A 57,671-nucleotide genomic window follows, 5' to 3' on the forward strand; every position below is an offset into this window, starting at 1 on the left:
CCACAGCCCCGAAAAAGGGCCAGTCAGAGTCTTAACTGACTGGCATTACAACCCAGGTTGCCGTTTTTAGTGTTTTCCCCCTCTCCCTGTGGGAGAGGGTCGGGGTGAGGGCATCAGGCCGCACAAAAACTACTTCTCTTCCACCGCAGGCACATCCGGCCACGCGTGCACCACCGCTTTAATCAGCGTCGCCAGCGGAATGGCAAAGAACACGCCCCAGAACCCCCACAGCCCGCCGAAAATCACCACCGACAGGATAATCACCAGCGGATGCAGGTTCACGGCCTCGGAGAACAGCACCGGCACCAGCAGGTTACCGTCCAGCCCCTGAATAATCAGGTATACCGCAAAGCAGCTCCAGAACTCCGTACCCAGACCAAACTGGAACAGCGCAACGCCCACCACCGGAATGGTTACCACAAACGCGCCGATATACGGGATCAGAACCGAAAATCCGACCAGCACCGCCAGCAGCAGCGAGTAGTTCAGGCCGAAGATCAGGAAGCCAATCCAGGTGGCGACTCCCACGACTATCATCTCCAGCACCTTGCCGCGAATGTAGTTGGTGATCTGCTGGTTCATCTCCTGCCAGACCTGCCCGGCCAGCCCGCGATTGCGCGGCAGCACGCGGCGTACCGCGTTCAGCATCTGCTCTTTGTCCTTGACCAGGAAGAACACCATTAGCGGCACGAGCACAAGATAGACGGCCAGCGTCAGCAGACCCACCAGCGAGGCCAGAGAGTATTTCACCACCGAATCGCCCATCGTCATGATGCGGGCGCGCATGTTTTCTGCCATCGCATCTATGATCCCCGCATCCATCAGCGCGGGGTAACGACGCGGCAGCGTGGCGGCGAAATCAGACAGCTTGTTCAACATCCCGGGCATATCGCGGATCAGGTAGATCCCCTGCTGCCAGGCAACCGGCATCACCACAAATGCCATCAGCAGCAGAATGCCGACAAACAGCACCAGCACGATGCTGGTCGCCCAGCGGCGCGAACAGCCGATATGTTCCAGGCGCGCCGTTGGCCACTCCAGCAGGTACGCGAGCACAATCGCCACCAGCAGAGGGGCGAGCAGGCCGCTGAAGAAGAACAGAATACCGAACCCGGCAACCAGAATAACCAGCAAAGCAATGGCTTCCGGGTCACTGAACCGACGCCGATACCACTGCATTAACATTTCGAGCATACAACCCTTCCCTGAATCGATTGGCGGGAGTGAGACGGTGAATTGTATCTAACTGTCACAAAAAAGACTTTCGCTTTTTGTATCCCTGTCACAATCCGCAAAAGCCTGATGAATGGGATTTTATTCATGCGGTAACACGGCTACACTCGCAGGGCAGCAGAGATGAACGATATGCCGGTTCATCGGTCAAATTAGCACCTCCAACATACAGGACAGTGGTTATGTTCAGGCAGTTGAGAAAAACACTGGTTGCAACACTGATTGCCGCAGTGACGGTCGGTCAGGTGTTGCCCGCTTTCGCTGACTCGTCCGATTCATTGCCGGACATGGGCACCACGGCAGGAAGCACGCTCTCTATCGGGCAAGAGATGCAGATGGGTGATTACTATGTGCGCCAGCTGCGCGGCAGCGCCCCGCTGATCAACGACCCTTTGCTGGTGCAGTACATTAACGGGCTGGGGATGCGCCTGGTGGCGCACGCCGACTCGGTAAAAACGCCCTTCCACTTCTATTTAATTAATAACGACGAAATCAACGCCTTCGCCTTCTTCGGCGGAAACGTGGTGCTGCATTCGGCGTTATTCCGTTACTCAGACAACGAAAGCCAGCTGGCTTCGGTAATGGCGCACGAAATTTCGCACGTTACCCAGCGCCACCTCGCGCGTGCAATGGAAGACCAGAAGCGTAACGCCCCGCTCACCTGGGTGGGCGCACTGGGCTCTATTCTGCTGGCGATGGCCAGCCCGCAGGCCGGGATGGCGGCCCTGACCGGTACGCTTGCGGGAACGCGTCAGGGGATGATCAGCTTCACCCAGCAAAACGAGCAGGAAGCTGACCGCATCGGCATTCAGGTTTTACAGCGCTCCGGCTTTGACCCGCAGGCCATGCCGAGCTTCCTGGAAAAACTGCTCGACCAGGCACGGTATTCTTCCCGTCCGCCGGAAATTTTGCTCACCCACCCGCTGCCGGAAAGCCGTCTCTCGGACGCACGCAACCGTGCCAACCAGATGCGCCCGGTGGTCGTGCAGTCTTCGCAGGACTTCTACATGGCGAAAGTAAGAACGCTCGGCATGTACAACTCCGGACGTAACCAGCTCACCAGCGATCTGCTGGATACCCTGGCGAAAGGCAACGTGCGGGAAAAAAATGCCGCGCAGTATGGTCAGGCGCTACAGGCGATGGAAGCCAGTAAATACGACGAGGCGCGTAAAGCGCTGCAGCCGCTGCTGGCAGCCGACCCGAACAATCCGTGGTATCTCGATCTCTCGACGGATATCGATCTGGGGCAGAAGAAAGCCACTGATGCGATTAACCGCCTGAAAGGGGCGAAAGACATACGGACCAACCCGGTGCTGCAGCTTAACCTGGCGAACGCTTATTTGCAGGGCGGTCAGCCTGCGCAGGCCGTGACCATTCTGAACCGCTACACGTTTAACAATAAAGACGACCAGAACGGCTGGGAGCTGCTCGCTCAGGCGCAGGGGCAACTGGGTAACCGCGATCAGGAACTGGCGGCGCGTGCTGAAGGGCTGGCGCTGGCGGGCCGTCTCGATCAGGCTATTTCCCTGCTCAGCAGCGCCAGCTCGCAGGTGAAGCTCGGCAGCCTGCAGCAGGCCCGCTACGACGCGCGCATCGACCAGCTGCGCGGCCTGCAACAACGCTTTAAGCCGTACGAGAAGATGTAATAAAGGAGAAGTCATGACAGACGCGGTACAAATTTACCATAACCCTCGCTGCTCCAAGAGCCGCGACACCCTCAGCCTGCTGAAATCTAACGGCATCGACCCGGAAGTGGTGCTGTATCTGGAGACGCCGCCGGACGCTCAGACGATCCGCGAGCTGCTGCACATGCTGGGGATGGGCAGCGCGCGCGAACTGATGCGTCAGAAAGAGGATCTGTATAAATCGCTTAATCTGGATGACAGCCGCCTCACCGAGGCTGAACTGGTACAGGCGATGGTCGACAATCCAAAGCTGATTGAGCGCCCGATTGTGGTGGCGAACGGCAAGGCGCGCATTGGCCGTCCGCCGGAAGAAGTGCTCGACATCCTCTAGTCCTTACGCCGCAGCGCTTCCAGAAACGCCTGCGGCGTACTCTCTCCCAGCTTTTTCTGCGTTTTGCCCCGGTTATAAAACTCGCACAGAGCGATCAACACCTCTCCCGCCGGTTCATCATTTACGCGAGGAATAACATCGCCTAATGGCACCGCCACCTGAAGCGCGTTGTGTTTTTGGGGATGCGTTTTTACAGCCACATCTTTTGCAGCCTCCGTCAGCTCAAAACCAAAAGTCTCAATAGATTGTATATCAGCAGGACAGTCATCAAGCAGCGCCCTCGTCCAGGTATTGAGCAACTGAGGCGACAGTCCCGCATAGAGCCGGGCATAACACCAGCCGCTCACCGGTTCGCGCGCCCAGAGCAGGTGTTGTTCGCCCCCATCGTCCATGTGCAGGGATAAAGGCAGATGATGGAGCATCAGCGTATGCGGCCGCATGCCAGCCTTCAGCGCTTTTATTCCCTGCAACGGCCCCCCTTTTAGCTTCGCGGAGGCCGGTTTGAGATAGCGATTTAGCGTTGCCCTTGAAACGCGGATCCCCAGCACGTCGTTAACCATCTGCAGCAGTTCATCTAACGGCGCCCCTGAGATGTCGCGCAGCGCATTCACCAGCGCCACCTGCTCCTGTCTCAACGCTTTGTGTATCACTTTTGGCGTGGTGTGGTTATCCGAAACCTGGTCGCGGTTGCGCCAGCGCCTGACGGTCGTGACCGAGATCCCCAGCTCAACGGCAAGCTCTCTGTCGCTTTTATCTGACTGTTGCAGATAGCGGCGGATGCGCGGCGTGGTGGTCGCATTGGCATGTAGTTTAATTTCCATCGCAACAATTCCGTTAACTAATCATATGAGATTTATATAACACAGGCGATTGCTTTGTGACCGGTTTCACCTTTCGCTCGCCGCGCTTCACTGATAATCCACAGACATAACATAAACAACACCCCTCAATCTTGTACGGAGTTCACAATGAACAATGTTCTGGGATTTCTTGAAGCAAAACTGATGCCCCTGGCGGCGAAAACGGCCCAGCAGCGTCATCTCGGGGCCATTCGCGGTGCCTACGTGTCATTCATGCCATTTATTATCGTCGGCTCCATTCTGCTGGTTATCTCCTCCTTCCCTAACCAGGCCTATCAGCAGTTTATGTCTCAGGCCTTTGGCGAGAGCTGGAGCGCGATTATTGAAATTCCATTCAACGCGGTGTTCTCCACCATGTCGCTGTTCATCAGCTTCCTGGTCGCCTTCCGCCTGGCGGAACACTACGGCGAGGACCGCATCTCCTGCGGCATTCTGGCGCTGGTCGCGTTTCTGATCCTGACGCCGTTTATTAAGGTGGCGGAAAATGGCGGGATTACCGTGATGCCGGTGGAGTGGATTGGCAGCAAAGGATTGTTCGTGGCGATGATCGGCTCGCTGCTCTGGACGGAGCTGTTCTGCTGGCTGAAGCGCAAAAATCTGGTCATTAAAATGCCGGACGGCGTGCCTCCTGCGGTGCAGGAGTCGTTCGCGGCGCTGATCCCCGCCCTGCTGGTGATGATTCTGGTACTGGGTATCCGCATCGTCTTCGAAAACACTCACTACAACACCATCCACCAGTTTATTTATGAAGTGGTTGCTACCCCGGTGCGCCACTACGGCACCTCCTATTTCGGTGCGCTGATGACCGTTTTCAGCATCACCATTCTCTGGTCAGTGGGCATTAACTCCGGCTCGATGATTAACGGCATCATTCGTCCGCTGTGGATGGAAAACCAGACCGACAACATCGCCGCTATCCAGGCGGGGACGACGCCGCCGCACATTATCACGGAACAGTTTTTTGACATGATCTGGATGGGCGGCGCGGGTGCTACGCTGTCGCTGGTGATTGCGATGCTGATTTTCGCCCGCAGTAAAAACATGCGCGAAGTGGCGCGCCTCGGCGCCGGGGCGTCGGTGTTTAACATCAACGAGCCGATTCTGTTTGGCCTGCCGGTGATCATGAACCCGATCATGCTTATTCCGTTCAACCTGGTGCCGCTGGTGCTGGTCACCGTGCAGTATGCGGCGATGAAGGTTGGCGCGGTCGCCGTCACCACCGGGGTGTTTATCCCCTGGACGCTGCCGCCGGTGATCAGCGGTTTTATCGTCACCGGACACCTGAGCGGCAGCGTGATGCAGCTGATCAACCTGCTGATTGGCGCCATGCTGTACCTGCCTTTCATGCGTATCGTGGACAAACAGTACCGCGCGGCGGAAATTGCCACCGTTACGCAAACCGACACCACCCTTGCAAAACAGGAGTAAAGCATGTGGGGAATTATCGCAACCTGGCGAATGGCGCTTGAAGGGGTAACGGAATCTGCGTCTGCCCTGGCGGCGGGAAAACCGGTCGCTACGGCGGTGGTTGATGCCGTCGCCGCCGTCGAAGACTTTCCGTTTTATAAATCCGTCGGCTACGGCGGGCTGCCGACCGAAAACGGCGAAGTCGAGCTGGATGCGGCATTCATGGACGGCGACACGCTGGCGTTCGGTGCCGTGGGGAACCTGGTGGATATCGCCAACCCGGTGCGCGTGGCGCACGCGCTCAGCCGCCAGCGCTACAACAGCCTGCTGGTCGGCCAGGGCGCGCGTGAATGGGCGCTAAGTCAGGGCTTTGCCGACAAAAGCATGCTCACCGAACGCGCCATGCAGCACTACCGCAAACGCTGCCGCGAGACGCTGGATAAAGGCTTAAGCCCGTACGACGGACACGACACCGTCGGCATTATCGGCCTCGATAAGCAGGGGTCGATGAGCGTTGCCACCTCCACCAGCGGCCTGTTTATGAAAAAACGCGGCCGCATTGGGGATTCGCCGATTATCGGCTCCGGCTTTTACTGCGACAGCGAAACCGGCGCGGCCACCGCTACGGGCGTCGGTGAAGATCTGATGAAAGGCTGCACGAGCTACGAAATCGTTCGTCGCATGGCGCAGGGTATGACGCCGCAGCAGGCGGCAGACTCCGTGGTGTTCGAGCTGGAAGACAAGCTGATGTCGCGCTTCGGTCGCGTGGGCGATCTCTCCGTGGTGTGCATGAACAACAGGGGCGAATTTGGCGCCGCCACTAACATCAAAACCTTCTCGTTTGTGGTGGCGACGGCCCGTCAGCCCCTCACCGTTTTTCGTACCGAGCGCCTGCGGGAGAAAACGCACTATCACGCCGTGGACGAAGAGTGGATGCAGGCCTACGCCGCGCGGATCCGCGCACCGATTGAGGAGTCATGATGATCGCGTATCAGTTTATCACCGCGCTTTCTGACGCGAAGCCACGAAGCCATTTAATCGCCCGCGTCTCCTGTGCGCAGTTGCCGCAAACCGCGCTTGTTGCGGAAATGCGTGACTCTGACGGCATCGCGAACACCCGCTTTGGCTGCGCGCCCTTTGCGCGCATCACCCTGCTGCCGGATGCGCTCTGGCATGACGCGCTCACTGAAGGCCTGCTTGCCGCCCTGCGACCGCTGTTTGCCTCTCCCATCAGCGCAGATATCGTGCTGGACGTGACGGATATCGACGAGGTGGTGCTGGCGCAGGTGCTGCGTTTTCTCTTTAATCAGGCGCACAGGCTGAGCGATTTACAGCTGAAAAAAACCAGTGAGTGCGTTCGTATTAAGCACATCACCGCCCTCTGCCTGCCGGAACAGCAGGCGAAGCTGGAAACAATTTTCCGCCAGCAGCAGGCCATCGCTCACGGCATGGTCGCAGCGCGTCGCCTGGCGGATATACCCTCCGATCGCTGTACGCCGCAGTTTATGGTCGAAGAGGCGCAAAAACTGTGTGCCGCCTACCCTGCCCTGCGCTGCGAGGTGCTGAACGAAAAGGCTATTGTTGAGCAAGGTCTTGGGCTGCTGAACGCCGTCGGCAAAGGGGCGACCTGTCCGCCACGTCTGCTGGCTATTCATTATGACGGCGTTTCTGACGGCCCGGTGCGCTGCTACGTAGGTAAAGGCATCACCTTCGATACCGGCGGCCTGTGGCTGAAGGAAGGCGCAGGCATGTACACCATGAAATACGACATGTGCGGTGCGGCCAACGTGCTGGGGCTGGTGCTGACCGTAGCAGAGCTGGCGCTGCCCGTACGCATCATGGGCGTGCTGGCGCTGGCGGAAAACGCCATCGGACCGGACGCCATGCAGCCCGGCTCGGTAGCAACGGCCTGCAACGGCATGACGGTTGAAATCAACAACACCGACGCCGAAGGCCGACTGGTGCTGGCGGATGCCATCGCCTGGGCCAGCCAGCGCCATCCGCAGGCGCGCTATATCATTGATATGGCGACCTTAACCGGTGCGGTGGTGAAAGCGCTGGGGTATGAGCTGAGCGGGCTGATGACGCAGGACGAGCCGCTGCGCGCCGCGCTGACGCAGGCGGGTAAGCGGAGCGGTGACGAAGTGTGGTCCCTGCCGCTGGACGCGCGGCTGAAAAAGCAGACCGACAGCGCGATTGCCGATCTGTGCAACACCCCGACAAACAACGCGGCAATCAGCGCGTCGGCGGCGTGGTTGCTGCACCATTTTTGCCCGCAGACGATCCCGTGGGCGCATCTGGACATCAGCGGCACGGCGCTGTGGCGCGAGAACGGCAGGAGCGTGGCGTCGGGAAGGCCGATTCCGCTGCTGGTGGAGCACTTGGTGGGGGATCTTTAGCCCGGTGGCGCTGCGCTTACCGGGCCTACGGACGCCATATGTAGGCCGGGTAAGGCGCAGCCGCCACCCGGCATAACTACAGCTTAAGAATATCTTTCACAAACGGAATGGTCAGCTTGCGCTGGGCGGTAATGGAGGCGCGATCGAGCTGATCGAGCGTATCAAACAGGGTGCGCATCTCGCGGTCCAGACGCTTGAGCAGGAAACGGCCCACGTCTTCCGGCAGCTCAAAGCCGCGCTGCTTTGCTCGCAGCTGTAACGCCTGCAGCTTATCTTCATCTGATAGCGGCTGGAGCTTGTAGATTTGTCCCCAGTCCAGACGAGACGCCAGATCCGGCAGCCCAAGATTAAGCTGGCGCGGCGGACGATCGCCGGTGATCAGCAGCCGGGTTTTGCCCGACTCCAGAATGCGGTTGTAGAGGTTAAAGATCGCCATTTCCCACGGCTCGTCCCCCGCCACGCATTCGATATTATCGATGCAGACCAGCGAGAGATGTTCCATGCCCTCAAGCACTTCAGGCACAAACCAGGTACGTTTATCCAGCGGCACATAGCCGACCGCATCGCCGCGCGCCGAAAGCTCGGCACAGGCGGCATGCAGCAGGTGGCTGCGCCCCGCGCCTTCGCGTGACCAGATATAGATGTATCCGCTGTGATCCTGACGCAGCACGTTTTGCAGTGCAGCCAGTAAAGAGGGGTTATCACCCGGCCAGAAACTCGCAAAAGTTTCGTCGTCAGGGAGATAGAGTGGCAGAGAGAGCTGTGCCGGTCCGTTCAGAAATACCTCAACCAGAGATCTTACATAAAATCGGCGATGAGTTTAACACGGAACCTGCCAGGAGAGAACCGGGCGATCCTTCGCCCAGTTAATGGATCAGTGTGGGGCTTTTTCGCTTTCGTCAGCGTCCAGCACCACCTCTTCCGGGCGGATCACCGAGATCAGCTTGAAAATCAGGCTCAGGCCCACGCCCACGATGGTCGCCAGCGCCATGCCCTTCAGCTCGGCCGCACCGATGTGCACCTTCGCGCCGCTCACGCCGATGATCAGGATAACGGAGGTCAGGATCAGGTTTTGCGCCTTGCTGTAATCCACTTTGGATTCAATCAGCACGCGAATACCGGAGGCACCGATCACGCCGTACAACAGCAGAGAAACGCCGCCCATCACCGGCACAGGAATGATCTGAATCGCTGCCGCCAGCTTGCCCACGCAGGAGAGCAGAATGGCGATGATCGCCGCGCCGCCGATAACCCAGGTACTGTAGACGCGGGTAATCGCCATCACGCCGATGTTTTCACCGTAGGTGGTGTTTGGCGTGGAACCGAAGAAACCGGAGATGATGGTGGAGAAACCGTTGGCAAACATGGAGCGGTGCAGACCCGGGTCGCGGATCAGGTCGCGCTTCACAATGTTCGCCGTCACCACCAGGTGGCCAACGTGCTCCGCAATTACCACCAGCGCGGCAGGCAGAATGGTGAAAATGGCGAACCATTCAAAGCGTGGGGTGTAGAAAGTTGGCAGCGCGAACCAGTGCGCCTCGGCAATCGGGGTGGTATCCACAACGCCCATGACGAAGGAGAGCGCGTAGCCCGCCAGCACGCCGATCAGGATCGGGATAATCGCCATAAAACCGCGGAACAGCACGGAGCCAAATACCGTCACGCCCAGCGTCACCAGTGAGATGATAATGGTTTTGGAGTCCGGCGACTGGCCGTCCGCAGGCAGCAGGCCGGCCATATTCGCCGCCACGCCCGCCAGCTCCAGGCCGATAACGGCAACGATGGCGCCCATCGCCGCAGGCGGGAACATCACGTCCAGCCAGCCGGTACCGGCTTTCTTCACAATGAAGGAAACCAGGCAGAACAGCACGCCGCACATGATAAAGCCGCCCAGCGCCACTTCATACCCCAGGGGCAGCAGCAACAGCACCGGCGAGATAAAAGCAAAGCTCGACCCCAGATACGCCGGGATTTTGCCTTTACAGATAAAGAGGTACAGCAGCGTCCCGATGCCGTTGAACAGCAGCACGGTAGCCGGGTTAATGTGAAACAGGATTGGCACCAGCACGGTTGCGCCAAACATAGCGAACAGGTGCTGCAAACTAAGCGGGATAGTCTGTAAAAGCGGCGGTCTTTCACTCACCCCGATAGCACGGCGCGTCATAGTGTTTTCCTCTGTGTAGTATTGTTGGTTTTTATTCAAAAAAAAGCCGACTATCAAAGTCGGCTTATTTATCGTTATTCGATTATTTCGTACCAAAGATCTTATCGCCGGCATCGCCGAGCCCCGGGATGATGTACCCGTGCTCGTTCAGCCCCTGGTCGATAGAGGCGGTGTACAGCTCAACGTCCGGGTGCGCTTTTTCCAGCGCCGCGATCCCTTCCGGAGCAGCAACCAGAACCAGCACCTTAATGCTGCTGCAGCCCGCTTTTTTCAGCAGATCGATGGTGGCGATCATTGAACCGCCGGTCGCCAGCATTGGGTCAACCACCAGCGCCATGCGCTCGTCGATGTTAGAGACCAGCTTCTGGAAGTAAGGTACCGGCTCCAGCGTCTCTTCGTTACGGTAGATACCGACCACGCTGATGCGCGCGCTCGGTACGTGCTCCAGCACGCCTTCCATCATGCCAAGACCGGCACGCAGGATAGGCACTACGGTAATTTTCTTACCTTTGATCTGCTCAACCTGCACCGGGCCGTTCCAGCCTTCGATGGTCACTTTTTCTGTTTCCAGATCGGAGGTTGCTTCGTAGGTCAGCAGGCTGCCCACTTCAGAAGCCAGTTCGCGAAAACGCTTCGTGCTGATGTCATGCTCACGCATCAGGCCCAACTTGTGTTTAACGAGTGGGTGTTTCACTTCCACAATCTTCATTCTCTTTCTCCTCTGAGGTGGCATCCGCAAAAAAATCGCGGGATTATACCGCTTTTTTCGGATTGCGCCATACCCAACTTGCTTGACGTATATCAATCAAAAACAAAAAAACCGGAGGCTGGGCTCCGGCTTGGGTGCGGGGTCTTGCCCGGTGGCGCTGCGCTTACGCGGGCCTACGTGTATTGTAGGTCGGGTAAGCGTTAGCGCCACCCGACAATTAGAGGTTATCGCCGTTGCTCGCAATCACCTGCTTATACCAGTCGAACGATTTCTTCTTGCTGCGGTTCAGGGTGCCGTTACCTTCGTTATCTTTATCGACAAAGATAAAGCCGTAGCGTTTTTTCATTTCGCCCGTTCCGGCAGACACCAGGTCGATACAGCCCCACGGGGTATAGCCCATCAGATCCACGCCATCCTCCACCACCGCTTTTTTCATCTCGCGGATGTGTGCGGAAAGGTAATCGATGCGGTACTGGTCGTTCACCGTGCCGTCGCTCTCCTGCACGTCGATCGCGCCAAAGCCGTTCTCAACGATAAACAGCGGCAGCTGGTAGTGATCCCAGAACCAGTTCAGGGAGTAGCGCAGCCCGACCGGATCAATCTGCCAGCCCCAGTCGGATTTCTGCACGTACGGGTTGGAGACCAGGCTCTTGCTCTCGTCGTAGTCCAGCGCCGGGTTATCTGCCGTCGCTTTGGTGGCGAAAGACATGTAGTAGCTGAACCCGATGTAATCCACGCAGCCCTGCTTCAGCGCGGCTTTATCTTCTTCGGTGATATCCAGCGCGAAGCCGCGACGCTCGAAGTAGTTGAGCAGATGCTGCGGATATTTGCCGCGCACGTGCACGTCGGTGAACCAGTAGCGACGGTGCATGGCGTTCATCGCCATCATCATGTCGTCCGGCGCACAGGTCAGCGGGTAGATAGGGCACATGGCAATCATGCAGCCGATCTGCAGCGACGGGTTAATCTCGCGGCCCGCCTTCACCGCCAGGGCGCTGGCCACCAGTTCGTAGTGCGCCGCCTGGAACATCACCGGCTCGCGGTCTTCACCTGGCGCGTACTTCAGCCCGGAGTTGGTAAATGGCGCAAAGTCTTCGTGGAAGTTGGCCTGGTTGTTGATCTCGTTAAAGGTCATCCAGTACTTCACTTTATGCTGGTAGCGCTCAAAAACGACCTTTGCAAAACGCACGAAGAAGTCGATCAGCTTACGGTTGCGCCAGCCGCCGTATTCCGTCACCAGGTGGAACGGCATCTCGAAGTGGGAAAGCGTAATAACCGGTTCAATGCCGTACTTCAGGCATTCGTCGAACAGATCGTCATAGAATTTCAGGCCTGCCTCGTTCGGCTCCAGCTCGTCGCCTTTCGGGAAGATACGCGTCCAGGCGATGGAGGTACGAAAGCATTTGAACCCCATCTCGGCAAAGAGTTTGATGTCTTCTTTATAACGGTGGTAGAAGTCGATAGCCTCATGGTTAGGGTAGTTTTTCCCCTCCAGCACGCCGTTGGTGATTTCACGCGGCACGCCGTGGGCGCCCGCGGTCATGACGTCGGCAACGCTTACGCCCTTACCGCCCTCTTTCCAGCCGCCCTCAAGCTGGTGCGCCGCAACGGCCCCACCCCACAGAAAATCTACTTTGAATCCTGACATTCGCTTTCCCTCATTCTGCGTTATTTTCTGCAAAAACAATTACAGAAACCGGTTTCAGTTCGATGATGTGCAAAGGTGATATTCGTTGCAAGCAGATCGCCGAAACCGGTTTCATTTTCGTGAACGGAGTCAAGTTTGGCTGCATTTACGGGCTATACAGAAAAAAAGATCCCCACGTCCAGAATAGGCTCGCAAACGTTTGCCTGGACTGTTAGAATTGCGCCGATTTTTCTTACTAGCTATGCAATCGCGTGGGGATTTAAGCCGTGACCAACAAAACTTCTCTCAGCTACAAAGATGCCGGTGTTGATATTGACGCAGGTAATGCGCTGGTTGACCGAATCAAAGGTGTGGTGAAGAAAACCCGCCGCCCGGAAGTGATGGGTGGTCTGGGTGGATTCGGCGCACTGTGCGCGCTGCCGCAAAAATATCGTGAACCTGTTCTGGTCTCGGGTACTGACGGCGTAGGCACCAAGCTGCGCCTGGCGATGGATTTAAAACGTCACGACACGATCGGTATCGATCTGGTTGCGATGTGTGTGAACGACCTGGTGGTTCAGGGCGCAGAGCCGCTGTTCTTCCTCGATTACTACGCGACCGGCAAACTTGATGTGGATACCGCAGCCAGCGTCATTAACGGTATCGCCGAAGGCTGTCTGCAGTCCGGCTGTGCGCTGGTGGGCGGTGAAACCGCTGAAATGCCGGGCATGTACCACGGCGAAGATTATGACGTCGCGGGCTTCTGCGTCGGCGTAGTAGAAAAATCAGAAATTATCGACGGCAGCAAAGTGGCCGATGGCGATGTGCTGATCGCGCTGGCCTCCAGCGGCCCGCACTCTAATGGCTACTCTCTGGTGCGTAAAATCCTCGAAGTAAGCGGCTGCGATCCGCTGACCACCGAGCTGGACGGCAAACCGCTGGCTGACCACCTGCTGGCCCCAACCCGCATCTACGTGAAAAACGTGCTGGAGCTTATCGAGCACGTTGACGTTCACGCTATTGCTCACCTGACCGGCGGCGGCTTCTGGGAAAACATCCCGCGCGTGCTGCCGGACAACACCCAGGCGGTGATCGACGAATCCTCATGGCAGTGGCCAGCCGTCTTTAACTGGCTGCAGACTGCAGGCAACGTGAGCTCTCACGAAATGTACCGCACCTTTAACTGCGGCGTGGGCATGGTTATCGCCCTGCCGGCAAGCGAAGCGGATAAAGCGGTTAAGCTGCTGACCGAGAAAGGTGAAAACGCGTGGAAAATCGGTACGATTAAAGCCTCCGATTCCGAACAGCGTGTGGTCATTGAATGAAAAACATCGTGGTGCTCATTTCCGGCAACGGAAGCAATTTGCAGGCCATCATAGACGCCTGCAAACAGAAGAAAATCAATGGCACCATTCGGGCAGTTTTCAGCAACAAGGCCGACGCGTTCGGCCTTGAGCGCGCGCGGGAAGCGAACATTCCCGCTCACGCGCTGGAAGCCAGCCAGTTCGCCGGACGTGAAGCCTTTGACCGCGAGCTGGTGCAGGAGATTGACGCCTACGCGCCCGACCTTGTGGTGCTGGCGGGCTATATGCGTATTCTGAGCCCGGCCTTCGTCGAACACTACGCCGGTCGACTGCTGAATATTCACCCTTCCCTGCTGCCAAAATATCCCGGCCTGCATACCCATCGTCAGGTGCTGGAAAACGGTGACGAGGAGCACGGTACCTCCGTCCATTTCGTGACCGACGAGCTGGACGGTGGCCCGGTGATCCTGCAGGCGAAAGTCCCGGTCTTTGACGGCGACAACGAAGACGACGTGACCGAACGCGTGCAGACGCAGGAGCACGCCATTTACCCGCTGGTGGTAAGCTGGTTTGTCGACGGGCGTCTGGAGATGCGCGACGGCGCAGCCTGGCTGGACGGCGTGAAGTTGCCCCCGCAGGGTTATGCGGCCGAAGAGTAGTTTGCTATGTCGGGTGGCGCTTCGCTTACCCGATATTCCCTCCCCCAACCCGCTAAATTCCTCAACAAAAAAAATAACTGTCATACTTTTCTGGCACTGTTGGACATATCGTGGAAATGCTCGCCATAATAAGGACGAGACGGATTTACCACGTCCTGTGATTGAACTGGAGTGTGAGCTGTAATGGGTCAGGAAAAGTTATATATCGAGAAAGAGCTAAGCTGGTTAGCATTTAACGAACGTGTACTCCAGGAAGCGGCAGACAAAAGTAACCCGCTGATCGAACGCATGCGTTTTTTAGGCATTTATTCCAACAACCTGGATGAGTTCTACAAGGTTCGCTTTGCCGAGCTGAAAAGACGCATCATCATCAGCGAAGAACAGGGCTTAAACTCGCACTCGCGGCATCTGCTGGGCAAAATCCAGTCCCGCGTGCTGAAAGCCGATCAGGAATTTGACGGCCTGTATAACGAACTGCTGCTGGAGATGGCGCGCAATCAAATCTTCCTGATTAACGAACGTCAGCTTTCCGTTAACCAACAAAACTGGCTGCGCCACTACTTTAAACAGTACCTGCGCCAGCACATTACCCCGATTCTCATCAACCGCGAAACCGATCTGGTGCAGTTCCTGAAGGATGACTACACCTACCTGGCGGTGGAAATTATTCGCGGTGAATCCATCCGTTATGCCCTGCTGGAGATCCCGTCCGACAAGGTGCCGCGCTTCGTGAACCTGCCGCCAGAAACCCCGCGCAGACGCAAGCCGATGATCCTGCTGGATAACATCCTGCGCTACTGTCTGGACGACATTTTCAAAGGCTTCTTCGATTACGATGCGTTAAACGCCTACTCGATGAAGATGACCCGTGACGCCGAATATGACCTGGTGCACGAGATGGAGGCCAGCCTGATGGAGCTGATGTCCTCCAGCCTGAAACAGCGCCTGACGGCTGAGCCGGTGCGCTTTGTCTATCAGCGCGACATGCCGGACGCCATGGTGGAGATGCTGCGTGAGAAGCTGACCATTTCGCGCTATGACTCCATTGTGCCGGGGGGCCGTTACCACAACTTTAAAGACTTCATTGGCTTCCCGAACGTTGGCAAAGCCAATCTGGTGAACAAACCGCTGCCGCGCCTGCGTCATATCTGGTTCGATAAGTTCCGCAACGGATTCGACGCCATCCGCGAGCGCGACGTGCTGCTCTACTACCCGTACCACACCTTTGAACACGTGCTGGAGCTGCTGCGTCAGGCCTCGTTCGACCCGAGCGTGCTGGCGATCAAAATCAACATTTACCGCGTGGCAAAAGATTCCCGCATCATCGATGCGATGATCCACGCGGCACACAACGGAAAAAAAGTCACCGTGGTGGTTGAGCTGCAGGCGCGCTTCGACGAAGAGGCGAACATTCACTGGGCGCGCCGCCTGACGGAAGCGGGCGTGCACGTGATCTTCTCCGCGCCGGGTCTGAAAATTCACGCCAAACTGTTCCTGATCTCGCGTAAAGAGGGTGATGACGTGGTGCGCTATGCCCACATCGGCACCGGGAACTTTAACGAAAAAACCGCGCGGATTTATACCGACTACTCGCTCTTAACCGCTGACGCCCGCATTACCAACGAAGTGCGCCGGGTCTTTAACTTTATCGAAAACCCGTACCGCCCGGTCAGCTTCGACTATCTGCTGGTCTCACCGCAGAACTCGCGCCGCCTGCTGTACGATATGATCGATAAAGAGATCGCCAATGCCCAGAAAGGCTTGTCGTCCGGCATCACGCTGAAGCTTAACAACCTGGTCGATAAAGGGCTGGTGGACAGGCTGTATGCGGCGTCCAGCTCCGGCGTGCCGGTTAACCTGCTGATCCGCGGCATGTGCTCGCTTATTCCGGAACTGGAAGGCATCAGCGACAATATTCGCGTTATCAGCATCGTTGACCGCTACCTGGAGCACGATCGGGTCTATATTTTCGATAATGCGGGCGATAAACAGGTCTATCTCTCTTCGGCAGACTGGATGACGCGCAATATTGACTATCGAATTGAAGTCGCGACGCCGCTGCTGGATCCGCGTCTGAAACAGCGTATCCTCGACATTATCGAGATCCTGTTCAGCGATACGGTGAAGGCGCGCTATATCGACAAAGAACTCAGTAACCGCTACGTACCGCGCGGCAACCGCCGTAAAGTGCGGTCACAGCTGGCGATTTACGACTATATCAAATCACTCGAGCAACCCGATTAACCTATGCCGATAAATGATAAGACCCCACGCCCGCAGGAATACGCCGCGGTCGATCTTGGCTCTAACAGTTTTCACATGGTCATCGCCCGTGAGGTGGATGGCGCGCTGCAGATCATCGGTCGTCTGAAGCAGCGCGTACACCTGGCGGATGGGCTTGATGAGCGCAGCATGCTCAGCGAAGAGGCGATGGAGCGCGGTTTAAACTGCCTGTCGCTGTTTGCCGAACGCCTGCAGGGCTTCTCGCCCTCCAGCGTTTGCATCGTGGGGACCCACACGCTGCGCCAGGCGCTGAACGCGCCGGAGTTCCTCAAGCGGGCCGAAAAAGTGATCCCCTACCCGATTGAGATCATCTCCGGAAACGAGGAGGCGCGTCTGATTTTCATGGGCGTTGAACATACCCAGCCGGAAAAAGGGCGCAAGCTGGTGATCGACATCGGCGGTGGTTCTACGGAGCTGGTGATCGGCGAAGACTTTGAGCCGCGCCTGGTGGAGAGCCGTCGCATGGGCTGCGTCAGCTTCGCGCAGATGTACTTCCCCGGCGGCACCATTACCCGTGAAAACTTCCAGCGGGCGAAAATGGCTGCGATCCAGAAGCTGGAGAATCTGGCCTGGCAGTACCGCATTCAGGGCTGGAACGTGGCGCTGGGCGCGTCGGGCACCATCAAGGCGGCGCATGAAGTGCTGCTGGCGATGGGTGAAAAAGACGGTTTTATCACGCCTGAACGCCTGACCCTGCTGACCGAAGAGGTGCTGAAGCATAAAAGTTTTGACGCCCTAAGCCTGCCGGGGCTTTCCGACGAGCGTAAGGCAGTCTTCGTGCCGGGCCTGGCTATTCTCTGCGGCGTGTTTGACGCCCTGGCGATTAAAGAGCTGCGCCTTTCCGACGGCGCGCTGCGTGAGGGGGTGCTGTATGAGATGGAGGGCCGCTTCCGCCATCAGGACATTCGCAGCCGCACCGCGCAGAGCCTGGCCAACCAGTACAACATCGACCGCGAGCAGGCGAAGCGCGTGCTGGAAACCACGGTGCAGATGTACGAGCAGTGGCAGGAGCAGAACCCCAAGCTGGCGCACCCGCAGCTTGCCGCGCTGCTGAAATGGGCCGCAATGCTGCACGAGGTGGGGCTGAACATCAACCACAGCGGGATGCACCGCCATTCAGCGTATATTCTGCAAAACAGCGATCTGCCCGGCTTCAATCAGGAGCAGCAAACCATGATGGCGACCCTGGTGCGCTATCACCGTAAAGCCATCAAGCTCGACGATCTGCCGCGCTTCACGCTGTTTAAGAAAAAGCAGTTCCTGCCGCTTATTCAGCTGCTGCGCCTGGGCGTGCTGCTGAACAATCAGCGTCAGGCCACCACCACACCGCCGACGCTGAAGCTGAAAACCGACGATCACCACTGGACGCTGAGCTTCCCGCACGACTGGTTCAGCCAGAACGCGCTGGTCCTGCTGGACCTGGAAAAAGAGCAGCAGTACTGGGAAGCGGTCACCGGCTGGATGCTCAAAATCGAGGAAGATAGCGCCGACGTCGCCGCGTAACGGCTCAGGCGTCCGCCGTGGACGCCTCTGCTTCCAGCAGTGACTCAAGCGGTGCCGGTCTGCCAATCAGATAGCCCTGCACATAATCAATGCCTAGCGCGTGCACCGCGCTACGTATCTCTTCGGTCTCGACATATTCCGCCACCACCAGCATCTTCTTCATGCGCGCCAGATGACAGATAGAGGCCACAATCTGGTAATCCAGACTGTTGTTGACGATATTGCGGATGAAATCGCCGTCGATTTTGAGAATGTCTGCATCCACGCTTTTCAGCCGCGCATAGCTCGCATAGCCGGTACCAAAATCATCGATCGCAATGCGTACCCCCATTTTCTGCAGCTGCCGCAGAATATGGAGCCCCTGCTCCGCGTTGCAGAAGGTGCTGCACTCCGTCACTTCAAAGATCAGCTGCCACGGCTCAATGGCATATTTCGCCAGCAGGCGACTCACCTCAAGCGGGAACTGCACCCGACACACCGTTGAAGGGGCCAGATTAATGGCAAAGCGCTGGCCGGGTAGCCTTTCGCGATGCGCGGCGAGGAAGCGCAGCGTATGCTCCAGCACCCACAAATCCACCCGCGAAGAGAGGCCAAACTCCTGGGCTATCGGCAGGAATTGTTCAGGGGAGATCAACAGCCCGTTTGCATCAGTCATCCGCAGCAAGACCTCATGATACCTATCGCCACGCAGGCCGCGTACGGGCTGAACGAGCAGCGTGAATGCGTTGTTATCCAGCGCACGCTGCAGGCGACTCATCACCGCGACTTTATCCTTCAGGCTGCGCTGCAGATGGACGGCGCCGCGCTGCTGAAGATTTTCCGGGTGGTTAGAGGAGAGCGACAGATCGGCCACCACCCCCAGCTCACCCAGCACCAGATAGAGGTGGTTAACCGGCGAACGCACATAGCAGTAGCTCACCCCCACCTGCGGCTGCAGCGGCATGCCGTCCCAGACAAAGCGGAACTGCTTGATGTGCTCGTCCAGGGTTTCAATCCGCTGCTGGTGCGATTCGGCATTTAGGCGAACCGCCATGTCACAGCCCGTCAGGTGATAGACCTGCTCATTGGGCTGGAGCGTGCCGTTAACCCATTGCGCCAGCTGCTGTTTGTACTGAATGCGCAGTAACACGCCATAGTTACGGCCCAGAATTTCAAGCTCCGGAACGCGGAGTAAACAGAGCGCCGACCACGGGTTTTTTGCCAGATCTCGCGAAAGCGCCCGCAGGTTAGGCATATGCAGAACCGGGTCGAGCAGCGCCAGCCTGCGGGAGCGTTTGTTCACCGCCCGCTGCCGGGTCGCCAGCATCGACATGTAAATCACCACAAACGAGAAGACCAGATAGCTGGAAGAGGTGATTGCCAGCTGAATGTCGTACCCCTGGTTCACGGGGATATAGCGGTAAAAATAGTGAATAGACACCAGCAGTATCGGGATCCAGATAAGCGAAATCAGCTTATAGCCAAAGCGCATCGCTCCCCAGAGCATCACCGGCATCAGCAGCGACAGGGTGTAGTTAGTGGTGAAAATCGAACTGTTTTCATTCATCGGCAGCAGCAGGAGCGAAAGCAGCCCGGCAAGCGCAATGGCCCAAATCAGAAACTCAGCGCGGGTCACCTTTTTGTCTATCTGGGTACGGATCTGCGAGATGAGGCTTTTGAGATAGCGCGGATGACGAATCAGGCGGATCAGCAGATAACTTAACGGCACGCCCGTCAGACCGCTGACCAGCAAGGCCTGATAGTTGATCAGCGTGCGAATGTTGAGGGGGTTAAGCCCTGCCAGGCTGTGGCGACTCTCATACACGCCCAAATACACCGCAAACTGGAACAACAGCAGAAACAGCGTCGCGGGGCAGAAGGCCTGCCAGAAGATGCGCTGCGCCATTAGCCGTACGTCGCCGTACGCCGTCATATTGCGTCTGGGCGCAAACACCCGGTAGCCGCCCCAGCTAAGCACTATAGGGACAATAAAATGGAGCACGCCGGCGACGGTTTCAAACATCCCGACCGACGGGTAATAGCGGATAAACAGCGACAACACGATCCCGGGAAGGGCTTCCAGACCAAAAAACATCATCAGCGAAAGCAAAAACGAGAGCGGTAAATAATAAAGTGCCGCTATCCCGTCGCCCAGGTGCGTGAACGTATTCGCCACGCTCAGTACGGGAAGTAAAACCACCGGTAAAATAAGCGGCAATACCCACCAGCGGTGTTGATTCTTTTTCAGGAAAGCAAAAATGTTCATAGATGCCCGGTTAAACCCCTTTTTCTCCAGAAGGAAAATAATGACAGGCATCCAACCTGACCTGGCGCCGCCCGGCGACGTGCGGGGCGAACGGTATGGAGGAGGGATTTTAAATATCAGGGCCGGGAATCCGTTGACATAAATCAAACTATTTTACGCAAATAAGCTTTGCACAGCGTTTTTTTGAAATAATTTTCTTCATATTATCAATATGGTAAATGCAAATATTAATTTCAATAACAATAATTAATGTAAACGTTGACGGTTATTTACACATGACGGAATTGACCCTCTCTTTCCGCTGTGCCTTAATATCCCCGTCGCCCAGAAGGGCATGCCCAGGAAAAAGAAGAGTGAGTCAGGCCACGCGTATGCGCAAACGACACCGTTTTAACACCCGGATGACCCGCATTATACTGCTCATCAGCTTTCTGTTTTTCTTTGGCCGCTTCGTTTACTCTTCCATCGGCGCCTGGTATCACCATCAGGACAAAATCCAGTCGCAGCAGTCCAGCCTGAACGTCGACGCCGCTGACCGCTAGCCCTGCGGAGGGTTTTGTACCAGCCGAATAATCCCCGCGATCCCTTTGCTGAGGATCTTGTCCTGCCGTATCACGATGGCGAGCTGGCGCTGCAGCACGGGCGTGAGCGACATGACGCAGAGCCCTTCACGGTCAGCATCATGCTCAACCGCCATTCGCGGAACGATACTGTAGCCGAGCCCCACCCGAACCATGCGCTTAATCGCCTCAATGCTGCCAAGCTGCATCACCGGCGCGATCGCTAACCCATTGGCCGCAAACCAGCCATCAATGAGGGCCCGGGTACCGCTGCCAGACTCAAAGGCGATCAGCGGCTGGGCATGGAGCGCCTCCGGGGTTAACTCCCTGAAAGCATCCTGCTGTTCCCGCGACGCGATAAAAACAAACTCCTCGTCCATCATCGGCATAACGTCCAGCGCTCTGCCGCTGACCGGCAGCGTCACCAGCCCCATATCGAGACGGTTCTCTTCGATGGCCCTGACGATGTCGAGGGTGTTGCCCGTTGTTACGCCCACCCGCAGGAGCGGATAGTCGCGGCGCAGCTGCTCCAGCAGGGGCGGCAGAAGATGGATACAGGCCGTCGCCCCCGTACCAAGAGTAATGGTCCCGCTGACATCGTGGCTGAACGCGCTCACGGACCGCAGGGTTTCGTCCACAACCTGCTGAATGCGCTCTCCGTGCACCAGCAGTGACTCTCCTGCCGCCGTGGCCTTAATGCCCCGCCCGGTACGCTCTACCAGCCGCGTTTGCAGAAACTGCTCCAGCTGACGTATTTGCAGACTAACGGCAGGCTGGGAAATGCCCAGCAGATCCGCCGCCGCCGAAAAGCTGCCGCGCTGGATCACCAGACGGAACGTCGCGAGATAGCCAAGGTTAAGCGTCGTCATTCAAAGTTTCTCTTATACAGCGCATAAGGTTGCAGGCCTGCCAGCACAATACCGCGCTCGCTATGCTCAGGACAACTGCATAACGGAATGAAAAACAATGGAAACACCTGCCCTGCCTCGTCGCCTTGCCCTTACTGCCGGATGTAATCAGCTTATCAACTGGGGGATCTCGTTTTATCTGCCCGGCACCTTTGCGCGGACCATTTCAGCCGACCGGGGATGGTCAGCGCCGCAGATTTACCTCGGCCTGACGCTGGCGATGCTGGTGATGGCCGCGGTCTCCCCTTTCGTCGCCCGTCTGCTGGCACGCTTTGGCGGACAGAAAGTGGTAATGGGCGGAACGCTGCTGATTGCCGCAAGCTGCGCCGGTATGGCGTATACCCGGACGCTGTCTGGCTGGTACGGCGCCTGGCTACTGTGCGGCATCGGGATGCGTCTGTCGCTGTATGACGCACTGTTCGCCGCGCTGGTTAATCTATATGGTCAGCAGGCACGCGGGACGATCTCACGTATTACGCTGATGGGCGGGCTGGCGTCTGCCGTCTTCTGGCCGCTGGGCGATGGCCTGCTTCACATCATGAGCTGGCAGGACGCGTTACGCATTTATGCCCTGCTTGGCCTGCTGAGCGCAGTGCTGATCCGCACGCTTCCCCGGCAGCGGCTGACGGAAAACACAAAGGCCATCGCGCCGCCCCTGCGCAACGAGCGGCGTAACGCCTGGCTTTATGCGGCCTTCATCGCCCTTATCACCTTTGTCTCTAACGGCACCTCCACCCATCTGCCGGAGTTTATTGCCCACTTTGGCCTGCCGGTCGCCATCGGCATGCTGTGGGGGATCGGCCAGGCTGGAGGTGCTGGCAGGTGGCCGCTTAACCCCCTTCAAACTTACGCTTTTTACCGCTCTTGCCATGCCGCTGTGTTTTCTTGTGGGAATAAGCAGCACCCTGTTTGTCTGGTGCGCGGCCGGGTTTGTGCTGGGCTACGGCGCCATCAACGGGCTGGTCACCATAGTAAAAGCCACGCTGCCACTGGAGCTGTTTAGCACGGAAAGCTATGCCCGCCGCACGGGCATGCTGCTTATCCCGGGCCAGCTGATGGCTGCAGCCGCACCGTTTGCCTATGCGTGGCTGAATAAAACGCTGGGGATCGCGGGTGCAATGGGAGTGTCGACGGGGTTAACGCTGGTGATTGCCGGGCTGGCGATAGGGATCGTGCGCCGTCCCGGTAGGCAAACTGTATCGCACTGTATCCCGCGCAACGCGCTGACAAACGGGTACAAAACGCCCCCTCCGGCAAATATCTCCGATACATAAAAATGGTTTTCTTTCCCTGTTGTCATTCAGAACTGATGAGGAGAGAACCATGATTCGTCGTTACGCAATTTTACCCCTGCTCGTCCTGGCCTCTGTAACACATGCCCAGGCCACGCCGCTGGACAACCTGAGCGCCGCGGACGTTAACGGCCCCGCCGCCGTTGCGCCGCTGGAACACCCGCAGCCGCCCGCCAGGCTGATCGTCGATCCGCCGCTTGCCGGGCCGCTGAGCAAAGGCGCGGTGTTTATTCAGTACCGGGCCGAAAACCTGCGCATCGAGCCGGTATTCGGCCCCGAGGCGCTCAAGGTGACCCCGCGCATCGGGCACATTCACGTGGTGGTGGACGGCGCGCCGTGGCACTGGGCTGACGCCAGCGGCGAGCCGGTGATCCTGGTGGGGCTGCCCGCCGGCAAGCACAAGGTAACGATCATCCTGGCTGACCCGACGCACAAGCCGCTCGACCACAAAACCATTGAATTCACCGTCCCGCCCCACGCGGCGATCCACCATTTTTAAGGAGTCTGAACATGAAAGCACTGTCTGTACTGACAGCGGGCCTGCTGGCGCTTTCTGCCAGCGCCTTCGCGGAAAATAAAACCAGCGTCGTGCTGGTGCACGGCGCGTTTGCCGACGGCAGCAGCTGGAATAAGGTGATAACCCTTCTGCAGAAACAGCACGCAGAGGTCATTGCCGTCCAGCTCCCGCTCACCTCGCTTAAGGATGATGTTGCCGCCACAAAACGGGCCATCGCCCGGACGCACGGCGACGTGGTGCTGGTAGGCCACTCCTGGGGCGGCACCGTGATTAGCGAGGCGGGCAACGATGCACGGGTAAAATCGCTGGTCTATGTGGCGGCGTTCGCGCCGGATTCCGGCCAGTCGACGGCGGATCTGGCAGGTAGCTTCCCTCCGCCGCCGGGTAGCGCGGGCATCGCCAAAACGGCGGACGGCTATTTATACCTGCCGACAGAAGCCGTCAGGAAGGACTTCGCGCCTGACGTGAAGCCGGGTGAACAAAACGCTATCGCGGCCACGCAGGGGCCGATTAAAGCCGATGCGTTTGGTGAAAAGGTGACTCACGCGGCGTGGCATGATAAACCGAGCTGGTTTGTGGTCAGCAAGCATGACCGGATGATCAACCCCGACCTGGAACGTGCGATGGCGAAGGCGATACATGCGAAAACCACCGAGGTGGCCGCGAGCCACGTGGCGATGGTGAGTCAGCCGGAGGCCATCGCCCGGACGATTGAGCAGGCGAGGCGGACGCACTGAGGACAATTCGCCCGGCGGCGCTACGCTTGCACGAACCTACGATTTCGTAGGCCGGGTAAGCGCAGCGCCACCCGACAAGAAAGGCCGTCTCAGCCCCCCCTCTCTGCGGGATAATCGCGATTAATCCACGCGTGGTCCTCTTCCCAAGTGAACATCCATTTGCGCACCGGGCCGGCCATCACGTTGAGGTAGTAGCTGTCATACCCGGCCATCGTCGCCACCGGATGATACCCCTTCGGCACCATCACCACGTCACGGTTGTAGACCGCCATACATTCATCCAGCGTTCTGTCGTCGGTGTAGACGCGCTGCATGCAGAACCCCTGCTCCGGGTTGAGGCGATGGTAGTAGGTCTCCTCCAGGTAGGTCTCCTGCGGCGGGTTATCCGTGTCATGCTTGTGGCTCGGGTACGAGCTGGTACAGCCCTCGTTAGTCCAGACCTCCACCACCAGCAGGCTGTCGGCGGGCTTGTCTTCCGGCAGAATGTTGTGCACGTAGCGCTGGTTGTGCCCCTTGCCGCGCGCTTCAGCGTCGATATCCTGCGGGGCAATCAGCCGCGTCGGGTACGAGCCCTTGCCCGGCGCGGCGCAGACCGCCAACTCCAGCGCCGTCAGCGCCTTCACCTGCACCGTCTCCTGCGGGGTGACGTATACCGCCCACGGTTTGATGCGCTCGAAGGGGCTCATCCGCTCGCCGATATCGTTAAACTGCGCGGAAGGAGTGGTGATAGAGGCGCGCCCGGCGACCAGCACCAGGCAGCGTTCTTCCCTGACGGCGGGCAGCGTCAGCGTCTGCCCCTCCTGCAGCTCATACGCCTCAAACCCGACGTACCCCCACCCTGCGCGTTCCGGGGTGACGGACTGAGTGCGCCCCTCCGCGTTCGGCTGCTGCCAGCGTGATAACAGACGTGACATGTCACCTCCTCAAATAAGCCCGGCGTCGCGCGCCAGGCGGCTCAGGTTGTTATACCCCAGACGAGCGTAGGTCAGCGGATGGGCAATCGCCGGATCCTGCTCGGCCTCCACCACCAGCCAGCCGCGATAGTCCTGCGCCTTCAGCAGACTCATGATCGGCGGGTAATCGACGCAGCCGTCGCCCGGCACGGTAAACACGCCGCTCAGCACCGCATCCAGGAAGCTGGTTTTGCGGTTTTTCACGTCCGCCAGCACGTCGGCGCGCACGTCTTTGCAGTGAACGTGGTTGATGCGCGACGCCCAGCGCTGCGCCACCGCCAGCGGATCGACCCCGGCAAAGGTCAGGTGACCGGTGTCCAGCAGCAGTCCCACCGCCTCTCCGGTGTGGGTCATCAGGTTGTCCACGTCGTCGGCGGACTCAATCACCGTGCCCATATGATGATGGTAAGCAATCTGGACTCCCTGCTGCTGCGTGTAGCGGGCAAATTCGGTGAGCTTCTCGCCGTACTCCTTCCAGCGCGCCTGAGGGAAGCGCGGACGCAGATGCACCGGGGTCTGCTGCTCGCCGTGAATGCAGCCGCTCACTTCCGCAAAGACCAGCACCTTCGCCCCCAGCTCGCGCAGCAGCGTCAGGTGCGGCTGCACGGCGGCGATCTCCTCCTCCACGCTGCGCTCCAGCAGGCGGCCGGAGTACCAGCCGGAGACCAGCTGCAGGTCGTGGCGCTGCAAAATCGGGCCAAGCAGGCGCGCTTCACGCGGGAATTTGTTGCCCAGCTCAAAGCCAGCAAAACCGGCCTCTTTCCCTTCGCTCAGGCAGGTCTCCAGCGAGGTTTCCGCGCCGAGGGAAGGCAGATCGTCGTTCGTCCACGTCAGCGGGTTAATGCCTAATTGCACACTCATTGTTATCTCCATTATGCGTGTCCGCGCTCGCGCCACCAGGCGATAAGCTGCAGATAGTTGTCCCGGATGCGCGCCACCAGCTGCGCATCGTCAATATCGTGCTTCAGCCACGCGCGGGAGGCGTCGCCAAACAGCGTGCGCCCCACGGCGAAGCCTTTAACCAGCGGCTGCCCCGCTGCGGCCTTGAAGCCCGCGCGCAGCTGTTCCGCCGGAGCGTCCAGACCGAGGATCACCACCCCGCGGCAGTGCGGGTCCCGGCGTTCGATAATCTCGCCGAGCGCCGTCCAGCCGTCGGCGGAAAGCGGTGGCAGCTTCCACCAGTCCGGGTAAATGCCCAGGTTGTAGAAGCGGGAAATGGCGCGCAGGTAGAGCTCGTCGCTGCGCGGCATGCTGGCGGGCAGGATCACCTCCAGCAGCAGCTCGTGCCCGGACCGGCAGCAGGCGTGGTACACCTCAGCGATTTTCTGCTCCTGCTCCAGGCGCAGGCCATGGGCATCTTCCGGGTGGAAGAAGACCAGGCACTTCACCACGTGCTCCTGCGGCCAGCTGATAAGCTGGGTGCCGATATTGCCGTGCTCCATCTCCAGCGGGCGGGAGCCCGGCAGCTCAATGGGGCGACCAATCCACCACCCTTCTCCGGTGATCGCGTTCAGCGCGTCCTGACCAAAGGTGCCGTCGCACAGCAGGCCGGCTTTGCCCTCCAGCCCGGCGCGGCTCGCCGCCTCTCGGCTGGCCTGCAGGATCAGCTGCTTCAGCGCCGGAATGCGCTTAAGCGACGCACCGCACTGCATCGCCATATCCTCAAGCTGGCTGCGGTGATCGAAGGCCATCACGCACAGCTCCGGCCACTCGCGGCGGCGGGTGGTCACCCGGTGGAGATGGTTAAGACGCGGGTCAAGATCCGGGCGCGGCACAACCGCAGCGCGGGAGAGATAGTCATCCAGCTCGATTTTGCTCGGCATCGCCGGGGCGCAGCCGTGGCGCGAGACCACCAGCGCGCCGCAGGCATTGGCGTAGCGGCACGCCTGCTCCCAGCCCTCGTCGTTCAGATAGCCGCGCAGCAGGCCGGACATAAACGCGTCCCCCGCCCCGAGAACGTTCAGGACCTCCACGCGCACGCCGGTCACCGTCAGGCCGTCGTCCAGCCGGGACGGAATGGCGTCGGTATAGACCGAGCAGCCCAGCGCGCCGCGCTTGCAGACCAGCGTTGCGTGACTCACGTCGCGCACCTGCCCCAGCGCCTGCAGCGTATCCGTGCTGCCGCCCGCAATGTGGAACTCCTCTTCGGTGCCGACAATGACGTCGAAGAGGTGCAGTACCTCCTGCAGCTCGCGGGTGACCTGGTCGGCGGCGATAAAGCGCGTTTCGCCGTCGCCTAAGGAGGTGAGCCCCCACAGCACCGGACGGTAGTCGATGTCCAGCACCGTGCGCACGCCGTGACGGCGGGCATAGCCCAGCGCCGTCAACACCGCCTCGCGGGTCTGCGGATGAGAAAGGTGGGTCCCGGTGATGGCAAGACAACGTGCGGAGGCAATGTAGCTTTCATCCACATCGCTGGCGGTAATCGCCATATCCGCGCAGTTATCGCGATAAAAAATCAGAGGAAAGGTGTCCCGGTCTTTAATGCCGAGTAGCACCAGCGCCGTGAGGCGCTTTTTATCGGTAATCAGATGGCTGGTATCGCAGCCTACCTGGTTGAGCTCTTCGCGCAGGAAGCGGCCCATATGTTCATCGCCGACGCGCGCCAGCATCGACGAGCGCAGGCCCTGGCGCGCGGTGCCGTACGCCACGTTGCCGGAGGATCCGCCAAGGTATTTGGCGAAGCTCGACACGTCCTCCAGGCGGGCACCAATCTGCTGACTATAGAGGTCTACCGCCACGCGGCCCATGCATATCACATCAAACTGCTTTTCCACGTTGATACCTCATCAGACAATGTCGTTCACGTTCAGCCAGCGGCCTTCCCGGTGCGAAAGCGCAATCGCGTCCAGCACGCGCGACACCTTCCAGCCCTCTTCGAAGTCCGGCCACATCGGCGCGTCGGCGGCAATCCCGTCCACCAGGTCGCGCACCTCCACCGTTTTTTGATCGTTAAAGCCAATTCCGTGGCCTGCGCCCATGCAGAACGCGGCGTAGTCCGGGTGCGCCGGGCCGACGAGCAGCGTGCGGAACCCCTGACGGTTCACCGGATCGTCATGCAGATAGAGCTTTAGCTCCGCCATGCGCTCCTGGGTGAAGCTGATGGCGCCCTTCGTCCCGGTGATCACGTACGAGAGCCCCATCTTGCGGCCGCAGGCGACGCGGGAGGTTTCAATAACACCCTGCGCCCCGCCCGCGAAGCGCACCATAGCGTGAGCCTGATCCTCGTTTTCCACCGCAATCTTCTCTGACGATCCGGCCTTCGCCGGGCGCGCCGGGACCACGATCTTCAGATCGCCGCAGACCTGCTCGATATCGCCCACCAGGTACTGGGCCATATTGACGATATGCGCCGCGAGGTCGCCCAGCGCGCCCAGCCCGGCGGTCTCTTTAAAGCAGTGCCAGTGGATGGGCGACAGCGGGTCGGCCATATAGTCTTCGTTGTGGGTGCCGTAGAAGTGGATCACATCGCCAATCTCGCCGCGGGCGATAATCTCCTTCGCCAGCTGCGCCGTCGGGTTCTTCATGTAGTTGAACCCCACCAGCGTTTTCACCCCGGCCCGCTTCGCGGCGTCGACCATCTCGCGCGCATCATGGGCGTTGAGCGCCAGAGGCTTCTCCGAGTAGACGTGCTTGCCGTGGCGGATCGCCTCCAGAGCCATCTCTTTATGCAGGTGGTTGGGTGAGCAAATATCCACCACGTCAATGGCCGGGTCGGCCACCAGCGCCCGCCAGTCTCCCGTTGAACGGTTAAAGCCAAACGCCCGGGCGCGCTCTGCCGCCAGCTCCGGCGTGACTTCCGCCACCATCTCGCGCACCAGCCTGCCGCGCAGGTTGAACACCGTCGGGGCCTGGGCATAGGCGATAGCGTGCGCCTTGCCGATATACCCGGTGCCAATCAATCCAATACGAACCTCTTTCATCACGATCCTCACAGTGCGCCGCGACGGCTCTTGGCGTAGGTATCAAACGCCACCGCCAGAACGATAATTAACCCGGTGATAATCTGCTGGTAGTAAGCCGAGACGTTCATCAGCACCAGGCCGTTAATCAGAATGCCCATAATGATGGAGCCGATAATGGTGCCGCCGATGCGCCCGTAGCCGCCCATCAGCGAGGTACCGCCGATCACCACCGAGGCGATAACGCGCAGCTCAAAGGAGATACCGGCCACCGCCTCGGCGCTCCCCAGACGCGCGCTCAGGATGAAGCCCGCCAGCCCGGCCAGACAGCCGATCAGCACGTAGACGCTGACGAGCACGCGCTTGACGTTAACCCCCGCCAGGCGCGCCGCCTCCGGGTTGCCGCCGATGGCGTAGACGAAGCGGCCCCAGCGGGTTTTATGCAGCGCCAGATAGCCGCCGATGGCGACGATGGCGAAGATCCAGATCGGAATGGAGATGCCGAGCAACTCCCCGCGCCCCCACCAACGGTAGCCAGGATCAAAACCGGCAATCGGCGCGCCGTCGTTGATCACCAGCGTCAGGCCGCGCCAGATGGTCATCCCGCCGAGGGTGACGATAAACGGCGGCAGGCGCAGGCGGGTGACGCCCAGACCGTGCAGGAAGCCAATCGCCGTGCCCATCGCCAGACAAATCCCCAGCCCGATCAGCCAGCTCATGCCACCCCAGGCGTTCGGGTCGACGGTGGTGAAGTTGTCGCCCTTAATGACGTACGCCGCGGTCATGGCGCACACCGCCAGAATGGAGCCCACGGAGAGGTCGATCCCGGCGGTCAGAATGACGAAGGTCATCCCCACGGCCATGATCCCGTAGATGGACACCTCGGTCAGGATGTTGAAAATGTTGCGTTCAGAGAAAAAGTTGCTGTTCTGCGACTGGAAGAAGATCAGCAGCAGGATCATGAAAATCAACACCCCGAAGCGCTCGAAGAAGGCGATGGGATCGATGCGTCCGGCGCGTTTGACCGGGGCCTGCGTTTTAGAAATCATCTGCGTCATGAGAAACTCCGTTATGCCGCGTTCAGGGCGTTGTGGTTGATGGCCATCATCGTCATCAGCCGTTCTTCGTTAGCGTCGTCACCGTGGATCTCGCCGGTCACCCGGCCTTCGCTGAGGGTGATGATCCGGTCAGACACCGCCATCACTTCAGGCAGATCGGAGGAGATCACGATCACCGCCACGCCCTTTTTCGCCATGTCAAACAGCACCTGGTGCACTTCCGATTTGGTCCCCACGTCGATGCCGCGCGTCGGCTCATCGACGATCAGCACCCGCGGGTTGAGCGCCATGCAGCGCGCGAGGATCACCTTCTGCTGGTTGCCGCCGGAGAGCTTGCGCACCTCCTGCGCGCTGTTGACCATTTTGATCTGCAGGGCCTGGCGATAGGACTCAATCAGATCGTCCTCTTTGCGGGTGTTCACGAACCAGCGCCACTGCAGCAGCGAGGAGAGACACGAGAGCGACAGGTTGTCGCGAATCGACAGCCCGAGCACCGCCCCCTCTTTTTTACGGTCTTCGGGCACCAGCGCCACGCCCTGGTCGAGGGCATACAGCGGGTCGCGCGGCTGGTACGGCACGCCGTCCAGCTCAAAGCTCCCGGAGGTAAAGGCGTCTGCGCCAAACAGGCAGCGGGCCACCTCGGTGCGTCCCGCGCCCACCAGCCCGGCAATGCCCAGAACTTCCCCGGCGTGGACGTGGAAGCTGATGTCGTGCAGGGCGATGCCGTGCGGATCCAGCGGCGGCTTTTCGCGGCTCAGCCCCTTCACCGCCAGGCGGACGGGTTTGTCTTGATGATGGGTTTCGCTGGCGGGGCGACGGTTAAAGGCCACGTCGCGCCCGACCATCAGGCGGATCAGCTGTTCGACGTTGGTCTCCGCCACCGCGCCGGTGCCGGTGAAGCGGCCGTCCTGAAATACGGTGAAGCGATCGCAGAGCTGGAAAACTTCGTGCAGGCGGTGGGTAACGTAAATAATGCTCACGCCGCGGTTTTTAAGCTCCCGCACCACGCGGTGCAGGCTTTCCACCTCGCTGTCGCTCAGCGCGGCGGAAGGTTCGTCCATGATGATCAGGCGAGCGTTGAGGGTCAGCGCCCGGGCGATCTCCACCATCTGCTGCTGGGCGACGCTCAGACGGGCGACCGGCGTGGTCGGCGCAACGTTTAGCTGCAGGTAATCGAGAATGACCTGCGCCTCCTGGTTTACCGCCCTTTCGTCGACGATCAGGTTCCGTTTACGCGGCTCGCGCCCGAGAAACATGTTTTCCGCGACGGTCATGTTGGGCAGCAGGTTGAATTCCTGATAGATGGTGATAATGCCCTTGTTCTGCCGTTCCACCGGGGAGTCGTCCACCGGCAGCATTTCGCCGTTGAACCAGATATCCCCGCGGGTTTGCGGCTGCGCGCCCGCAAGCGCCTTTAGCAGCGTAGATTTTCCCGCTCCGTTTTCCCCCAGCAGGGCGTGGATCTCCCCCGCGCCGACGGTCAGCTGGGCGCTGCTTAGCGCCCAGACGCCGGAAAAGCTTTTTGCCAGGTCGGTCACTTTCAGTAAGGGTTGCGACATCGGTCTGCTCCTCCTCATGTTGAGCCGCCAGAGGCGGCTCGGGACATATCAGTTACCGGCCTCACCGATACGCTCAGCCTGCTGCAGGTTCTCTTTGGTGATAAGCGTTGGCGGGTAGTCGGCCCCGGTGATGGCTTTCTTCTCGCGCACGTTGGCCACCAGCTGGCTCATCGCCGTCTGCACCGCAAAGCCCGGACGCTGATCCGCCGTTACCGCCAGCCAGCCGTCGCGCACGCGGGCCAGCGCTTCCGGTACCGCATCAAAGCCAGTCACGAGGATTTCACCCGGCTTCACGCCCTGGCTCTGCAGGGCTTCAATCGCGCCCAGCGCCATATCGTCGTTGGCGGAGAGGATCACCTGCGGGCGTTTCGGTAGCGAAGGCAGAACGCTTTCGACGATGCGCATCCCTTCAGAACGCATCCAGTTGCCGGTCTGATCGGCGACGATCTTGTACTTATCCCCGCCCGCCTTCAGGCTGTCGCGGATCCCTTTGGTGCGTTCAATATTGGAAGAGGAACCCGGCTGGCCGGTGAGCAGGATGATCTCTGCCCCGTCGGGGAATTTGGTTTTGACGAAGTCGCCAATCGCCTGGCCGCCTTTGTAGTTGTTGGCGCCAAAGTGGGGCACTTTCTTCTGGCTGTCGACGGAGCGGTCTAGGGTGACCACCGGCAGCTTCGCATCCTGAATTTCATCCACCGCGCTGGAGACCGCGTTCACGTCGTTCGGGGAGACGATAAAGCCCTGCGCCCCGCGGGTGATGGCGTTTTCCAGGTCAGCCACCTGCTTCGGTGAACTGCCCTGCCCGTCCAGTACCTGAAGCTTCACGCCCATCTCTTTCGCGGCTTTCACCGCCGTACGCTGCATGTGAACCTCAAACGGCATGGCCAGGTTTGGCGTACTGAAAACAATCTGCTCGTTTTCGGCGAGGGCGGCCCCGGACGTCATGGCGATGAGGGCGGCTAAGATCAGTTTTTTCATTATTATGTCTCTCTGTGTAGGGTTGTTGTGTTTAGAGGACGATCTCGCGCTGGCTACGCAGCGACTCCAGCGCTTTATCCGCGAGGTACAGCGCACGTTCACCATCATCGCCGCTGCAGTCAGGCACCGCTTCGCCGCGCAGGACCGCAACAAAGTGTTCCCATTCCGCGGCGTAAGCGGATTTGTAGCGCTGCAGGAAGAAGTGTTCCGGCAGCGCGCTGGTGCAGCCCTGTTTGCCGTAGTGCTGCACCTGGTTTTCCAGAATATTGCCGGCGCACAGCAGCCCTTCGGAGCCGTGCAGCTCCAGGCGCTGGTCGTAGCCGTAAGAGGAGCGGCGGCTGTTGACGATGGTCGCCATCGCGCCGGAGGCATATTTCAGAACGATAAACGCGGTATCGATATCCCCCGCCTCGCCAATCGCCGGATCCACCAGGTTACTGCCCTGGGCATACACCGACACCGGCTCTTCGCCCATGATGAAACGGGCCATGTCGAAGTCGTGAATGGTCATATCGCGGAACATGCCGCCGGAGACGCGCACGTACTCCGCGGGCGGCGGAGACGGGTCGCGGGAGATGATCAGCAACGATTCCGGCTTGCCGATGCGCCCGGCCTGGGCATCGGTTTTCACGCGGCGGAACTGTGGGTCAAAGCGGCGGTTAAAGCCGATGAACAGCGGCACGTCGTACTCTTTAACCACTTTCAGGCAGTCGCGCACGCGGGCGAGGTCGAGGTGTACCGGCTTTTCGCAGAAGATAGCCTTGCCGTGGCGGGCGGCCATTTCAATCAGATCCGCGTGGGTGTCGGTGGCGGAGGCGATCAGCACGGCGTGAACGTTAGGGTCGGTCATCGCCTCATTCACGCTCTGCTGGCGGACCTGATACTGTGCGGCGAGACGGGTGGCAAATTCCTGATTCGGGTCAACCACGGACCAGAGCGTGGTCGCGCCGTGGCTGGCGATGTTAGCTGCATGTACCTGGCCAATTCGGCCAGCGCCCAGTAAAGCAATGTTAAACATAACGGCTCCCGGTGTTGGTGAATGCTGTGAACTAACGACCCTATAAATAAAACATTTATTTCATTTTTATAAATAGTGAAAATTATGTTTTTGAGTGCGGGTTAACACTTTTGAGATGTATGAGATAATTTTTGTTATCAATCTCACAACATGAAAGAAGGTACTGCTCACCCCTCACCCCGGCCCTCTCCCCAAAGGAGCGAGGGAGAAAAGCGTGCACCACCCCATCCCCTCTCCACTTTTGGGAGAGGGTTAGGGTGAGGGGAAAATGAAATGAAAATTTCGTTAAGACAGTAAAACTCAATACTGACGGGCTTTTTTCACCTGCGCCTGCGTTTGCTCCGCGGCCTCACGCACGGCAGACGACTCTGCCACCTGCGCGTCACCGGTTCGCCACCACGAGCCGTAGTCATGGGTCATGGTCTTCGGCAATACCTTGATGTCCAGCAGCGTCGGGCCCGGATGGGCGCGTGACGCCTCAAGCGCCGCCAGCAGGCTCTGCTCGTCATTCACCCGCCACGCGCGACAGCCGTAGCTTTCCGCGTTTTGCGCAAAATCGACTTTCACCAGCGGCCCGTCAAGCCGCCCGGTTTCCGGGTTGCGATGGCGATTTTCCGTGCCAAAGCTGCCCATTCCGTGCCCCATCTGCAGGTTGTTGATGCAGCCGAAGCTGGCGTTATCAAACAGCAGAACGGTGACCTTAATGCCCTCCTGTACGGCGGTTTGCAGCTCGGAGTGCAGCATCATGTAGGAGCCATCCCCCACCATGGCGTAAACCGGCTGCCCGGGTCGGGCGAGCTTCGCGCCGATGGCCGCCGCAATCTCGTAGCCCATGCAGGAGTAGCCGTACTCCAGGTGATAGCTGTCCGGCGTTTTGACCTGCCAGAGGCGCTGTAAATCTCCCGGCAGCGAACCGGCCGCGCCCACCACGATGGCGTTATCTTCCACATGCTGATTGATCAGCCCCAGCACCCGCGTCTGGGTCAGGCGGGTATTAAGCGTCTCGCCGTATTCCGCCAGCTGCGCGTCCAGATGCCCCGCCACTTCGGGCGCGTCGTCCGGATGCCACTGGCGATCCCACAAGCGGCGGCACTCATCGCGCCACGCGGATTTCGCCTGGGCGATCGCCTCTCCCCAGCCGCTGCGATACTCGCCGAGCGCGTGGGTTAAGGCCTTGAGCCCGGTTTGGGCATCGGCAATCAGCGCGGTGGCGTCCAGCTTCAGGGCGTCAAACTCGGCCACGTTCAGCAGCAGGAATTCGACGTCCTGATGGGAAAAGAGCGCCTTGGAGCCGGTGGTAAAGTCGGTCAGGCGCGTGCCGACGCCAATCACTAAGTCAGCCTGTGGCGCGAGCTGGTTGGCGGGCATTCCGCCCGTCACTCCTACGCCGCCGAGGTTAAGTGGGTGGTCACTTACCAGCGCCCCCTTCCCGGCCTGCGTTTCGGCAAACGGCAGCTGCAGCGTCTCGACAAATTCGCGAAACGCCTCATGCGCGCCGGAGTAGCGCACGCCGCCGCCGCACACCACCAGCGGACGGCGCTTGCGGGCGATCAGCGCCCGCGCCTGCGCCAGTCGCTGCGGATCGGGCGGACGGCGTTCGATGTGGTGCACCCGACGCGCGAAGAAGCTTAGCGGGTAGTCCCACGCTTCCCCTTGCACGTCCTGCGGCAGACAGAGGGTCACCGCTCCGGTATCTGCGGGGTCAGTAAGCGTTCGCATCGCGCTTAGCATGGCGCTCATGAGCTGCTCGGGGCGGTTGATGCGGTCCCAGTAGCGGGAAACCGGACGGAAGCAGTCGTTGGTGCTGATGCTGAGATCGTGATACTGCTCGATCTGCTGCAGCACCGGGTCCGGCTGGCGGCTGGCGTAGATATCGCCCGGCAGCAGTAAAAGCGGGATGCGGTTCGCCGTGGCGGTGGCCGCCGCCGTTACCATATTAGCGGCGCCCGGCCCGACCGAGGAGGTGACGGCAAAAATGCGCTGGCGGCGGTGCTGTTTGGCGAATCCCGTCGCCATGTGGGCAATGCCCTGCTCGTTGCACCCCTGCATGATTTTCAGATGACCGGGATCCTGCTCCAGCGCCTGGCCAATACCCAGCACGTTGCCGTGCCCAAAGATCGTCGCCACGCCCTCCACGAAGGGCGTTTCGTTGCCGTCAACGCTGACGTACTGTTGATTCAGGAACCGGACCAGCGCCTGGGCCATGGTCATACGTTCGGTTTGCATAATGCCTCCTGTCAGCCCAGCGTCGGCATGGAGAACGCAGCGCCTGTCTCCTGCTGCATTTCCGGCCAGCGCGCGGTGATGGTTTTCATTCGGGTGTAGAAACGCACGCCGTCGTTGCCGTGCACGTTGAGCGCGCCAAAGATGGAACGCTTCCAGCCACCGAAACTGTGGAATGCCATCGGCACCGGGATCGGCACGTTGACCCCCACCATGCCCGCCTGCACCTCTTCGCAGAAGCGGCGCGCGCAGCCGCCGTCACGGGTGAAGATCGCCGAGCCATTACCATATTCATGGCGGTTAATGAGGTCCACCGCGCTGGCGTAATCTGCTACCCGCACCACAGAAAGCACCGGGCCAAAAATCTCTTCTTTATAGATGGTCATCTCTGGTGTGACGTTATCGAACAGCGTCGGCCCGACGAAGTAGCCCTGCTCGTGGCCCTTCACGCTGAAGCCGCGCCCGTCCACGCGCAGTTTCGCCCCCTGCGCTTCCCCGCTGTCGATATAGCCCAGCACCTTGCTGCGGTGCGCGGAGGAGATAAGCGGCCCCATTTCGTTTTCCGGTGTCTGGTCGAGCCCCGGCCCGACGCGTAGCGCTTCAATCTGTTTTTCCAGCCGGGTGCAGAGGTCATCGGCGGTTTTATCCCCCACCGCCAGCACCACCGAGAGCGCCATGCAGCGTTCCCCCGCCGCGCCGTAGGCCGCGCCCATGATGGCGTTGGTCGCCATCTCCATGTCGGCATCCGGCATTAAAATGCAGTGGTTTTTCGCACCGCCCAGCGCCTGACAGCGCTTACCGTGGGCGGAGGCGGTCTGGTAAATGTATTCGGCAATCGGCGTGGAGCCGACAAAGCTCACCGCCTGCACGCGCGGGTCGGTCAGGAGCACGTCAACGGACTCTTTATCCCCCTGCACCACGTTGAAGACGCCGTCCGGCAGGCCTGCCTCTTTTAGCAGCTGCGCGAGCGCGAGCGCGAGAGAAGGGTCTTTTTCCGACGGCTTCAGCACGAAGGTATTCCCGGTCGCCAGCGCAATGGGGAACATCCACATCGGCACCATCGCCGGGAAGTTAAACGGCGTGATCCCGGCGCAGACGCCGAGCGGCTGCATCAGCGAGTGGCTGTCGACGCCGGTACCGACGTTCGCAGAGTGTTCACCCTTTTGCAGATGCGGGATACCGCAGGCAAATTCCACCACTTCCAGGCCGCGGGTCAGTTCGCCCACCGCGTCGGAGAAAACCTTGCCGTGCTCTTCGCTGATGATGCGGGCCAGGCGCGTCATGTTCTCTTCCAGCAGCGCCTTGAAGCGGAACATCACGCGCGCGCGCTTAAGCGGAGCCTGGCACGCCCACGCGGGAAACGCCTGCTGCGCGGCGGCAATCGCCTGCTCCGTTTCCTGTGCCGTACTCATCACCACCTGGCGGATCTGCTCGCCGGTGGCCGGGTTGAAGATCGCCTGAACGCGCTGGCCTGAACCGGTGACACATTCGCCGTGAATAAAATTCGCTACCGTCTCCATCCTTAACCTCTCGCTGTTGATACGTGACTGTTACCTGAACGCTGTGTACAGGACACTATATATGAAACAAATATTCCATTTTAAGTTGAAATAAAATAAATGATGATTATTGTGATCAAGGATGGATTTTTATGTTAACAGCCAGCAACACTGACGCTGCGTGCGCTATTAAGGGATTTCGGGCGAGGAAATGACTGAAGCTTCTGTTTCATTTTTGCTGCCAGATGGATGGCCGACATTTAAAAGACGCGGTTTTGCGTTTAGAATCATCAGACTGTATTTGGGGGATAACATGACGACAGCAACCAGCCTGAACGAACTGCAGCAGCAAATCCGCGATCGCTACGATAGCCTGAGCAAGAGGCTGCAGCAGGTCTCCCGCTACGTGCTGGATAACACCAACAGCGTGGCCTTTGATACGGTTGCCGTCATTGCCGAGCGCGCCGACGTGCCGCCTTCGACGCTGATCCGCTTTGCTAACGCCTTTGACTTCACTGGCTTCAACGAAATGAAACAGCTGTTTCGCATGAACCTGGTGGAGGAGACGGCCAGCTACAGCGACCGCGCGCGGCTGTTCCGCGAAATGGAGAGCGAGGCCGTGCCGGAAACGCCGCTCGATATTCTGCAGGAGTTCGCCCGCTCGAACGCGCAGGCGCTGCAGCAGCTGGCCGCCCGCGCCGAGCCGGAAATGCTGGAGCGCGCGGTACAGCTGCTGGCCGACGCCGACACTATCTACATCGCCGGACTGCGCCGCTCGTTTAGCGTCGCTGCCTACCTTACCTACGCCCTGAGCCACCTGGAGTGCCGCCCTATCCTGCTCGACGGCATGGGCGGGATGCTGCGCGAGCAAATCAGCCGCATTAAGGCGCGCGACATCGTGGTGTCGATCAGCTTCTCGCCGTACGCGGAAGAGACGGTGATGGTCAGCGAAACCGCCGCCAGCGTCGGCGCCCGGCAGATCGTGATTACGGACAGCCAGATAAGCCCGCTGGCAACATTCAGCGATCTCTGCTTTGTGGTGAAAGAGGCGCAGGTGGATGCGTTCCGGTCCCAGTCGGCAACGCTGTGCCTGGTGCAGTCGCTGGTGGTGGCGCTGGCGTATCGGTTGGGTGAAGGGAAATAAGGCAATAAAAAACCCCCTGCGCAGGCAGAGGGTTTGGGTGTTAATTCATAGGGAAATCATTCCCACTCAATCGTAGCCGGTGGCTTACCACTGATGTCATACACCACGCGGGAAATACCGTTCACTTCGTTGATGATGCGGTTAGACACGCGGCCTAAGAAGTCATACGGCAGGTGCGCCCAGTGCGCGGTCATGAAGTCGATGGTTTCCACCGCACGCAGGGAAACAACCCAGTCGTACTTACGGCCATCGCCCATTACCCCGACGGAGCGAACCGGCAGGAACACGGTGAACGCCTGGCTTACTTTGTTGTACAGGTCAGCTTTGTGCAGCTCCTCGATGAAGATCGCGTCCGCGCGACGCAGCAGGTCGCAGTACTCTTTCTTCACTTCGCCCAGCACGCGCACGCCCAGACCTGGACCCGGGAACGGGTGACGGTAGAGCATGTCGTACGGCAGACCCAGTTCCAGACCGATTTTACGCACTTCGTCTTTGAACAGCTCGCGCAGCGGTTCAACCAGACCCATCTTCATCTCTTTCGGCAGGCCGCCCACGTTGTGGTGAGATTTGATGACGTGCGCTTTACCGGTTGCGGAGGCCGCAGACTCGATCACGTCCGGGTAGATGGTACCCTGCGCCAGCCACTTCACGTCTTCCAGCTTCAGCGCTTCTTCGTCGAATACTTCCACGAAGACGCGACCGATGATTTTACGTTTCGCTTCCGGATCGTTCTCGCCTTTCAGCGCGTCCAGGAAGCGCTGCTCGCCTTCCACGTGAACGATGTTCAGACCGAAGTGGTCGCCGAACATGTCCATGACTTGCTTCGCTTCGTTCAGACGCAGCAGACCGTTGTCCACGAAGACGCAGGTCAGGTTTTTACCGATGGCGCGGTGCAGCAGCATCGCGGTGACGGAGGAGTCCACGCCGCCGGAGAGGCCGAGGATCACTTTGTCATCACCAACCTGCTGGCGGATACGCTCAACGGCGTCGTCGATGATTTTTGCCGGGGTCCACAGGGCTTCACACTGGCAGATGTCACGCACGAAGCGCTCCAGCATGCGCATACCCTGACGGGTGTGGGTCACTTCCGGGTGGAACTGCACGCCGTAGAAGCGTTTTTCTTCGTTCGCCATGATGGCGAACGGGCAGCTTTCGGTGCTGGCAACGGTCACGAAGTCGGACGGGATGGCGGTGACTTTGTCGCCGTGGCTCATCCACACGTCCAGCAGCGGCTTGCCGTCTGCGGTCAGAGAGTCTTCGATACCGCGCACCAGCGCGCTGTCGGTGACAACTTCAACCTGCGCGTAGCCGAACTCACGCTCGTTAGAGCCTTCTACATGGCCGCCCAGCTGCATCGCCATGGTCTGCATGCCGTAGCAGACGCCGAATACCGGCACGCCCGCTTCGAACACGTACTGCGGCGCGCGCGGGCTGTTCTCTTCGGTGGTGCTTTCCGGGCCGCCGGACAGGATGATGCCGCTTGGATTGAATTCGCGAATCTGTGCTTCCGTGACATCCCACGCCCACAGCTCACAGTAAACGCCCAGTTCACGCACGCGGCGCGCGACCAGCTGAGTGTACTGAGAACCGAAGTCCAGGATGAGAATGCGATGTTTATGAATGTTTTCCGTCATTGACGCTAATTCCGAGGCAAGTGAAACAAAACAAAGCGCCCGGCAGAAGCCGGGCGCGGAAACTTATCAGGAGCCCAGACGGTAGTTCGGGGACTCTTTGGTGATCGTCACGTCGTGAACGTGGCTCTCCTGGATACCCGCACCGCTGATGCGTACGAATTCCGCTTTGGTACGCAGCAGGTCAATGGTACCACAGCCGGTCAGCCCCATACAGGAACGCAGGCCGCCCATCTGCTGGTGAATGATCTCTTTCAGACGGCCTTTATAGGCCACGCGGCCTTCGATACCTTCCGGTACCAGTTTGTCAGCAGCGTTATCGGTCTGGAAGTAACGGTCAGAGGAACCTTTGGACATCGCGCCCAGGGAGCCCATCCCACGGTAAGATTTGTAAGAACGGCCCTGGTAGAGTTCGATTTCGCCCGGGGATTCTTCGGTACCAGCGAGCATGGAGCCTACCATTACGGCAGCAGCGCCCGCGGCGATGGCTTTCGCGATATCGCCAGAGAAGCGGATACCGCCGTCAGCGATAACCGGAATACCGGTGCCTTCCAGCGCTTCAACCGCGTCAGAAACCGCGGTGATCTGCGGAACGCCCACGCCGGTCACGATACGGGTGGTACAGATGGAGCCAGGGCCGATACCCACTTTCACCGCGCTGCAGCCGGCTTCCGCCAGCGCGCGAGCGCCTGCGCCCGTTGCCACGTTACCGCCGATGATCTGGAGATCCGGGTATTTAGCACGGGTTTCACGGATACGTTGCAGAACGCCTTCGGAGTGACCGTGGGAGGAGTCAATCAGCAGCACGTCAACGCCCGCCGCCACCAGCGCGTCAACGCGCTCTTCGTTACCTGCACCCGCGCCAACCGCAGCACCGACGCGCAGACGGCCATGCTCGTCTTTACAGGCGTTCGGTTTACGTTCTGCTTTCTGGAAATCTTTAACGGTGATCATGCCGCGCAGGTGGAAGTTCGCATCCACAACCAGCGCTTTCTCAACGCGTTTTTCGTGCATTTTCGCCAGCACCACGTCGCGAGTTTCGCCTTCGCGGACGGTCACCAGACGCTCTTTTGGCGTCATGTAGACGCTGACAGGCTGGTTCAGGTCAGTCACGAAGCGCACGTCACGACCGGTGATGATGCCCACCAGTTCATTGTCTTCGGTCACTACCGGGTAGCCAGCAAAGCCGTTACGTTCGGTCAGGGCTTTCACTTCGTGCAGGGTAGTGGTTGGCAGAACGGTCTGAGGGTCGGACACGATGCCGGACTCATGCTTCTTCACGCGGCGAACTTCTTCCGCCTGACGCTCGATAGACATGTTTTTGTGGATAAAGCCAATGCCGCCTTCCTGTGCCAGGGCGATAGCCAGGCGCGCTTCAGTCACGGTGTCCATTGCCGCGGAGAGCATAGGAATGTTCAGACGAATGGTTTTCGTCAACTGCGTGCTGAGGTCGGCAGTATTCGGCAGAACGGTGGAATGAGCGGGAACGAGGAGGACGTCGTCAAACGTCAGTGCTTCTTTAGCGATACGTAGCATGGGCAATATCTCTGACCTGGGTGGTTAAATATTGCCGTGGCATTATACAGAGCGTAACCGATTGCATCTACACTTTTTTGAAAAAATGCTTGCGAATGCCTCTCAGCAGGTTACTATCGACTGAATAACTTGCTGATTTAGAATTTGATCCCGCTCACATGTTATCCTCTCAATCCCCCTCAATTTATACTGTCAGCCGCCTTAATCAGACGGTACGTTTGCTGCTTGAGCAGGAAATGGGGCAGGTCTGGATCAGCGGTGAAATCTCAAACTTCACGCAACCGTCTTCCGGACACTGGTACTTTACCTTAAAAGACGATACCGCCCAGGTGCGCTGCGCGATGTTCCGCAACAGCAACCGTCGCGTGACGTTCCGTCCGCAGCACGGCCAGCAGGTTCTGGTTCGCGCCAATATCACCCTGTATGAGCCGCGCGGCGATTATCAAATTATCGTTGAGAGCATGCAGCCCGCGGGCGAAGGCCTGCTGCAGCAAAAGTATGAACAGTTAAAGGCGAAGCTCTCCGAAGAGGGACTTTTCGACCAACAGTTCAAAAAGCCGCTGCCCTCACCTGCCCACTGCGTGGGTGTCATCACCTCGAAAACCGGTGCCGCCCTGCACGACATTTTGCACGTACTGAAGCGTCGCGATCCTTCCCTGCCCGTCATTATCTACCCGACCGCCGTTCAGGGTGACGATGCGCCAGGCCAGATTGTACGCGCTATTGAACTGGCAAATGCGCGTAAGGAGTGTGATGTCCTGATCGTCGGGCGCGGCGGCGGCTCGCTGGAAGACCTGTGGAGCTTTAACGACGAGCGCGTGGCGCGGGCAATCTTTGCAAGCGAGATCCCCGTGGTGAGCGCCGTCGGGCATGAAACGGACGTGACAATCGCGGATTTTGTTGCGGATCTGCGTGCGCCTACGCCGTCCGCGGCGGCGGAAGTGGTGAGCCGTAATCAGCTGGAGCTGCTGCGTCAGCTTCAGAACGGCCAGCAGCGTCTTGAGATGGCGATGGACTACTTCCTTGCCAACCGTACCCGCCGCTTTATCCAGCTTCATCACCGTCTTCAGCAGCAGCACCCGCAGCTTCGTCTGGCGCGTCAGCAGACCGTGCTGGAACGCCTGCGTCAGCGCATGAACTTTGCGCTTGATAATCAGCTTAAGCGCGCGGTGACGCGCCAGCAGCGTGTGACCCAGCGCCTGAACCAGCAGAATCCGCAGCCGAAAATCTATCGTGCGCAAACGCGCATTCAGCAGCTGGAATATCGTCTGGCGGAGACTCTCCGGGCGCGCCTGAGCACCACACGTGAGCGTTTTGGCAACGCGGTGACCCATCTGGAAGCCGTCAGCCCCCTCTCCACGCTGGCGCGCGGCTATAGCGTAACGACAGCAGCGGACGGCAAAGTGCTGAAGCAAACCAAACAGGTGAACACCGGTGACGTTCTTACCACCCGCCTGTCTGACGGCTGGGTGGAAAGCGAAGTGAAATCAATTAAACCGGTGAAAAAGACGCGTCAGCGCAAAACCGGATAATTCTTCGCCGGTTACTTACTATACTGCTGCTATTCCCTTTTTTAATAAGGAGAGCAGCATGTCCCATCTTCGTAGCGTTATTCCCCCTTATATTCTTCGTCGTATTATCGAAAGCGGTTCCGAACCGCAGCAGCGCTATGCCCGTCAGACCTTAACCCACGTCCAGACGCTGATGGCGCATATGCCGGGCAAACCCGCCGCGCCGCACGTGAATAAAGCCGGTCAGCTTGAGCGCGATATCTACGATGCGAAACAGACCCAGGAGCTGCCGGGTACCCAGGTGCGTTACGAGGGCCAGCCGTCGAATGGCGATGTGGCCGTGGACGAGGCGTACGATTATTTGGGTATCACCCATGATTTCTTCTGGAAAGAATATCAGCGCGATTCGCTCGATAATAAGGGGCTGATTTTGACCGGCACCGTGCATTACGGTCGGGAATATCAGAACGCCTTCTGGAACGGTCAGCAGATGGTATTTGGCGACGGTGACGGGGAGATCTTTAACCGCTTTACGATTGCCATCGACGTGGTGGCGCACGAGCTGAGCCACGGCGTCACCGAGACCGAAGCCGGGCTAATCTATTTCGAACAGTCGGGCGCGCTGAATGAGTCCCTGTCAGACGTGTTTGGTTCGCTGGTGAAACAGTACCATCTCAAGCAAACCGCCGATAAAGCAGACTGGTTGATTGGTGAAGGGCTGCTGGCCGCGGGCATTAACGGCAAAGGGCTGCGCTCCATGTCTGAACCCGGCACCGCCTACGACGATCCCCTGCTCGGCAAAGACCCGCAGCCCGCGCACATGAAAGATTTCATCAAAACGCGCGAGGATAACGGCGGCGTCCACCTTAACTCCGGCATCCCCAACCGGGCGTTTTACCTGGCCGCGACGGCGATCGGCGGTTACGCCTGGGAAAAAGCCGGTTATGCCTGGTACGACACGGTTTGCGATCGCAATCTGGCGCAGGATGCGGATTTTGATGCCTTCGCAAAACTGACGATAGCGCACGGAGAGAAACGCTCCGGTAGCGACGTCGGGGCGGCGATAAAACAGGCCTGGGAACAGGTGGGAGTGCTGTAAATGCAGGTTCCGGAACTGACGGATGACGCCGTGGTTGAGCTGGCCCGGGAAGGCGGCGTCGCTTTTATTCCTAAGCTGAGCGGCCAGCGTACCATCGCGCTCTCCTCGCTTAATGAGGCCCAGCGCCAGCGCCTGGTGAGCATCCTGGAGCAGGCCTTTCCACGCGGTCAGCCGCCGGGTCAGACGTCGTCACCCGGCAGCGGTGACCAGCGCTATTTCCGCATCCAGATTATCTGGACCGGCCAAAATCAGGCGCACTATGCCGATATCATCGTGCTGGTACCTGAGCAGGAAGCGCCCGAGTCGCTGGTCGAGCTGTGGAAAAAAGGCGAAGACTGCGTGTGCGATTAATCTTCGGCCGGAACAAACTCCACGCGCTTTTTAGAAATTAAGCCGTGGCCGTTCTGGCAGAAATAGTCCACCGCCCCGCAGGCCTTTAAGACCTGGAGTGGCTGATGGCACTCCGGGCAGCGGGCTTCGAGCGCAATATCTTTATTACAGCTGTCGCAGTGCGCCGCTCCGTTCAGGGGTTCAAGCTGTGCCTGGCAATCCGGGCAGGTAATGGTCATGGTGTCTCCTTCAGGGCGTTCAGGTCTGCGATAATTTTACCACGTCTTCAGTGCGGGCCACGCAACTGTTGCTGCAAGGTCAGCAGCAGCGCCACCTCATCGATCCTGCGGCGCGTTGTGCGGCTCACCCCCTGTGGATCGCGCTCAAACAGACTGTTTGCGCCAAGAATATGACCGGCAAGACAGCGTTCGTAAATCGTGCCGGGGATATGCCAGCGCTGAATAGTCTTACCTTTAACTAGCTCCAGCACATCTTCCGCGCCGCGTCGGTCGTAGTTGATAATGCGGCCGTCGCGTAAATAGAGACGCAGGCCCTTTTGCCCGCCCGCGGGTCCCGCGTATTTATTAAGCCAGATATCCACCGGCACGCCGCTGATGGTTCCCTGCAAGTGCGCCTCGCCTTCTGCGGTGGTCTGGTCACCCTTTGCGATATCGTGGCCCAGGCGGTCTTTAGCCGTTACCATCTGCAGCGTCATATCGTCCTGGCCGCCCAGATAGCGCAGCGTTTCACGCAGCATCGCCAGCACGTGCGTTCCGATATCCAGAATCACGCCGTCCGGGTGGCGAAGCGTTCTGGTATCCGGTTCTCCGGTCGCGAAATTGAGCGCGATGGGTTCCCCTGCGGCGTTATATCCGCTCGGCTCCTGCAAAAAACCTTCGATTCTGGCAATGTCAGATATATGGCCGACCAGCGACCGCTTCACCGTTTCGATGCGCGCCATCCAGTGGTCGAGCGCTAGCACGCGGGACGCCACGCCGGGCGTTGCCAGCAGCGTGTTGAGTTTTTCGATTTGAGGAAGCGTGGCGACAATCGGTTTTTCAATCACAATCCGCGGAACCGGCGAGGCAATCGCCAGCTCAAGCACCTCAAGGTGGTGCAGCGATGCGGTGGTAATAAAAAGGGTATCCAGCGGGGTGGCTAAAAGCGCCGCAGGCGAGGCGCAGCGCGTAACGCCTTCAGGGTGCTTTGCGGGGAGAACATCAAAACCGAAACAACGAACAGCGCCATCGAACAGATTACGTAGTGCGGGCAGATACGCTGTTTCCACTACCGCACCAAGACCAACAAATCCTAACTGCATGGTTTCACCTCAGGAAGTACAGTGCCGGGGCATAACGCCTGCCCCGGCACACTGAGGTTTATGAGGCGCTAGCTGCCGGTTTAGTTTGTGCATTTTCCAGCATGCGGCGCACCGGAACAATGAGGACGATCAGCACTGCGGCACAAATCAGCAGCGCGATGGAGCAGCGCGCGAAGAGATCCGGCAGCATATCCAGCTGGTCGGCCTTCACGTGACCGCCAATCAGGCCCGCCGCCAGGTTACCCAGCGCGCTGGCGCAGAACCACAGCCCCATCATCTGGCCGCGCATTCTCTCCGGCGCCAGCAGGGTCATGGTCGCCAGACCGATCGGGCTCAGGCACAGCTCACCCAGCGTCAGCATCAAGATACTGCCCACCAGCCAGAACGGCGATACGCCCGCCCCGCCGTTGCTCAGCACGTTCTGTGCCGCCAGCATCATCAGGCCAAAGCCCGCTGCCGCACACAGAATACCGATAACAAACTTGGTGATGCTGCTCGGGCGAATGTTCATGCTCGCGAGCTTTGGCCATGCCCAGCTGAACACCGGGGCCAGCAGGATGATGAACAGGGCGTTGATCGACTGGAACCATACCGCCGGAATTTCAAAATCACCGATCATGCGGTTAGTGTAGTCGTTGGCAAACAGGTTGAACGAGGTTGGCTTCTGCTCAAACGCGGACCAGAAGAACGCGGCGGAGACCAGCAGAATAAAGCAGACCAGCAGCCTGGCGCGCTCTTTACGGTTCAGGCCCGCGAAGATGAACAGGTAGATGAAGTAGAGGGCAACGGACGCCGCAATTACGTAGACCAGCACGCTGGCTACCGCGACCGGGTTAATAACAATCACGCCCTGCGCGATCAGCGTCACGAGCGTTGCCACGCCTGCCGCCAGCGCCAGCAGCCAGACGCCCACGCCGTTGCGCTTCACCACCGGGCTGTTCCATGTGGAGTCCAGACCGACTTCGCTGTCGTAGCGCTTCATCGCCGGAACCGCAAATACGCGGAAGATAATCAGCGCCACCAGCATCCCGATGCCGCCAATACCAAAGCCCCAGTGCCAGCCGTGGGTTTTTATCAGCCAGCCGGAAATCAGCGGGGCGATGAACGAGCCCATATTAATGCCCATGTAGAACAGCGAGAAACCGCCGTCACGACGTGCATCGCCTTTTTTATACAGGGTGCCGACCATTACCGAGATACAGGTTTTGAACAGGCCAGAGCCGAGCACGATGAACATCAGGCCGATAAAGAACAGGTTGTTGCCCATGATAGCCGACAGCGCAATCGACAGGTGGCCGAGCGCGATCAGAATCGAACCGTACCAGACGGCTCTCTGCTGGCCGAGCCAGTTATCCGCCAGCCAGCCGCCCGGCAGCGCGGCCAGGTACATGGTACCGGCAAAAATACCGACAATCGCCGAGGCGTTTTCACGCGCCAGGCCCATCCCGCCTTCATAGACGGTGGCGGCCATAAACAGGATCAGCAGCGGGCGAATGCCGTAGAACGAGAAACGCTCCCACATCTCGGTAAAGAACAGCGAACCGAGCGGATAAGGATGGCCGAAGAAGGTTCGGCTCTCTTTGTGATTAACAGAGGATTGCATAATTCTCCCGAAAGGTATGTGTCGTGCTTGTAAACACCAGCAGGTACGCCGGCCAGTTACGTATCTGACCGATTTTTTACATGCGGCGAAAAGTTAGTTAACCATTTGATAACCAGTCGCTAGTTTTGTCTAGTACCGGACCAGGGACTTTAAGATGAAAATTCGACGATTGTCTACTTTTCTGGATTTAAAGATGGTTGGGAGTGAATAGTGATTGACTTCACACAGAGAGAACCGACGGTATGATTGGGCCAAAAAAAGCCCGCGATAAACGCGGGCCTTTGTGAGATCGGCAATGATTATTTGCTTTTCTTAATGTGCTTAATCAAACGCTTACGCTTACGCATCTGGTTCGGCGTCAGGGTGTTGCGCTTATTGGCGAACGGGTTTTCCCCTTCCTTGAACTGGATACGAATAGGCGTGCCCATCACGTCCAGCGATTTACGGAAGTAGTTCATCAGGTAGCGCTTGTAGGAATCCGGCAGGTCTTTCACCTGGTTGCCGTGAATCACCACGATTGGCGGGTTATAGCCACCGGCATGGGCATATTTCAGCTTCACGCGACGACCGCGCACCAGCGGCGGCTGGTGGTCTTCCGCTGCCATATTCATGATACGGGTCAGCATGGCGGTGCTCTGACGACGGGTGGAGCTGTCGTAGGCTTCACGCACGGATTCAAACAGGTTACCGACGCCGCTGCCGTGCAGCGCAGAGATAAAGTGCACGCGGGCAAAGTCGATAAAGCCCAGACGGAAGTCCAGGGTCTCTTTCACCTGCTCACGCACTTCATTGCTCAGGCCGTCCCACTTGTTGACGACGATGACCAGTGAGCGCCCACTATTGAGGATAAAGCCGAGCAGAGAGAGATCCTGATCGGAGATACCTTCACGCGCGTCGATGACCAGCAGCACCACGTTGGCATCTTCAATCGCCTGCAGGGTTTTGATAACGGAGAATTTTTCCACCACGTCGGTGATTTTTCCGCGCTTACGTACACCGGCGGTGTCGATGAGGACATACTCACGTTCATCACGCTGCATCGGGATGTAGATGCTGTCACGCGTAGTGCCCGGCATGTCGTAAACCACCACGCGCTCTTCACCCAGAATACGGTTAGTAAGCGTAGACTTACCTACGTTTGGACGACCGACGATAGCCAGCTTGATCGGCAGATCCTGCGGGTTGAAGTCATCCTCAGGCTCTTCTTCTTCGCCCTCTTCACCGTCTTCGAACTGCGCCCAGTATGCGGCATCTTCGTCCACCTCTTCCGGCGGGTTCACTTCGTCCACCCACGGCAGCAGAACGGTTTCCAGCAGGCTGGTCACACCGCGGCCATGCGATGCCGCAATCGGGTGGATATCCCCCATGCCCAGAGACCAGAAGTCCGCGATAGCCTGATCGGCATCGATGCCGTCAGTTTTGTTCGCCACCAGGAAAGTTGGCTTTTCGCGAGAACGCAGGTGCTTAGCGATTGCGGAGTCCGCCGGCATCAGGCCAGCGCGCGCATCCACCATGAACAGCACAACATCCGCTTCTTCAATCGCCAGCAAGGACTGTTCCGCCATGCGGGTTTCAACGCCGTCTTCTGTGCCATCAATACCGCCGGTATCAATACAGATGAACTCGCGTCCTTCCACCTCTGCACGACCGTACTTACGGTCACGCGTCAGCCCCGGGAAATCCGCAACCAGCGCATCACGGGTGCGTGTTAAACGGTTAAAAAGAGTGGATTTTCCAACGTTAGGGCGCCCGACAAGCGCGACCACAGGTACCATGTTTGAAGCCTCATAAAATTCAAATAAACGTCGCATTCGCGGCGTTTTTAAAAATGTCAAAACGGCTCCTGAGTGAACAGGAGCCGTTTAGTATACTACAACCGCCGGGTAATTAACGCGTGATCGCGTACAGCGTGCCGTCTTTTGCCTGAATCAGCAGTTTGCCGTCAGCCACAACCGGGTCGGTCAGGAAGCCTGAACCGTCCACTTTCTGCTGCGCCACGAAGCGGCCATTCTCTGGATCAACCCAGTGCATATAGCCTTCGCTGTCGCCAACCACCAGGCTACCGTTGTACAGCACTGGCGCGGTCAGCAGACGGTGCAGCAGATCGCTTTGCGTCCACAGCGTCACGCCGCCTTCGGTGCTCAGCGCCAGCAGGCGATCGTTCTGGTCAACCATATAGATGCGGTTACCGTCCACGATGAAATCATTCACAGAGCCCAGCTCACGTTTCCACATGATCTGGCCGCTGCGCAGGTCCAGCGCGGTCAGGTTGCCGTTATAGGCCAGGGCGTAAACCACACCGTCAACGATAACCGGAGTAGTGTCTACGTCGCTCAGGCGGTCGATTTCCGTTGAGCCAGTGGCCTGCGAGATACGCTGCTGCCAGATCATCTGGCCCTGCTGCATCAGCACGGCACTCACGCGACCGTTGTCACCGCCCACAATGGCAGCGCCAAATGCGGTTGCCGGCGCGGATTCACCGCGCAGAGAGAGCGCAGGCATATCCAGGTTAACGGTCCATTTTACCAGGCCGTCCGCTTCATTCAGCGCCTGAAGCTGGCCGTTGCTGGTATGGATCAGCACCAGCCCGTCGCTCACGACCGGACGTGACAAGGATTCACCGGCTACAGCGGTCTGCCATGCAACAGAACCATCGCTGGCATTCAGCGCGTAAACCTGCGCTTTTTCGCTGCCCACGTACACGTGACCACCGGAAACGGTCAGGCCGCCAGACAGCAGTGCAGGTTTACGGGAGAACCAGCCGTCTTTTTCCGCCAGGTTAACGGACCACACTTCTTTCCCGTCATCGGCGTTCACCGCTTTCACGGTACCTTTGCGGTCAGCGGCATAGACAACGCTGTCTGCATACGCAGGATGAAGGTTGGAATAGAAATCACCAATCCCACTGCCCACGGAGACATCCCACGCGGTGGATGGGGTAAACTGGTTTTCAACCGTCGGCAGTGGGGACATTTTCACAACGTCTTCTTCGCCACTGAACAGTGAACAACCACTTAATAACGTAACAGAAAGCAGTCCTGGCAGAAGTAATTTACGCAATTGCATCGGGTCCCTCTCAGACGGACAAATTATTTATTTTCATCTGCATCATTTCGCTCAGCGCAGGTGACGCTTTGCTCTCTACGCCAGCTTGCCACGCTTTACGCGCGCCCGCTTTGTCACCTTTGCTCAGCAGTGCTTCACCGCGCAGATCGGCAACGATGGCAGCAAAACCTTCGCCTTTGATGGTATCGAGCGTTTTCAGCGCGTCGTCAGCTTTTTTCTGCTGAACCTGAATACGTGCCAGGCGCAGATTGATCACCGCTTTCAGGTTTTCATCGCTGGCAGCAGCAAGGCCCTGAGACAGCTGAGCAGCGGCTTTATCCAGTTCGTTTTTATCAACGTACTGCTGAGCCACTTCCAGCGCTGCCAGTGCACCGTAGGTGTTTTTGTTGTCAGCGGCAAATTTCTCTGCCGCAGCCAGCGTTTGCGGCTGGTCGGCACGAATCGCGCTAACGGTATTTTCATAGGACAGGGACGCGCCGCGCGCGGAATCCGCCTGATGGTTGTTCCAGTAACGCCAGCCCACCAGCGCACCCACACCTAAAATAACCCCAACAACCAGCGCTTTGCCGTTTTCAGCAAAGAAGCGTTTAATCGCGTCGACCTGATCGTGTTCGTTCTCGTACATTTCCACGCCGTCTTTCTCCTTAGCCCAATAGAGTGCGCAAGTGCGCCGCAACGCCGTCCTGCGTTACCGTTGTCTGCTCACCAGAGCGCAGGTCTTTTACTACCACTTCGCCGTTAGCCACTTCGGACTCGCCCAGCACCAGTGCAATACTTGCGCCCCACTTATCGGCACGAGCAAACTGTTTTTTGAAGTTGCCGCCGCCATGGTTGGTCATCAGCTTAACGCCCGGCAGCGCATCGCGCACGCGTTCGGCAAGCTGCATCGCCGCAGACTGCGTTTCCGCGCCTGAAGCCACCAGGTATATATCGACAACGGAATCTGCTTTAAATTCCGGATTAACTGCCTGCACCAGCAAAACAAGTCGCTCAAGACCCATCGCGAAGCCAACCGCAGGCGCCGCACGACCACCCAGTTGCTCAACCAGACCGTCATAACGGCCGCCGGCACACACGGTGCCTTGAGAACCGAGGCTGGTGGTTACCCACTCAAACACGGTGCGGTTGTAGTAGTCCAGACCGCGCACCAGACGCTGGTTCACGGTGTAGGCAATGCCCGCCGCTTCGAGCAGCTTGCACAGGCCGGTAAAGTGTTCGCGAGACTCGTCGTCCAGGTAGTCACCCAGCGCAGGGGCATCGTTCAGCAGCGCCTGAACATCAGGGTTTTTGGAATCCAGCACGCGCAGCGGGTTGCTGTACATGCGACGTTTGCAGTCTTCGTCCAGCTTCTCTTTATGCTGCTCCAGGAACGCCACCAGCGCATCGCGGTAGTTAGCGCGCGCTTCCAGAGAACCGATTGAGTTCAGTTCCAGCGAAACGTGCTCAGAGATACCGAGGGCGCGCCACCAGCGAGCGGTCAGCATAATCAGTTCGGCATCGATGTCCGGGCCCTGCAGGCCAAAGACTTCCACACCCAGCTGGTTAAACTGGCGATAACGACCTTTCTGCGGACGTTCGTGGCGGAACATCGGGCCGATATACCACAAGCGCTGCTCCTGATTGTACAGAAGACCATGTTCGATGCCGGCGCGTACGCAGCCCGCCGTACCTTCCGGACGCAGGGTCAGGCTGTCGCCGTTGCGGTCCTCAAAGGTGTACATCTCTTTTTCAACCACGTCGGTCACTTCACCGATCGCGCGTTTGAATAACGGGGTCTGCTCTACAATCGGCAAACGGATTTCGCTGTAACCGTAGCTGCCGAGCACCTGCTTCAGCGTGCCTTCAATGCGCTGCCAGATGGCGGTTTCGCCAGGCAGGTAATCGTTCATGCCGCGGATGGCTTGAATGTTTTTTGCCACGTTTATTCTCTTTCTATATACAAAAAAAACCCAAAGAATGGGTTCAATCATACATGGGAAGCGGCACGCTTCCCATCACGTTATTTTTCAACCTGCTGAACGCTGATTCGCTGTGTCTCGTCCATCATCGCGGCTTTGGCGCGGATGCGGGCTTCAAGCTGGTCAATCATGTCACTATTATCCAGACGATCTTTACGAACGCCATCTTCATAGAGACCACTTTTCTTGTTACCGCCGGTTACGCCCAGGGTTGAGACCAGCGCTTCACCCGGACCATTCACGACACAGCCGATGATGGAGACGTCCATCGGGGTGATGATGTCTTCCAGACGCTGCTCCAGGGCATTCACCGTGCCGATCACGTCAAATTCCTGACGCGAACAGGTTGGGCAGGCAATGAAGTTGATCCCACGCGAGCGGATACGCAGCGATTTCAGAATATCGAAACCGACCTTGATCTCTTCTACCGGATCCGCCGCCAGCGAGACGCGCAGGGTGTCGCCGATCCCTTCGGAGAGCAGCAGGCCCAGGCCGATCGCAGACTTCACCGAACCGCTACGCAGGCCGCCCGCTTCGGTGATCCCGAGATGCAGAGGCTGATCGATCTGTTTTGCCAGCAGGCGATACGATTCAACGGCCAGGAAAACGTCAGAGGCTTTTACGCTGACCTTGAACTGATCGAAGTTAAGACGATCCAGATGATCGACGTGACGCATGGCGGATTCGAGCAGCGCCTGCGGCGTTGGCTCGCCATACTTTTCCTGCAGATCTTTTTCCAGAGAGCCGGCGTTCACGCCGATACGGATTGGAATGTTTTTGTCGCGGGCGCAGTCAACCACCATGCGAATGCGTTCTTCATTGCCGATGTTACCCGGGTTAATTCGCAGGCAATCAACGCCGTATTCAGCAACTTTCAGCGCGATACGGTAGTCGAAGTGGATATCTGCAACCAGCGGCACGCTGACCTGCTGTTTGATCAGCTTGAACGCCTCAGCGGCATCCATCGTGGGCACTGAGACGCGAACAATGTCCGCGCCTACACGCTCTAATGCTTTGATTTGGTTGACCGTTGCTTCCACATCCGTGGTGCGCGTATTGGTCATCGACTGGACGGCGATAGGTGCCCCATCGCCGACTGGCACATTCCCAACGTAAATCCGTTTCGATTTTCTACGTTGAATCGGAGCCTGGTTATGCATGAAAAATCTCCCGCGTTGCCCGTCTGTTACTGTGCTGCTGATTGTTCGGCATTAACGGTAAGACGTGCAACCTGGTTAGTTCTGATAAAGCGGCTCAGGTCGACAGGTTTTCCTTGATACTGGATCTGTACCGCTGCCGGAGCGCCGATTTTAAGTTTGTAAGGTGCCTGACCCGTTAGGTTTAACGTGCCATCTTTCCGCTGCAGGCCGCTGAACAGTTTTTTACCTGTCGCGTCAGTCACTTCCAGCCAACAGTCAGCCGTGAAGTTCATCACCAGCGCGTTTGGATCGGCGGCTGGCGCGGCGGTTGCCGCCGGGTCGGTCGGCAGGGACGCTGCGGCGTTGTTCGCCGGCTGAGTCGCTGCAGGGATGTTCGCCGCAGTATCGACATTTGCCTGAGAAGGGGCGACGACCGCGTTTTGATCCTGAGCCTGAGGCGCAGCGGTGTTCGCCGTTGCGGCCGGAGCCTGTGCTGCATCGGTTGCCGGAGCCGTTGTTTGCGGCTCGCTTGAGGCCGCCGCACCGTCGGTGTTAAGCGGAACGCTCTGGGCACCACCATTGCTCGCCTGATTGAGTTCAGCGGAGGATTGATCGGCCATCGTGGTGATCTCTTCCTGCTGCGCCTTGTGGTTTTGCCACCACCATGCGCCGGTCAGGCCGACAACAACAAACAGCACCAGCCAGGTAAAGCTCATCAGCCAGCCATCACGTTTTTTACGACGTTTCCCCAGGGAGAAAGTTTGCATCGGGGCAACTTTTGCTGCACGAACCGGTGCCTGCTTCTCCATCATTGGCAGTAATTCGTTTTCGGGGATGTGCACCAGTTTTGCGTAAGAGCGGATATAGCCGCGCAGAAATGTTGAAGCCAGATCGGCAGGCGCCTTATCTTCTTCAATATCGCGAACCGTGGAAACTTTCAGGCACAAGCGTTCTGCAACAGCTTGCTGGCTGAGTCCGAGTTGTTCACGGGCGTTGCGAAGACGAACGCCAGTGGAGAGTGCTTCATGTTGGTCGTGAGTGGCTTCAGTATTCATTCGCTACAACTACTGGTACGTGAAAAAAAGGGTTCAGGTGCCGGTGAGTCACAATGCCGCCCGCACCGCGAAACTTCAGGTCAGTTAACCTTGAACAGACAGTATAAGACTGTCAGCCGGTAGATGACAGTGCAGCTCTGCCCGCGTGGCTAAACTGTTGTTACGTCGTTACATACTGCCCGAAACTCATATGAAACGCACCGTAATTATTAATCAAACGTCACGAATCTGACTGATTATTCAGTCAGATTATGCATCACAGCGTAGATAATGCGCCGTGATGCATAATAATCAAACAGCTTTAACCGCAATGGTCTCGCCCTGCATGCGTTTACGCAGGGTACGTTTGGTACGGTCAATGACGTCACCGGCCAACTGTCCGCATGCAGCATCAATATCATCACCGCGGGTTTTACGCACGATAGTGGTGAAACCATACTCCATCAGCACTTTGGAGAAACGGTCGATACGGCTGTTCGAGCTACGGCCATACGGCGCGCCCGGGAACGGGTTCCATGGAATCAGGTTGATTTTGCATGGCGTATCCTTCAGCAGTTCAGCCAGCTGATGCGCGTGCTCAGTACCGTCGTTGACGTGGTCCAGCATCACGTACTCGATGGTGACGCGGCCCTGGTTTGCGTTGGATTTCTCCAGGTAGCGACGCACGGCAGCGAGGAAGGTTTCGATATTGTACTTTTTGTTAATCGGTACAATTTCGTCACGAATTTCATCGTTTGGCGCGTGCAGGGAGATAGCCAGCGCAACGTCAATCATGTCGCCGAGCTTATCCAGCGCAGGCACAACGCCTGAGGTAGACAGCGTCACGCGGCGCTTGGACAGGCCAAAACCGAAGTCATCCAGCATGATTTCCATCGCCGGCACCACGTTGGTCAGGTTCAGCAGCGGTTCGCCCATCCCCATCATTACCACGTTGGTGATAGGACGCGTGCCGGTCACTTTTGCCGCACCCACGATCTTCGCGGCGCGCCAGACCTGACCGATGATTTCAGACACGCGAAGGTTACGGTTAAAACCTTGCTGAGCCGTAGAGCAGAATTTGCACTCCAGCGCACAGCCCACCTGAGAAGAGACGCACAGCGTGGCACGATCGTCTTCCGGGATGTAGACGGTTTCAACGCGCTGATCGCCTACGGCAATCGCCCATTTGATGGTGCCGTCTGCCGAGCGCTGCTCTTCCACCACTTCCGGCGCGCGGATTTCAGCCACTTCTTTGAGCTTGTTGCGCAGCACTTTGTTGATGTCGGTCATCTCATCAAAGTTGTCGCTGCAGTAGTGGTACATCCATTTCATTACCTGATCGGCACGAAACGGCTTCTCACCCATATCTTTAAAGAACTCGCGCATCTGCTGACGGTTCAGGTCCAGCAGGTTAATTTTTCCATTTTTATTGGGAACCGCAGGAATGGCGACTTCGGAGGTATTCACTAGTTCAGACATAATTTTTTCCGGCCTCGTTGTTACACGTTGTGGCCCTTGGTGGGTTGAAAAGAAACGCCCCGGTAAGCGGTCTGCTCGTCCGGGGCGTTGCATTGTACAAAGTCTGGCGCAGGGATGCCACGTTTGCACGCGGCATTTACGAAATTATTAGCGAGTGCGCGGGCACACTTCGCCTTCAGCGAAGAAGAACGCGATTTCGCGCGCGGCAGACTCAACGGAGTCGGAACCGTGGGTGCCGTTCTCGGTGAAGCTGTCCGCGTAGTCAGCGCGCAGGGTACCTGCCAGCGCGTTGTCCGGGTTGGTTGCACCCAGCAGATCGCGGTGACGCTGTACTGCGTTTTCGCCTTCCAGCACGGAGACCACGATTGGACCGGAGGTCATGAACTCCACCAGGCCGTCAAAGAATGGACGACCTTCGTGCTCAGCGTAGAAACCGCGAGCCTGCTCAACGGTCAGGTGCAGCATTTTGGTGCCAACGATCTTAAACCCTGCTGATTCAAAGCGAGCGAAGATGCTGCCAATAACGTTTTTTGCCACCGCGTTTGGTTTGATGATGGAAAAAGTACGTTCGATAGCCATGATAACCTCTGTAAAATGTTCTGTTGTTTTGCATACCTGAGTATGGTGTGGCGCGGATTATAAAGAGCAATAGCGCCATTGCCTATGGTTCTGCATAACATTTTTTTAAAATGAGACGAAGATTAGCAACAGGCCGGATTTCGCATACCGTGTTGATGGCGTAAACAGAGCGGGCACTGCTTTTCATTAGGCGTAAATGACCAGAACTGGCGCTGGCACGTCAGGCAAACTGCTTTATATGCGGGAGTGGCCACGTTTTTTGCCGGTCCATCTGTTTCTGCGACGTTTATGGCCTCGTGCTGACATACTGCCTCACAGCCACCGCAGCCGGTACAGCGCCCGGTCTCCACCACCAGCGCGGCGTTCTCAAACCGAATCGCGTTTTCCGGGCAGCTTCTCCAGCATGCACCACACAGCACGCACTTATTAATATCGAGTGCGATATCTGACTCGCTAAACGTCGAGAATGCCCTGCGCAGCTCCCGCGGCCCCGGGGAAACGCGACAGGCTTTTACATCCTCGCGGGGAACGTGCATCAGCGCACGACGAGCGATATTCACCTCGCCGATCGGTATGAGCTTAAACCCCCACTCCGCTTCACCACGGCGACGAAGCGCAAGATTAAGCC

At 58.5% G+C, this 57,671-nt stretch carries 48 protein-coding genes and 1 pseudogene (1 of these 49 running past the window's edge); 17 read left to right on the forward strand and 32 right to left on the reverse strand.

Annotated features, from left to right (window positions below; translation table 11 throughout):
• Positions 1 to 129 precede the first annotated feature (129 nt).
• The gene (locus IM303_RS19175) at positions 130 to 1,194 is read right to left on the reverse strand and encodes an AI-2E family transporter (RefSeq protein WP_028014023.1); all 1,065 of its coding nucleotides are present in this window, start codon (positions 1,192 to 1,194) and stop codon (positions 130 to 132) included.
• Positions 1,195 to 1,415: 221 nt separating this feature from the next.
• Here IM303_RS19175 and bepA point away from each other — a divergent pair, with 221 nt between their 5' ends.
• Together bepA and arsC are read left to right on the forward strand one after the other, a co-directional pair.
• Positions 1,416 to 2,879, forward strand: coding sequence for a beta-barrel assembly-enhancing protease (gene bepA, locus IM303_RS19180; protein ID WP_041908772.1), 1,464 nt, complete (start codon positions 1,416 to 1,418; stop codon positions 2,877 to 2,879).
• A gap of 13 nt (positions 2,880 to 2,892) precedes the next feature.
• Positions 2,893 to 3,249, forward strand: a complete 357-nt coding sequence (gene arsC, locus IM303_RS19185; RefSeq protein WP_048999502.1) for an arsenate reductase (glutaredoxin) — start codon at positions 2,893 to 2,895, stop codon at positions 3,247 to 3,249.
• On the opposite strand, the gene IM303_RS19190 is transcribed toward arsC, so the two are convergent.
• Positions 3,246 to 4,070: a homeodomain-like domain protein gene (locus tag IM303_RS19190; RefSeq protein ID WP_041908768.1), complete on the reverse strand. Its 825-nt coding sequence runs from the start codon at positions 4,068 to 4,070 to the stop codon at positions 3,246 to 3,248. The genes arsC and IM303_RS19190 overlap by 4 nt on opposite strands.
• Positions 4,071 to 4,217: 147 nt before the next feature.
• On the opposite strand from IM303_RS19190, the gene celB reads away from it, so the two are divergent.
• Genes celB through IM303_RS19205 form a run of 3 tightly spaced genes read left to right on the forward strand, consistent with a single transcriptional unit; the run spans position 4,218 to position 7,915 of the window.
• Positions 4,218 to 5,537 carry a PTS cellobiose transporter subunit IIC gene (celB, locus tag IM303_RS19195; RefSeq protein ID WP_047368073.1) on the forward strand — a complete coding sequence of 440 codons (1,320 nt, stop codon included), beginning with the start codon at positions 4,218 to 4,220 and terminating at the stop codon, positions 5,535 to 5,537.
• 3 nt (positions 5,538 to 5,540) lie between these two features.
• On the forward strand, positions 5,541 to 6,497 hold the full coding sequence (locus tag IM303_RS19200; RefSeq protein WP_028014028.1) for a N(4)-(beta-N-acetylglucosaminyl)-L-asparaginase: 957 nt from the start codon (positions 5,541 to 5,543) through the stop codon (positions 6,495 to 6,497).
• Entirely contained in the window at positions 6,497 to 7,915 is a 1,419-nt protein-coding gene (locus IM303_RS19205; protein ID WP_048999503.1) for a M17 family metallopeptidase, read from the forward strand. Before IM303_RS19200 ends, IM303_RS19205 begins: the two co-directional genes overlap by 1 nt.
• 76 nt (positions 7,916 to 7,991) lie before the next feature.
• On the opposite strand, the gene IM303_RS19210 is transcribed toward IM303_RS19205, so the two are convergent.
• The 4 genes from IM303_RS19210 to IM303_RS19225 all read right to left on the reverse strand — a co-directional run bounded on the left by IM303_RS19210 (position 7,992) and on the right by IM303_RS19225 (position 12,436).
• Positions 7,992 to 8,693, reverse strand: coding sequence for a DnaA inactivator Hda (locus IM303_RS19210; RefSeq protein ID WP_211438414.1), 702 nt, complete (start codon positions 8,691 to 8,693; stop codon positions 7,992 to 7,994).
• Positions 8,694 to 8,789: 96 nt separating this feature from the next.
• Positions 8,790 to 10,079, reverse strand: a complete 1,290-nt coding sequence (gene uraA, locus IM303_RS19215; protein WP_017692944.1) for a uracil permease — start codon at positions 10,077 to 10,079, stop codon at positions 8,790 to 8,792.
• Positions 10,080 to 10,161: 82 nt separating this feature from the next.
• The gene (upp, locus tag IM303_RS19220) at positions 10,162 to 10,788 is read right to left on the reverse strand and encodes a uracil phosphoribosyltransferase (protein ID WP_008501641.1); all 627 of its coding nucleotides are present in this window, start codon (positions 10,786 to 10,788) and stop codon (positions 10,162 to 10,164) included.
• 217 nt (positions 10,789 to 11,005) lie between these two features.
• Positions 11,006 to 12,436 carry a 6-phospho-beta-glucosidase gene (locus tag IM303_RS19225; protein ID WP_048999691.1) on the reverse strand — a complete coding sequence of 477 codons (1,431 nt, stop codon included), beginning with the start codon at positions 12,434 to 12,436 and terminating at the stop codon, positions 11,006 to 11,008.
• Between the two features lie 266 nt (positions 12,437 to 12,702).
• Between IM303_RS19225 and purM the strand changes: the two genes are divergently transcribed.
• The 4 genes from purM to ppx all read left to right on the forward strand — a co-directional run bounded on the left by purM (position 12,703) and on the right by ppx (position 18,164).
• Positions 12,703 to 13,740 (forward strand): phosphoribosylformylglycinamidine cyclo-ligase, encoded by a 1,038-nt coding sequence (gene purM, locus IM303_RS19230; protein ID WP_048999689.1) that lies wholly within the window; start codon positions 12,703 to 12,705, stop codon positions 13,738 to 13,740.
• On the forward strand, positions 13,737 to 14,378 hold the full coding sequence (gene purN, locus IM303_RS19235) for a phosphoribosylglycinamide formyltransferase (RefSeq protein ID WP_028014032.1): 642 nt from the start codon (positions 13,737 to 13,739) through the stop codon (positions 14,376 to 14,378). The genes purM and purN overlap by 4 nt, the downstream gene beginning before the upstream one ends.
• A gap of 183 nt (positions 14,379 to 14,561) precedes the next feature.
• Entirely contained in the window at positions 14,562 to 16,622 is a 2,061-nt protein-coding gene (ppk1, locus tag IM303_RS19240) for a polyphosphate kinase 1 (protein WP_048999688.1), read from the forward strand.
• 3 nt (positions 16,623 to 16,625) lie between these two features.
• On the forward strand, positions 16,626 to 18,164 hold the full coding sequence (gene ppx / locus IM303_RS19245; protein WP_028014034.1) for an exopolyphosphatase: 1,539 nt from the start codon (positions 16,626 to 16,628) through the stop codon (positions 18,162 to 18,164).
• A gap of 4 nt (positions 18,165 to 18,168) precedes the next feature.
• On the opposite strand, the gene IM303_RS19250 is transcribed toward ppx, so the two are convergent.
• Positions 18,169 to 20,409 (reverse strand): EAL domain-containing protein, encoded by a 2,241-nt coding sequence (locus tag IM303_RS19250; protein ID WP_048999686.1) that lies wholly within the window; start codon positions 20,407 to 20,409, stop codon positions 18,169 to 18,171.
• Positions 20,410 to 20,780: 371 nt separating this feature from the next.
• Between IM303_RS19250 and IM303_RS19255 the strand changes: the two genes are divergently transcribed.
• Positions 20,781 to 20,951 (forward strand): YfgG family protein, encoded by a 171-nt coding sequence (locus tag IM303_RS19255; protein WP_023337595.1) that lies wholly within the window; start codon positions 20,781 to 20,783, stop codon positions 20,949 to 20,951.
• Here IM303_RS19255 and IM303_RS19260 read toward each other — a convergent pair.
• A complete protein-coding gene (locus IM303_RS19260; RefSeq protein ID WP_193360174.1) occupies positions 20,948 to 21,838 on the reverse strand; it encodes a LysR family transcriptional regulator in 891 nt (296 codons plus the stop codon). The genes IM303_RS19255 and IM303_RS19260 overlap by 4 nt on opposite strands.
• Positions 21,839 to 21,935: 97 nt before the next feature.
• On the opposite strand from IM303_RS19260, the pseudogene IM303_RS19265 reads away from it, so the two are divergent.
• From IM303_RS19265 to IM303_RS19275, 3 genes and pseudogenes are all read left to right on the forward strand, one after another.
• Positions 21,936 to 23,151, forward strand: a pseudogene (locus tag IM303_RS19265) (MFS transporter).
• Positions 23,152 to 23,200: 49 nt separating this feature from the next.
• A complete protein-coding gene (locus tag IM303_RS19270) occupies positions 23,201 to 23,668 on the forward strand; it encodes a DUF6130 family protein (RefSeq protein WP_048999681.1) in 468 nt (155 codons plus the stop codon).
• Between the two features lie 11 nt (positions 23,669 to 23,679).
• The gene (locus IM303_RS19275; protein ID WP_193360175.1) at positions 23,680 to 24,423 is read left to right on the forward strand and encodes an alpha/beta fold hydrolase; all 744 of its coding nucleotides are present in this window, start codon (positions 23,680 to 23,682) and stop codon (positions 24,421 to 24,423) included.
• Between the two features lie 89 nt (positions 24,424 to 24,512).
• Here IM303_RS19275 and iolB read toward each other — a convergent pair whose 3' ends face one another.
• From iolB to IM303_RS19325, 10 genes are all read right to left on the reverse strand, one after another.
• Positions 24,513 to 25,337 carry a 5-deoxy-glucuronate isomerase gene (iolB, locus tag IM303_RS19280; RefSeq protein WP_048959922.1) on the reverse strand — a complete coding sequence of 275 codons (825 nt, stop codon included), beginning with the start codon at positions 25,335 to 25,337 and terminating at the stop codon, positions 24,513 to 24,515.
• 9 nt (positions 25,338 to 25,346) lie between these two features.
• Positions 25,347 to 26,237, reverse strand: a complete 891-nt coding sequence (gene iolE / locus IM303_RS19285) for a myo-inosose-2 dehydratase (RefSeq protein WP_193360176.1) — start codon at positions 26,235 to 26,237, stop codon at positions 25,347 to 25,349.
• Between the two features lie 11 nt (positions 26,238 to 26,248).
• Positions 26,249 to 28,153, reverse strand: coding sequence for a 5-dehydro-2-deoxygluconokinase (gene iolC, locus IM303_RS19290; protein WP_048999675.1), 1,905 nt, complete (start codon positions 28,151 to 28,153; stop codon positions 26,249 to 26,251).
• Between the two features lie 12 nt (positions 28,154 to 28,165).
• Positions 28,166 to 29,299 (reverse strand): Gfo/Idh/MocA family protein, encoded by a 1,134-nt coding sequence (locus IM303_RS19295; protein WP_048999674.1) that lies wholly within the window; start codon positions 29,297 to 29,299, stop codon positions 28,166 to 28,168.
• 8 nt (positions 29,300 to 29,307) lie between these two features.
• Positions 29,308 to 30,336, reverse strand: coding sequence for an ABC transporter permease (locus IM303_RS19300; RefSeq protein WP_010433895.1), 1,029 nt, complete (start codon positions 30,334 to 30,336; stop codon positions 29,308 to 29,310).
• 11 nt (positions 30,337 to 30,347) lie between these two features.
• Entirely contained in the window at positions 30,348 to 31,895 is a 1,548-nt protein-coding gene (locus IM303_RS19305; RefSeq protein WP_028014046.1) for a sugar ABC transporter ATP-binding protein, read from the reverse strand.
• A 48-nt stretch (positions 31,896 to 31,943) separates the two neighbouring features.
• Positions 31,944 to 32,873: a sugar ABC transporter substrate-binding protein gene (locus tag IM303_RS19310; protein ID WP_041908742.1), complete on the reverse strand. Its 930-nt coding sequence runs from the start codon at positions 32,871 to 32,873 to the stop codon at positions 31,944 to 31,946.
• Between the two features lie 31 nt (positions 32,874 to 32,904).
• Positions 32,905 to 33,891, reverse strand: a complete 987-nt coding sequence (gene iolG, locus IM303_RS19315; protein WP_028014047.1) for an inositol 2-dehydrogenase — start codon at positions 33,889 to 33,891, stop codon at positions 32,905 to 32,907.
• Between the two features lie 300 nt (positions 33,892 to 34,191).
• On the reverse strand, positions 34,192 to 36,117 hold the full coding sequence (gene iolD, locus IM303_RS19320; protein WP_193360177.1) for a 3D-(3,5/4)-trihydroxycyclohexane-1,2-dione acylhydrolase (decyclizing): 1,926 nt from the start codon (positions 36,115 to 36,117) through the stop codon (positions 34,192 to 34,194).
• Positions 36,118 to 36,128: 11 nt separating this feature from the next.
• Positions 36,129 to 37,634 (reverse strand): CoA-acylating methylmalonate-semialdehyde dehydrogenase, encoded by a 1,506-nt coding sequence (locus IM303_RS19325; protein ID WP_193360178.1) that lies wholly within the window; start codon positions 37,632 to 37,634, stop codon positions 36,129 to 36,131.
• Positions 37,635 to 37,926: 292 nt separating this feature from the next.
• Between IM303_RS19325 and IM303_RS19330 the strand changes: the two genes are divergently transcribed.
• Positions 37,927 to 38,757 carry a MurR/RpiR family transcriptional regulator gene (locus IM303_RS19330; RefSeq protein ID WP_008502123.1) on the forward strand — a complete coding sequence of 277 codons (831 nt, stop codon included), beginning with the start codon at positions 37,927 to 37,929 and terminating at the stop codon, positions 38,755 to 38,757.
• A 56-nt stretch (positions 38,758 to 38,813) separates the two neighbouring features.
• Here IM303_RS19330 and guaA read toward each other — a convergent pair whose 3' ends face one another.
• Both guaA and guaB read right to left on the reverse strand, forming a co-directional pair.
• Positions 38,814 to 40,391, reverse strand: a complete 1,578-nt coding sequence (guaA, locus tag IM303_RS19335) for a glutamine-hydrolyzing GMP synthase (protein WP_003860599.1) — start codon at positions 40,389 to 40,391, stop codon at positions 38,814 to 38,816.
• 66 nt (positions 40,392 to 40,457) lie between these two features.
• Positions 40,458 to 41,924 carry an IMP dehydrogenase gene (guaB, locus tag IM303_RS19340; protein WP_003860601.1) on the reverse strand — a complete coding sequence of 489 codons (1,467 nt, stop codon included), beginning with the start codon at positions 41,922 to 41,924 and terminating at the stop codon, positions 40,458 to 40,460.
• A gap of 158 nt (positions 41,925 to 42,082) precedes the next feature.
• Here guaB and xseA point away from each other — a divergent pair, with 158 nt between their 5' ends.
• From xseA to IM303_RS19355, 3 genes are read left to right on the forward strand one after another with little or no spacing between them, the layout of a single operon-like run.
• Positions 42,083 to 43,456 (forward strand): exodeoxyribonuclease VII large subunit, encoded by a 1,374-nt coding sequence (xseA, locus tag IM303_RS19345; protein ID WP_193360179.1) that lies wholly within the window; start codon positions 42,083 to 42,085, stop codon positions 43,454 to 43,456.
• Positions 43,457 to 43,514: 58 nt separating this feature from the next.
• The gene (locus tag IM303_RS19350; protein ID WP_028014052.1) at positions 43,515 to 44,534 is read left to right on the forward strand and encodes a M4 family metallopeptidase; all 1,020 of its coding nucleotides are present in this window, start codon (positions 43,515 to 43,517) and stop codon (positions 44,532 to 44,534) included.
• The gene (locus IM303_RS19355) at positions 44,535 to 44,885 is read left to right on the forward strand and encodes a protealysin inhibitor emfourin (protein ID WP_028014053.1); all 351 of its coding nucleotides are present in this window, start codon (positions 44,535 to 44,537) and stop codon (positions 44,883 to 44,885) included.
• On the opposite strand, the gene IM303_RS19360 is transcribed toward IM303_RS19355, so the two are convergent.
• The 12 genes from IM303_RS19360 to IM303_RS19415 form a co-directional block, all read right to left on the reverse strand.
• On the reverse strand, positions 44,882 to 45,103 hold the full coding sequence (locus IM303_RS19360; RefSeq protein WP_028014054.1) for a zinc ribbon domain-containing protein: 222 nt from the start codon (positions 45,101 to 45,103) through the stop codon (positions 44,882 to 44,884). The genes IM303_RS19355 and IM303_RS19360 overlap by 4 nt on opposite strands.
• 47 nt (positions 45,104 to 45,150) lie before the next feature.
• A complete protein-coding gene (locus tag IM303_RS19365; protein ID WP_193360180.1) occupies positions 45,151 to 46,185 on the reverse strand; it encodes an oxidoreductase in 1,035 nt (344 codons plus the stop codon).
• A 58-nt stretch (positions 46,186 to 46,243) separates the two neighbouring features.
• The gene (locus IM303_RS19370) at positions 46,244 to 47,788 is read right to left on the reverse strand and encodes a peptide MFS transporter (RefSeq protein ID WP_193360181.1); all 1,545 of its coding nucleotides are present in this window, start codon (positions 47,786 to 47,788) and stop codon (positions 46,244 to 46,246) included.
• 299 nt (positions 47,789 to 48,087) lie between these two features.
• The gene (der, locus tag IM303_RS19375; RefSeq protein ID WP_028014057.1) at positions 48,088 to 49,563 is read right to left on the reverse strand and encodes a ribosome biogenesis GTPase Der; all 1,476 of its coding nucleotides are present in this window, start codon (positions 49,561 to 49,563) and stop codon (positions 48,088 to 48,090) included.
• Between the two features lie 112 nt (positions 49,564 to 49,675).
• Positions 49,676 to 50,854 (reverse strand): outer membrane protein assembly factor BamB, encoded by a 1,179-nt coding sequence (gene bamB, locus IM303_RS19380; protein WP_028014058.1) that lies wholly within the window; start codon positions 50,852 to 50,854, stop codon positions 49,676 to 49,678.
• 10 nt (positions 50,855 to 50,864) lie between these two features.
• The gene (locus IM303_RS19385; protein ID WP_028014059.1) at positions 50,865 to 51,485 is read right to left on the reverse strand and encodes a YfgM family protein; all 621 of its coding nucleotides are present in this window, start codon (positions 51,483 to 51,485) and stop codon (positions 50,865 to 50,867) included.
• 13 nt (positions 51,486 to 51,498) lie between these two features.
• Entirely contained in the window at positions 51,499 to 52,773 is a 1,275-nt protein-coding gene (gene hisS, locus IM303_RS19390; RefSeq protein WP_028014060.1) for a histidine--tRNA ligase, read from the reverse strand.
• An 80-nt stretch (positions 52,774 to 52,853) separates the two neighbouring features.
• Positions 52,854 to 53,972, reverse strand: coding sequence for a flavodoxin-dependent (E)-4-hydroxy-3-methylbut-2-enyl-diphosphate synthase (ispG, locus tag IM303_RS19395; protein ID WP_025757688.1), 1,119 nt, complete (start codon positions 53,970 to 53,972; stop codon positions 52,854 to 52,856).
• Between the two features lie 26 nt (positions 53,973 to 53,998).
• Positions 53,999 to 55,006, reverse strand: coding sequence for a cytoskeleton protein RodZ (gene rodZ / locus IM303_RS19400; RefSeq protein ID WP_193360182.1), 1,008 nt, complete (start codon positions 55,004 to 55,006; stop codon positions 53,999 to 54,001).
• Between the two features lie 291 nt (positions 55,007 to 55,297).
• Positions 55,298 to 56,464 (reverse strand): bifunctional tRNA (adenosine(37)-C2)-methyltransferase TrmG/ribosomal RNA large subunit methyltransferase RlmN, encoded by a 1,167-nt coding sequence (locus tag IM303_RS19405; RefSeq protein WP_028014062.1) that lies wholly within the window; start codon positions 56,462 to 56,464, stop codon positions 55,298 to 55,300.
• Between the two features lie 147 nt (positions 56,465 to 56,611).
• On the reverse strand, positions 56,612 to 57,043 hold the full coding sequence (ndk, locus tag IM303_RS19410; RefSeq protein WP_003860625.1) for a nucleoside-diphosphate kinase: 432 nt from the start codon (positions 57,041 to 57,043) through the stop codon (positions 56,612 to 56,614).
• Between the two features lie 122 nt (positions 57,044 to 57,165).
• Positions 57,166 to 57,671: the 3' portion of a 4Fe-4S dicluster domain-containing protein gene (locus tag IM303_RS19415; RefSeq protein ID WP_049001496.1), read on the reverse strand. 370 nt of this gene lie beyond the right edge of the window; only the last 506 of its 876 coding nucleotides appear in the window; its start codon lies off the right edge, out of view; the stop codon is at positions 57,166 to 57,168.

The sequence above is a fragment of the Enterobacter cloacae complex sp. P38RS genome, assembly GCF_014930775.1.
Lineage (GTDB): Bacteria > Pseudomonadota > Gammaproteobacteria > Enterobacterales > Enterobacteriaceae > Enterobacter > Enterobacter bugandensis.

Excerpts from the sequence above, each read along its gene's own strand:
- IM303_RS19175 (WP_028014023.1), bottom strand. The coding sequence starts at position 1,194 with ATGCTCGAAATGTTAATGCAGTGGTATCGGCGTCGGTTCAGTGACCCG.
- bepA (WP_041908772.1), top strand. The coding sequence starts at position 1,416 with ATGTTCAGGCAGTTGAGAAAAACACTGGTTGCAACACTGATTGCCGCA.
- arsC (WP_048999502.1), top strand. The coding sequence starts at position 2,893 with ATGACAGACGCGGTACAAATTTACCATAACCCTCGCTGCTCCAAGAGC.
- IM303_RS19190 (WP_041908768.1), bottom strand. The coding sequence starts at position 4,070 with ATGGAAATTAAACTACATGCCAATGCGACCACCACGCCGCGCATCCGC.
- celB (WP_047368073.1), top strand. The coding sequence starts at position 4,218 with ATGAACAATGTTCTGGGATTTCTTGAAGCAAAACTGATGCCCCTGGCG.
- IM303_RS19200 (WP_028014028.1), top strand. The coding sequence starts at position 5,541 with ATGTGGGGAATTATCGCAACCTGGCGAATGGCGCTTGAAGGGGTAACG.
- IM303_RS19205 (WP_048999503.1), top strand. The coding sequence starts at position 6,497 with ATGATCGCGTATCAGTTTATCACCGCGCTTTCTGACGCGAAGCCACGA.
- uraA (WP_017692944.1), bottom strand. The coding sequence starts at position 10,079 with ATGACGCGCCGTGCTATCGGGGTGAGTGAAAGACCGCCGCTTTTACAG.
- upp (WP_008501641.1), bottom strand. The coding sequence starts at position 10,788 with ATGAAGATTGTGGAAGTGAAACACCCACTCGTTAAACACAAGTTGGGC.
- IM303_RS19225 (WP_048999691.1), bottom strand. The coding sequence starts at position 12,436 with ATGTCAGGATTCAAAGTAGATTTTCTGTGGGGTGGGGCCGTTGCGGCG.
- purN (WP_028014032.1), top strand. The coding sequence starts at position 13,737 with ATGAAAAACATCGTGGTGCTCATTTCCGGCAACGGAAGCAATTTGCAG.
- ppk1 (WP_048999688.1), top strand. The coding sequence starts at position 14,562 with ATGGGTCAGGAAAAGTTATATATCGAGAAAGAGCTAAGCTGGTTAGCA.
- ppx (WP_028014034.1), top strand. The coding sequence starts at position 16,626 with ATGCCGATAAATGATAAGACCCCACGCCCGCAGGAATACGCCGCGGTC.
- IM303_RS19250 (WP_048999686.1), bottom strand. The coding sequence starts at position 20,409 with ATGAACATTTTTGCTTTCCTGAAAAAGAATCAACACCGCTGGTGGGTA.
- IM303_RS19255 (WP_023337595.1), top strand. The coding sequence starts at position 20,781 with ATGCGCAAACGACACCGTTTTAACACCCGGATGACCCGCATTATACTG.
- IM303_RS19260 (WP_193360174.1), bottom strand. The coding sequence starts at position 21,838 with ATGACGACGCTTAACCTTGGCTATCTCGCGACGTTCCGTCTGGTGATC.
- IM303_RS19270 (WP_048999681.1), top strand. The coding sequence starts at position 23,201 with ATGATTCGTCGTTACGCAATTTTACCCCTGCTCGTCCTGGCCTCTGTA.
- IM303_RS19275 (WP_193360175.1), top strand. The coding sequence starts at position 23,680 with ATGAAAGCACTGTCTGTACTGACAGCGGGCCTGCTGGCGCTTTCTGCC.
- iolB (WP_048959922.1), bottom strand. The coding sequence starts at position 25,337 with ATGTCACGTCTGTTATCACGCTGGCAGCAGCCGAACGCGGAGGGGCGC.
- iolE (WP_193360176.1), bottom strand. The coding sequence starts at position 26,237 with ATGAGTGTGCAATTAGGCATTAACCCGCTGACGTGGACGAACGACGAT.
- IM303_RS19295 (WP_048999674.1), bottom strand. The coding sequence starts at position 29,299 with ATGAAAGAGGTTCGTATTGGATTGATTGGCACCGGGTATATCGGCAAG.
- IM303_RS19300 (WP_010433895.1), bottom strand. The coding sequence starts at position 30,336 with ATGACGCAGATGATTTCTAAAACGCAGGCCCCGGTCAAACGCGCCGGA.
- IM303_RS19305 (WP_028014046.1), bottom strand. The coding sequence starts at position 31,895 with ATGTCGCAACCCTTACTGAAAGTGACCGACCTGGCAAAAAGCTTTTCC.
- IM303_RS19310 (WP_041908742.1), bottom strand. The coding sequence starts at position 32,873 with ATGAAAAAACTGATCTTAGCCGCCCTCATCGCCATGACGTCCGGGGCC.
- iolG (WP_028014047.1), bottom strand. The coding sequence starts at position 33,891 with ATGTTTAACATTGCTTTACTGGGCGCTGGCCGAATTGGCCAGGTACAT.
- iolD (WP_193360177.1), bottom strand. The coding sequence starts at position 36,117 with ATGCAAACCGAACGTATGACCATGGCCCAGGCGCTGGTCCGGTTCCTG.
- IM303_RS19325 (WP_193360178.1), bottom strand. The coding sequence starts at position 37,634 with ATGGAGACGGTAGCGAATTTTATTCACGGCGAATGTGTCACCGGTTCA.
- IM303_RS19330 (WP_008502123.1), top strand. The coding sequence starts at position 37,927 with ATGACGACAGCAACCAGCCTGAACGAACTGCAGCAGCAAATCCGCGAT.
- guaA (WP_003860599.1), bottom strand. The coding sequence starts at position 40,391 with ATGACGGAAAACATTCATAAACATCGCATTCTCATCCTGGACTTCGGT.
- guaB (WP_003860601.1), bottom strand. The coding sequence starts at position 41,924 with ATGCTACGTATCGCTAAAGAAGCACTGACGTTTGACGACGTCCTCCTC.
- xseA (WP_193360179.1), top strand. The coding sequence starts at position 42,083 with ATGTTATCCTCTCAATCCCCCTCAATTTATACTGTCAGCCGCCTTAAT.
- IM303_RS19350 (WP_028014052.1), top strand. The coding sequence starts at position 43,515 with ATGTCCCATCTTCGTAGCGTTATTCCCCCTTATATTCTTCGTCGTATT.
- IM303_RS19355 (WP_028014053.1), top strand. The coding sequence starts at position 44,535 with ATGCAGGTTCCGGAACTGACGGATGACGCCGTGGTTGAGCTGGCCCGG.
- IM303_RS19360 (WP_028014054.1), bottom strand. The coding sequence starts at position 45,103 with ATGACCATTACCTGCCCGGATTGCCAGGCACAGCTTGAACCCCTGAAC.
- IM303_RS19365 (WP_193360180.1), bottom strand. The coding sequence starts at position 46,185 with ATGCAGTTAGGATTTGTTGGTCTTGGTGCGGTAGTGGAAACAGCGTAT.
- IM303_RS19370 (WP_193360181.1), bottom strand. The coding sequence starts at position 47,788 with ATGCAATCCTCTGTTAATCACAAAGAGAGCCGAACCTTCTTCGGCCAT.
- der (WP_028014057.1), bottom strand. The coding sequence starts at position 49,563 with ATGGTACCTGTGGTCGCGCTTGTCGGGCGCCCTAACGTTGGAAAATCC.
- bamB (WP_028014058.1), bottom strand. The coding sequence starts at position 50,854 with ATGCAATTGCGTAAATTACTTCTGCCAGGACTGCTTTCTGTTACGTTA.
- ispG (WP_025757688.1), bottom strand. The coding sequence starts at position 53,972 with ATGCATAACCAGGCTCCGATTCAACGTAGAAAATCGAAACGGATTTAC.
- rodZ (WP_193360182.1), bottom strand. The coding sequence starts at position 55,006 with ATGAATACTGAAGCCACTCACGACCAACATGAAGCACTCTCCACTGGC.
- IM303_RS19405 (WP_028014062.1), bottom strand. The coding sequence starts at position 56,464 with ATGTCTGAACTAGTGAATACCTCCGAAGTCGCCATTCCTGCGGTTCCC.
- ndk (WP_003860625.1), bottom strand. The coding sequence starts at position 57,043 with ATGGCTATCGAACGTACTTTTTCCATCATCAAACCAAACGCGGTGGCA.